This window comes from Rhizobium croatiense (assembly GCF_019793465.1).
GTDB classification, from domain to species: domain Bacteria; phylum Pseudomonadota; class Alphaproteobacteria; order Rhizobiales; family Rhizobiaceae; genus Rhizobium; species Rhizobium croatiense.
The window spans coordinates 56,953-113,185 of sequence record NZ_JAILYJ010000016.1 but is presented as its reverse complement, the minus strand read 5'-3'; the positions used below and the strand labels follow the sequence as shown (position 1 = coordinate 113,185).

Here is a 56,233-nt window from a genome sequence, read left to right as displayed (position 1 = left end):
AGGCGATCATTCCCGCCAATTGGTGGCAATCGGCCGAAACCCTTGGCGATTTCACCCTGGTCGGCTGCACCGTTTCGCCCGGTTTCGTATTTTCAAGCTTCGAAATGGCCCCGCCCGGCTGGACGCCCGGCGGTTAGAGCCTTTCCTGGTTAGATTGAAGCATTCTGTTGGCTCAAACGGAGTCGGATGGTCGACCGGCCGGCGCGCGTCGTAGCCAAGCCCTACGGCCAAGCCGGCCGGTCGAGCAGGCGGCCCGTTTCAGCCAACCCTCCCGCAGATTTGCCTGGCAAATCTGCAAGACTTGGGAATCGCCGGGCGCACTGATCGCTTCGCCACGGCGAAGCGGCGCGGCCGGTGGGCCGGGCATCTCTAGCCAGGATCAGAGGCGATCGGCTCGGACGTACCTTGGGGTATGCCCGTCGCCAATCGCCTCTGCCCCGACGAAAACCTGCTCCGGCAGAATGCTTCAATCTAACCAGGAAAGGCTCTAAGACCTATTCCGCCGCGGCCGGCCGCAGCCGGGACTTGCGACGGAACATCTCCTGGGCGGCCAGCACCGCCCCGCCGGTAACGAGCAGGCAGGCGAGCGCGATCCGCCAGCTCGGCTCGGCAAATCCGAACAGCGTCAGGATCAGCGTCGAAAGCAGGGGGGCTGCATAACTTGCCGCGCCGAGGATCTGGATATCGCCGTTCTTGACGCCGTAATCCCAGGCGTAGAAGGCAGCGCCGACGGGCAAAAGCCCGAGCCCGATGACGGCGATCCATTCGAAGCCCGTTGCCGGCCAGACGGTCGCCTCGAGGCCGAGATGGCAGAAGAACGACAGGATTGACGTCGCAAGGCAGAAGCCGGTGACGACGTCGGTGGAGACGGCCTCGAAGCGCCGCGTCAACAGCGAATAGCCCGACCAGGTGAAGGCGCAGAGGAAGGCGGCGCCGTAACCGACGGCATAGGCGCCGTCGAAATCGATGCCGTTGCGGCCGACGATCAGGAAGGTGCCGCAAAGCCCGGCCAGCGCGCCCGCCACGTGATACCAGCGCAGCCGTTCGCCCGGCAGCAGCGCCGAGCCGACGACGATCAGCAGCGGCCAGAGATAGGCGATCAGCCCCGCCTCCACCGCCGGCGCGTTCCTCAGCGCGGTGAAATAGAGGAAATGGTAGCCGAAGAGCCCGGCAATGCCGGTCAGCCAGACCTTTGCCGGCTGCTTCAGCAGCGTCAGCCGCGACGGGTTGAGAATAAGCACGACGAGGCCGGGGACGCTGCCGATCGCAAAGCAGATGGCCGAAAGCTGGAACGGCGGCATCTTGCCCGAAGCAGCCGTAAACAGCGCCAGGAAGGACCACATCAGAATGGCCGTAAAACCGATCAACGTCGCGCGAAGCTTCACCTGTCCCCCTTCACGGAGGCCAAAGCTCCGTCAGCTGACGCTGCCATATTTGACGGCAGTGATCGTCACCATCCCATATTCGGTTGGAATGCGCACATAGACGGGAGCATATACATTTGCCGCGTCCGACTTGGCAAACCAGATTTCCATGCGGTCGCTCTTGCTCAGATAGTCGATATCCTTGCGGCCCTTCTTGTAGCCCGAGCGCGGCACGAAGCGCACGCCGCAGACAACCGCCTTGCCCTTGAAGCCGTCGGTCGAAAAATCCTTGTCGCCCTTCGGCGAGAGCACCAGATCCATGCGCGTCTCCCCATCGAAGATCGGCAGCGTCTGCGAGCAGACCTTGGTGTCGCCGGTAAAGACCAGGCCGGAGATCGGGTCGAGCACCGAGCGCATGTCGCGCGGCGTAACGTCGATCCAGTTCTTCGGCCGCTTCGGCTGCGGGGTCGTCGTCGCCGAGATGATATCGCCGTTGCGATAGCTGACCTCGTAGACGCGGGCTTTCTTGCCTTTCTTGTAGTAGAGCGAATATTTCAGCGCCTGCAGCCGGTCGTTACGGACGACGCCGCTGACGCTGGTCTTTGCCGAGATGCTCGTGACGAGATCGGCAAGGCCCGCGGATTTGATATCGCCGGCGATCGTGTAGCTGTGATCATCCTCGATCTGCGTCAGGAACGCGGCGCGCGCGATCGGCAGGCCGGCAAGGGTCACCCGGTATACCGTCCGGTGCTGGATCTCGGCCGCCGATGCCGGTATGGCAAGAAACGCGGCGATGGCCGAAATAAAAATGCGTCTGCCCGAATGAGCCATGTGTGAAGCCTTGTCTTGCCGCGCGCGGCAGCCCTTGCCGAAACGCTCTATACGCCCGCCATGCCGGGAAGAAAACAGCAGCTTTTTGACAGAATTGCGGGAAAGGCCAAGGTTTGGCTTGACGCGAGCAGGCTCTCTGACTATAGAACCGCAACTTTCCAATCATGCCTGTTGGATTGCGAGCCCGGTTTTGCCGGGGATGGCAATTCGATGGCCCGAGAAAAACAAGAATAGGTGTTCCATGTCCCGCGTGTGCGAATTGACCGGCAAGGCCGTCCTGACTGGTAACAATGTCAGCCATGCCAACAACAAGACCAAGCGCCGGTTCCTGCCGAACCTGTGCCAGGTAACGCTGATTTCCGACGCTCTCAACCAGCGTTATCGTCTTCGCGTTTCGGCTGCTGCTCTTCGTTCCGTCGAGCATCGTGGCGGCCTCGATGCCTTCCTGCTGAAGGCCAGCGAAAACGAACTGTCGATGCGCGCACGTCTGCTGCGCCGCCAGATCGCCAAGAAGACCGCCGAAGCGGCTGTTGCTGCCTAAGCTTCCGCCCTTCTTGCATACGGCTTCAAAGGCTTGAACGGGTGAAACCGGACAAGCCTTTTGCTTTGCCGGATCGTCTCTCCAACTGGTGGCATCACCCAGGATAAAAAAATGCTGAAGACCCGCTATACCATCGCCTATGTCGCGCTGATGACGCTCGTCGTCGTCGCCTCCAACTTCCTCGTTCAGTTTCCGCTGAACGCCGAAGTCGCCGGCATCAACCTCGCCGACATCCTGACCTGGGGCGCCTTCTCCTATCCGGTCGCCTTCCTGATCACCGATCTGACCAATCGCCAGTTCGGCCCGCAGGCCGCCCGCAAGGTCGTCCTTGCCGGTTTCGTCGTCGGCGTCAGCCTCTCCTTCTTCACCTCGGCACCGCGCATCGCCATCGCCTCCGGCTCGGCCTATCTCGCCGGGCAGCTGCTCGATATTGCCGTCTTCAACCGCCTTCGCCGCCAGGCCTGGTGGCGCGCGCCGCTCCTCGGCTCGCTGATCGGCTCGGCGCTCGATACGGTGATGTTCTTTTCGCTTTCCTTTGCCGCGTTTTTCGTCTTCCTCGGCCCGAACGAGCCCTTTGCGCTGGAAGCGGCTCCGATCCTTGGTGTTTTCGCTGGCGAGGCGCCGCGCTGGATTTCCTGGGCGATCGGCGATTTCGCCGTCAAGATGATCGTCGGCCTCGTCATGCTGCTGCCCTATGGCGCGCTGATGAACGTGCTGCGGCCGATGCAGCCCGCCCGCGCCAACTGAACACGCTGGAGAAGTCACCGACGCCGCCGGACCGCGCCGGCGGCGATGGCGGGGTGCAGCAGAACCTCCGCGAGCAGATCGTCGATGTCTCGCGACGAATCGAGCCGCAGCACCGGCGCGGTTTGCGTTTCCAGCCATTGCTCATGCGCCGTAAGGCTGCGGCGCTCGGGGCCGGCCGTATCGTAGCTTGCTGCCCATGCCAGGAATTCTCCGCTTTTCACTTCCATGTCGCCGCCAGGCCCGATCCTGTCTCCGTATCGAGCTGCCTCGCGCGCACGGATTCGCGCCATGCGAAGCTCCGGCTCGATCCTGAGGAACACGATCAGATCGTAGAGCGGCTCGAGCGGCCTTCCCCATTTCAGCGCCGATCCTGAAAGAATCCAGCCGCCGGGCCGCCGCGTCTCCTCAAGCAGCAGCCTTATGCGCTCGCCGGCATCCCGCGGTGTCCTGAACGGCGGATCGGTCGGCAGCCAGAAGAAATCGTCGGTGTCGAGATGGGCGATATCCAGCTTTTCAGAAAGCGCACGGCCGAGCGATGTGGTGCCGGAACCGGACGCGCCCATGACATGAATATGCACCATGATTCTCCTCCGAAAACCGCCGCTTCTGCGATACCGCCGGCGGGATAACCGAGGCATGTGACGTCAATCTGACGATCCGAGCAATTGCGGCTCTTCGGCGAGCCGGAATTCCAGCATCAGATTACGCTGCAGAATGGAATGGTTGTCGTCCGACACCAGAACGATATGGGTCGTGCCGTCTGCCGCCTGAAAAGCATCGAGCCCCTCCATATTGTCGATCTGCGAATTGAAATTGCCTTCGAGCAGCAATTCGCCCTCGACCACGGCCCCCGGCCTGATATCGGCGCCCTTGATGCGGCGAAGGCGCATGCCGATGCCCTCGGCCATGTTGAAGCGGCGTTCGAGCAGCAGCAGGTCGCCGTTCGGCAGGAAGGTCCCGTCGGTGACGTCGAAACTCCCGTCCCGCGCCACCGCAAAACGCCCTTTCAGCGGCCCGCTGAGAATCGCCGCCACCCGGTTGCCCTCGCTGTCGAGGCCGCGCTCCGAGACCACAACCACACCGCCCTTGAGCGGGCTCGATGCCGGCGCAACAGCAATCGTCTCGATGCCGCGATTGTCCTTCAGCATCTTGCGCGGAATGAGGAGCGGAAGGGTGCCGATCGCCCGCGATTCGGCAAAGCCCGGATCGGGATAGATATCGACCCGATGATCCTGCTCGAAGGAGATCAGGATCCGGTCGCCGTCGAGCGCCAGGCCCTCGGCATCCATAAATCCCTTGCCTTCCAAACTCAGGCCTGCACGGTTCTTCATCGGGGTGATCTCGACATCCGAAAGGCCCGAAAGCTTGCCCCTGGCATCGCGCTCGATGCTGCCGGTCAGCCACTGGCCGGTATCGAGCACGACCACGAAATGCTTCTGGTCCGGCCGGAAACGGATGGAGGAAAGCGAGCCGAACAGCGCCTTGCCGGAAACCATCTCCAGCCCGCCGAGAAATTCCAGCGATCCGAATTTCGTCTCCGACGAGCCGATCCCGAAATCTGATATTTGCCGGCTAATGACCGGCACCTCGCCACCCGCCCATGAGGGGCACGCGCCTGTTACGATGCAAAGAGCGATCGACACCGCGTGGCAGAGGCGCTTGCCTGTCATTCCGGACATTTCCCTAAGCGGCGTCAGCCGGCACGGCGCAGCCGGCCGCCGCGCGGCTGGGCGGATTGATCTTCGAAAAGCGAGGCAAGCTGCTCGGTCATCGCGCCGGCAAGCTCGTCGGCATCGACGATCGTCACGGCCCGGCGGTAGTAGCGCGTCACGTCATGACCGATACCGATCGCCAGCAATTCCACCGGCGAACGGGTCTCGATCCGTTCGATGACGGCGCGCAAATGCCGCTCCAGATAATTGCCGGGATTGACCGACAGCGTCGAATCGTCCACCGGCGCCCCGTCCGAGATCATCATCAGGATGCGCCGCTGTTCGCGGCGCGCAAGCAGGCGGTTATGCGCCCAGATTAGCGCCTCGCCGTCGATATTTTCCTTGAGCAGGCCCTCGCGCATCATCAGCCCGAGATTGGCGCGCGCCCGCCGCCAGGGCGCATCGGCCGATTTGTAGACGATGTGGCGCAGGTCGTTGAGACGGCCCGGCGTCTGCGGCTTGCCGCCGGCAAGCCAACTTTCACGCGCCTGCCCGCCCTTCCAGGCCTTTGTCGTAAAGCCGAGGATCTCGACCTTGACGCCGCAGCGCTCCAGCGTGCGGGCAAGAATGTCGGCGCAGGTGGCGGCGACCGTGATCGGCCGGCCGCGCATCGAGCCGGAATTGTCGATGAGCAGGGTGACGACCGTATCGCGAAACTGCGTGTCGCGTTCCATCTTAAAGGAGAGCGCCTGCATCGGATCGATGATGATGCGCTGCAGCCGGGCCGGATCGAGATAACCTTCCTCCAGGTCGAAATCCCAGGAGCGGTTCTGCTGCGCCATCAGGCGGCGCTGCAGCCGGTTGGCGAGGCGGCCGACGGCGCCCTGCAGATGCGCCAGCTGCTTGTCGAGAAAGGCGCGCAGGCGCTCCAGCTCAGCGGCGTCGCAGAGCTCCTCGGCGGTGATGATCTCGTCGAACTCTTCGGTATAGACGTGATAATCGACCTTCTCGTTGAAATCGGCGAATGGGGTGTTCGGGCGGCGGGTCTCGCCCGGCGTTTCCGAATCGTCCTCGCCCTCTTCCATCATGTCGTCGTCGGAGATTTCGGCGCCTTCGGTCTCGCCGTCCTCCATCTGTTCGTCGGCGACTTCACTGTCCTCGACCGGGGCGGCATCGGTGCCGGCATCCTCGTCGACCTCGTCCTGATCCTGCTCGTCGCCGCTCGGCTGGTCTTCCTGCTCCGACTGATCGTCATTGTCGGCTTGGCTGTCGTCGTCGCCGTATTCCTCGGCCATCTCCATGGCCGACAGCATGTTGCGGATCACCTTGGCGAAGGCCTGCTGGTCGTTGATCGCGCCCGACAGGTTGTCGAGCTCGGAGCCCGCCTTGTCCTCGATGAAACCGCGCCAGAGGTCGAGCACCTTGCCGGCGGAGGCCGGCGGGCGCTGGCCGGTCAGCTTCTCGCGCACCATCATCGCGACGGCTTCGCCGATCGGTGCGTCTTCCTGGCGCTCGATGCCGGTGAAGTTCGCCTTGGAATATTTCTCTTCCGTCATGGAGCGCAGGTTCGCCGCCACGCCCTCCATGCGTAGCGCGCCGATCGATTCGACGCGCGCCTGCTCGACCGCATCGAAGATCACCCGGGCATCCGAGCCCTGTGGCGCCATCGTCGTATGCACCTTCTCGTCATGGCAGGCCAGCCGCAGCGCCATGGAATCGCCAAGCCCGCGGGTGACCGCCAGCTCGTGCGCCGTCGGCCGCTTGGAAAGCTCCGGCAGCCGGATGCGCTCGCCGGTCATGCCCGGCCGTTCGTTGGCGAAGGTCACCTCGACATCGCCGTCGCCGGCGATCGAGCGCACGCAGCCTGATATCGCCCGGCGCAACGGCTCGACGTCGACGGGCGCACCGGGCTTTGCTTTCGAATTGTCACCGCGAGCTGCCATGATCGGTCGGTCTCAGGCTCCGAGAACGATGTTGGCGGCACTTTCCTTCAGCTCGACGCCGAAGGCGCGCTGATAGTGCTCGGCGACCAGCGGTCGCTCCAGCTCGTCGCACTTGTTGAGGAAGGTGGTGCGGAAGGCGAAGGCGAGATCGCCGAAGATCTCGGCGTTCTCGGCCCAGGTAATGACCGTGCGCGGGCTCATGACGGTCGACAGGTCGCCGTTCATGAAGGCAGCGCGGGTCAGATCCGCGACACGCACCATCTTTGACACGATCTCGCGGCCTTCCCTGTCCTTGCCGAAGCTCTTCACCTTGGCGGCGACGATATTCACTTCGTGATCATGCGGCAGATAGTTCAGCGTCGTGACGATCGACCAGCGGTCCATCTGCGCCTGGTTGATCTGCTGCGTGCCGTGATAAAGGCCCGTGGTGTCACCGAGGCCGATCGTATTGGCGGTCGCAAACAGGCGAAAGGCCGGGTGCGGCCGGATGACGCGGCTCTGGTCGAGCAGCGTCAGGCGGCCGGAGGATTCGAGCACGCGCTGGATGACGAACATCACATCGGGACGGCCGGCATCATATTCGTCGAAGACGAGCGCGACATTGTGCTGATAGGCCCAGGGCAGGATGCCGTCCTTGAATTCGGTGACCTGCAGCCCGTCCTTGACGACGATCGCGTCCTTGCCGACGAGATCGATACGGCTGACATGGCTGTCGAGGTTGATGCGCACGCAAGGCCAGTTGAGTCGTGCCGCCACCTGTTCGATATGCGAGGACTTGCCGGTGCCGTGATAGCCGGAGATCATCACGCGTCGGTTGTGGGCAAAGCCTGCGAGAATGGCGAGCGTCGTGTCGCGGTCGAACAGATAGTCGGGATCGAGGTCCGGCACATAGGCGTCGCCCTTGCTGTAGGCGGGAACGCGGATGTCCGAATCGATGCCAAAGGTCTCGCGGACCGAAACGGTGGTATCGGGCAGTTCAGATATATCCAGGTCGATCTTGCTCATCATGTCTCCAAGGCGGGTGATGCCACCCGGCCATACTGTCTCAGGCCATGTCGCAACCGTGACGCCGCGATGTTATCCGCGCCCGTCCAGGTCGGAACGTCGGCGATACTTCTCCGGGACTGAAACGAAACCTCGGCGGGATGATGACCGCTTGCGAGCATTCTTGAAAGAGTCCCGGACAAGAAACGCCGCGTCCGGAAGGTCGGCGGAGGCGATGGGTAAACACGCAAATAGGAGCCGCGTTTGCCTGCGGCCTCAGCCGATTTGGACCATACCCGATTGAAGCCTAAGAGCAAGGACGGGAATTAACAAAAACCGTTCTGCTTCAACAATTGATAGGCCTGGATGACGGCGCGGAAACGCTCCTCCGAGCCGCGGTCGCCGCCATTGGCATCCGGGTGGTGCTTCTTGACCAGTTCCTTGTAGCGGCTCTTGATCTCCGCCGATGTCGCATTGGCATGCAGCCCCATCGTATCGAAGGCCTTGCTTTCCAGCGATTTCAGCTTGCGCGCCTGGGGAAAACGCGGGCCGCTGCCCTTGCCGCCTTCCTTGACGAAGCCGAAGGGATCGCGAACGCGCGTATAGGCGCCGGAGCGGACTTCCGAATGCAGCGGACTGTCCTTCGCCGATTTGTTGACGCCGACCGTCCATGTCGGCCGGTGGCCGGTGATCGCCTCTTTCTGGTATCGCGCGATCTCGCCGTCCGAAAGACCGGAGAAATAGTTGTAGCCCTTGTTGTATTCCTTGACGTGCTCGAAACAGAACAAAAAGAACTGGCCTTCCGCATTGCGCCCGACCGGCGCGCGATGCGAACCTTTCTTGTCACAGCCGTCCCACTGGCAGGTAGGCGGTGCCTGCTCTGCCTCCTGCTCGCGTTTGCGGCGTGTTCGGATGCGATCGAAATATTTGGAATCAAGTCTCATGGCGGCGCTAATTATGGGGCTGTCGGAAGGCGACAACAAGAATTGACAAATGGGAATGTTGCTGGCTTGGTGGGAACCCCTTTCGCGCAACAGCAAGACCGGATGATGACTCTCAAGACCCGCATCGAAGAGAAACTTGTCGAAGCCTTCGCCCCCGACCGCCTGAGCGTCATCGACGAAAGCCACCTGCATGCCGGCCACCAGCCCGATATCACAGGCACCGGCGAAACCCACATGCGGGTGAGGATCGTTTCGGCAAAATTTGCCGGCCTGTCGCGGCTGGCGCGCCACCGGGCCATCACGGATCTGTTGAAACCGGAACTCGATGCCGGCCTGCACGCGCTGGCCGTCGAACCGGCAGCCCCCGGCGAGGCGACGCGATGGTAGAGCCGCAACCTATATAGGAACCGGTTGTCTTCGCGCCAAGCCGATCAGGCCGGCTTTACGCCGTCTTCCCCGGCCGGACGAATGCGCAGCTTGGTGATGCGGTTCTTCTCCCGCTTCATGACGACGAACCGTTTGCCATAAAAGGTGAAGGCCTGGCGCTCTTCCGGAATGGTCATCGATTCATGGATGACGAGGCCGGCGATCGTCGTCGCCTCCTCGTCGGGCAGGCTCCAGTCGAGCGCACGGTTGAGGTCGCGGATCGGCACGCCGCCGTCGACGACGATCGAACCATCCGCCTCCTGGCGCACGCCCTGAATCTCGATGTCATGCTCGTCGGAAATGTCGCCGACGATTTCCTCGAGAATATCCTCAAGCGTGACGATGCCCTGCACCTCGCCATATTCGTCGACGACGACGGCGAAATGCTGTTTGCGGCGCAGGAAGGCATTGAGCTGGTCTTCGAGGTTGGTGCTGTCGGGCACGAACCACGGCTTCTGCGCAATTCTGACGATATCGAGGTTCTGCGGCTCCATGTTCGGCTCGGCCAGTGCGCGCAGGAGATCCTTGGCATGGACGACGCCGATGATGTTGTCGATCGTGCCGCGCCACAGCGGCATGCGCGTATAGGGGCTCTCGAGGATGGCGCGCACCACCGTTTCCGGCGGATCGTCGGCATTGATCGCCCGCATCGCGGTCCGGTGGACCATGATGTCTGACAATTCCAGTTCACCGAGGTCGAGCACGCCGCCGAGCCGGTCGCGATCGGCCTTTACCACCGAGCCCTCACGGTGGAGCAGATCGACGGCGCCGCGCAGTTCCTCATGCGCCGTCAGCATCGACACCTCCCATGAGAGATTGATGCCGAACAGTGCCAGAATCCGCCGCACGATCGCATTGACGAAGGAGGATGCCGGCCCGACGACGGTGACGAAAAGCCTGGCTGGAAGCGCCACCGCAAGCGCGAAGCGCTCCGGCGTCGAGATCGCCCAGCTCTTCGGCAGCACTTCCGCGAAGATGACGAGGATGACGGTCATCGCCAGCGTCGCCAGCGCCACGCCGGAACTGCCGAACAGCCCGAGAAACAGGCTGGTGGCGATCGACGACGACAGGATATTGGCGAGATTGTTGCCGATCAGCAGCGCGCCGATCAGCCGGTCGCGCCGCTCGATCAGCTGGCGGACGATGCCGGCGCGCTCGTCGCCGTTGACCTCAAGCGTATGGATGCGGCTGCGCGAAACGGCGGTCAGCGCGGTTTCCGAGCCGGAAAAGAAGGCGGACATCAGGACGAGCGCCGTGATCGAAAGGATCTCCGGCCAATATGTCGCGAGAAATGCCAGAGCGCCTTCGACCGTCATCAGGGATGTTTTTCCCTGAGAAAGCTGATCACCTCGGAGGCCGGAACGTCGTCGGCGACGAAGGACTGGCCGATGCCGCGCGTCAGGATGAAGGTGAGCTTGCCGCCCTTGACCTTCTTGTCCTGCGCAATCGCATCCATCAGCGCCTCGGCCGGCGGCAGCTCGCCCGGAATGTCGGACATCCGGGTCGGCAAGCCGACCGCCTGCAGATGCCGATCGACGCGGCGCGCATCGTCGGGGCTGGCAAGGTTCATCCGTGCGGAGAATTCATGCGCCAGCACCATGCCGATCGAAACGCCTTCGCCGTGCACAAGGCGGCGGCTGTCATAGGCGGTCGCCGCTTCCAGCGCATGGCCGAAGGTGTGGCCGAGATTGAGCAGCGCCCGCTGGCCGTTCTCTCGCTCGTCGGCGACGACGACATCGGCCTTCGCCTGGCAACTGGTGGCGATCGCCTCGATGCGGGCGGCGCCGCCAGCGAACACGGCCTTCCAGTTCGCTTCCAGCCAGGCGAAGAAATCCGGCTTGTCAATCAGACCGTATTTCGCGACTTCGGCATAACCGGCTCGAAATTCACGCTCGCTCAGCGAATTCAGCACATCGGTATCGGCCAGGACCAGGTCCGGCTGATGGAACACGCCGATCAGGTTCTTGCCGTGGCGGGAATTGATCCCGGTCTTGCCGCCGACAGAGGAATCGACCTGCGACAGCAGCGAGGTCGGCACCTGCACGAAGCGCACGCCCCGGCGAACAATGCCGGCTGCAAATCCCGAGAGATCGCCGATGACGCCGCCGCCGAGCGCGATGACATAATCATTGCGCTCAACCCGGGCTTCCAGCACCTTGTCGCAGGCCGTCATCAGATGCTCGAAACTCTTGGTCTTCTCGCCAGCCGGCAGCACCACCGCAGCCGAGACGATGCCCGCATCAGCAAGGCTTGCAACGAGCGCTTCGAGATAAAGCGGAGCGACATTTTCGTCGGTGATGACCGCCGCCTTGCGGCCCTTGAGGCGAGAGGCGATTTCGGCCCCGGCCCGCGCGATCAGCCCCGGCCCGATCAGGATGTCATAGGCGCGCTCGCCGAGCGGCACATGCACAGTCTGGACGGCGGGAGCGGAGGTTATCGCATTCATGACGCTGTACTTTCTTTCTGAGCTTCGATCACGGCCGTCAGCACCTCGTCGGCCATGATTTCCTTGCGCACATCGCGCGAGATCACAGTAAGGTCGGCCTGGGCGTAAATCGGATAACGTGCGTTCATCAGGCTCTCGAGCGTCTGCTTCGGATTTTCGGTCTTGAGCAGCGGCCGCGTGTCGCGTTTGTTGACCCGTTCCCAAAGCACGTCGAGATCCGCCTTCAGCCAGACCGAAAGGCCGCCCCGCTTGATATGCCTGCGCGTCCGCTCATTGACGAAGGCGCCGCCGCCGGTCGAGACGACGCGCGGACCGCTCTTCAGCAGACGCTTCATGACCCGCGTTTCCAGCGCCCGGAATTCGTCCTCGCCATAGGCCGCGAAAAGTTCGGCGATCGTCATGCGCGACACCCGCTCGATTTCGTGGTCGCTGTCGATGAAGGGAATCCCGAGCTGGCTTGCGACAATGCGCCCGACCGAGGATTTTCCCGCCCCCATCAGGCCGACAAGGATCAGATTGCGTGAACCGAGCGCGGCGCGAGCTCTGTCTTTCAGGCTGTCAGCAACGGTCAGCAGTGGTTCACTCATCGGTCCATTCACACTTTGTTTGCAAACCGTATCGACAAATGCAGATGGAGCGTCAAGTCGCGGACAAGGGAATCATGGCTTGAATACCGCTTCTTGCACTTGCAGATACGCTTCTTATAACAGAAGCAGAGCATGAAGGAGTTGCCGGATGCCGACCCTGTTCCGTTTTCTGTTCGTCTGCGCGATCCTCGCCGGGACGGTTTACGGAGCGATGTGGGCGCTTGCGACCTTCGTGGAGCCCGAGCCGCGCGACGTGACGATTCGCATTCCGTCCGAACGGGTCAATCCGCCGGCGACGGGCACGATCAACACCACCGGGAAGTGAGCGACATGAGGGATCTCGGCCGCGTCCATGTGGAATCCTTCCTGGAAATGATGAGCGCCGAACGCGGCGCCGCCACCAACACCCTGCAGTCCTATGAGCGCGATCTCGATGACATCAGGTCCTTCCTGAACGGCCGCAGCATACGGTTGACCGAGGCCGCCTCCGCCGACCTTTCCGCCTATCTCGCTTCGCTCGCAAGCCAGGGTTTCAAGCCCTCCTCGCAGGCGCGCCGGCTTGCGGCCATGCGGCAGTTCTACAAGTTCCTCTACGCTGAAGGCATTCGCACCGATGACCCCACCGGCGTGCTCGACGCGCCGAAGAAAGGGCGTCCGCTGCCGAAGACGATGGGGGTCGAGGAGGTCGGCAGGCTGCTATTCCAGGCGCAGACCGAGGCCGACGATCCGGCCCCGGGTCAGTTGCAGCGCCTGCGCATGCTGGCGCTCTTGGAGCTGCTTTATGCCACCGGCATGCGCGTCAGCGAGCTCGTCTCGCTTCCCGCCCGCGTCCTCGACCAGGAGGGCCGCTTCCTGATGATCCGCGGCAAGGGCAACAAGGAGCGGCTGGTGCCGTTGTCGCAATCGGCGATCAAGGCCCTGAAATCCTACGGGCGGCTGCTGACGGCCGAAAATGCCGTGGCGAAGGAGCCGCAGGAAAGCCCCTGGCTGTTTCCGGCCGCCTCGAAGGAGGGCTACCTGCCGCGCCAGGTTTTTGCGCGAGACCTGAAGAACCTGGCGATCCGCGCCGGCCTGACGCCGTCGCTGATCTCGCCGCATGTCATGCGCCACGCCTTTGCCAGCCATCTGCTCGCCAACGGCGCCGATCTGCGCGTCGTCCAGGAACTCCTCGGCCATTCGGACATTTCGACCACACAGATCTACACGCATGTGCTCGAAGAGAGGCTGCAGCAGCTCGTCCAGACGCATCACCCCCTTGCCAAACAGGCGAAAAAGCACGAATAGGACCGGCGACAAGGGGCGGAGCCAGGAAAACGCCCCGGGCACAAGGAACGGAAACGCACCTCATGCACAATTATCTCGACTTCGAAAAGCCGATCTCCGACCTCGAAGGCAAGATCATCGAGCTGAAGAAGCTCGCAACGGAAGACGAGAGCATCGACACCACCGATGAGATCAGCCGGCTGGAGGTTCGCGTCCGTGAGGCGATCGTCGAAATCTATTCGAAGCTCAATCCCTGGCAGAAGACGCAGGTCGCCCGCCACCCGCAGCGCCCGCATTTCGTCGATTACGCCAAGACGCTGTTCCAGGAATTCACGCCGCTCGCCGGCGACCGCAAGTTTTCCGAGGATGCCGCGATCCAGGCGGGCCTTGCCCGCTTCCGCGGTCAGCCCGTGGCCGTCATCGGCCAGGAAAAGGGCAACGACACCAAGTCCCGCCTGAAACACAATTTCGGCAGCCCCCGCCCGGAAGGCTACCGCAAGGCGATCCGCATCCTTGAAATGGCCGATCGTTTTGGCCTGCCGGTGATTTCGCTGGTGGATACGGCAGGCGCCTATCCCGGCGTCGGCGCCGAAGAACGCGGCCAGGCCGAGGCGATCGCCCGTTCGACGGAAATGTGTCTAGGCGTCAAGGTTCCACTCGTTTCCGTCGTCATCGGCGAAGGCGGCTCGGGCGGCGCAATCGCGATCGCCACCGGCAACAGGGTCTATATGCTCGAGCATTCGATCTACAGTGTTATCTCGCCGGAGGGCGCCGCTTCCATTCTCTGGCGCGATTCGACCCGCGCCCGGGAAGCCGCGACCAACATGAAGATCACCGCCGAGGACCTGAAGTCACTTGGCGTCATCGATGGCATCATTTCCGAGCCGCTCGGCGGCGCCCATCGGGATCCCGACAGCGTCATTGCCACAACCGGCGACGTCATCGCCAATGCGCTGGCTGAAATGGCATCCCGCTCCGGCGAACAGTTGCGCAACGAACGGCGCCAGAAATTCCTCAACATGGGCCGGAATCTGTAAGGCTAGTTGCAACTCTTTGCCGATTGAGGCCAAACCTTGGCCACATTGATGTTATCTCTAACATTTGCGCTTGCGGGGGCGTTCCTCACACGTCATAGGCTGGTAAGGATTTGTGAAGTATAAGCCGCTTATGATTCTGCCTCGTGCCAGGACTCCTTAGGCGACCGGGTCGCACTTCTTTATGGGCTAGTTTGGATGCGCATACGTCATTTTGCCTATGTTTCCCTCATGGCGCTGGCTCTTTCCAGCTGTAATGACGCGTTGGAAACCGCGCAGGTCGATCTTTCCAAGGTCAAGAACAAGGTCGAGCAGCCGCTCCCCCCTCATATCCTCACCGCCATGTCCGCCAAGGGCATGGACCGCAATTCGCCGATCATGATCCGCATCTTCAAGGAAGAAGGTGCCATGGAGATCTGGAAGGCGAAGACCGATAACCGTTTCGACAAGATCGCCGACTACAAGATCTGCGCCTGGTCCGGCCGTCTCGGTCCGAAGGTAAAAACCGGCGACCGGCAGGCGCCGGAAGGTTTCTACGACCTGACGCGCGCCAACCTGAACCCCAATTCCAAATATTATCTGGCGATCAACACCGGCTTCCCGAACCGCTACGACGCGGCGAACGGCCGCACCGGCTCCGATCTGATGATCCATGGCGCCTGCTCGTCCTCCGGCTGCTATTCGATGACCGACCAGCAGGTGCTTGAAATTTACGCCTTTGCCCGCGACGCCTTCAAGGGCGGCCAGGCAACCGTGCAGCTTCAGGCCTTCCCCTTCCGCATGACGGCGGAAAACATGGTCAAGCATCGCCTCGACAGCAATTACGACTTCTGGAAGATGCTGAAGGTCGGCTACGACAATTTCGAAGTGACGAAGCGCCCGCCCGAGGTGAACGTCTGCGAGAAGAAATATGTCTTCAACCAGCAGGTAACCGATGGCGGCGCCTTCAATGCCGCCGGCAAATGCCCTGCCATGTCGGCGCCGCCGGCGCTTGCGGCCGCCCTTGCGTCCTACGGCAAGACCTATGATGCCGACTATACCAAGGCGTTGAGCAAATATGACGGCATGGCCTGGTACGACCCCTCCGAAGCCGAGCGCAAGGCGGTGGTCGCCAAGCTGCGCAAGGGCCGCGAGCTAGCCTTCGCCCCGACCGGCACCTCGCTGGAAGCCGGCCGCATGGTCAAGGTTGCGGAACTCGAAGACCTGATGGCCAAGCGCACCGCTCAGGGCCTCGCCGCCAAATCAGCGCCGGGCGCCACGCCTGCTGCCCCTGCCCAGCCGCAGGCGCAGCCAATGGCAGTCGCTGCCGCCACCCCGGCGGTCGTGCCGGTGCCGACGCAGAACCCGCTGGCCTTTACCGCGCCCGAACCGCAGGAAACGGCGGAAGCCGTGGCAAAGAAGCCGTTCTGGAAATTCTGGGCGCGGAACTGAACGGCTTGAACCCCGTTCTCTACGATCTTCGCGGCCTGAAATGCCCACTCCCCGTGATGAAGACACGCAGGAAGCTCGCCGCCATGGCAAGCGGCGCGCTCATCCTCGTCGATACCAGCGACCCGCTGGCCGTGATCGACATGCCGCATTTCTGCAATGAGGACGGTCACGAGCTGGTCGAGACCGAAAAGACCGAAAACGGCCATCGCTTCCTCATCCGCAAGCGCTAAAACTGTTCTGCATTAAATAGTCAGAGCAGATGCCGTCCGAGGCGGCATCATCACAGCTGCCGGCGCATCTCCAATTTACCTTGCCCATGTTCTCGCGGCTGGCGTTCGAAGCCACTCCCGCGCCCAAAATTCATCATACAACTACACAGCTTTTGTATGTTGACATTATACTTGGCTGGTTCTAGCCATAGTGAGCCGGTCGGAGGAACGGCGAGAATAGAGGAGGCTGACTGATCCGCATCTTCTGTTTCCACGAGAAAAGGTAAGCGTGCGCCATCAGATCCGATGAGCACGCCGAGATACTTTGCTGTGTCGCCATGAGCCTCTTTCGCGTGACGGTTCCATCGTGCCCATCCGTGGCCGGCCTTGGAGATCGCAGGAAGCAGGCGAAGCGTGCAGGGATCTTCGGCAAAGCCGGGATACGGACTTCTGAGAATAATCGTCATGCAAATTGGGAGGAGAGCATGAAAAACTTTGTTACACTGGCGGCCGGTCTGATGGTTGCCGCTTCATTCATGAGCAGCGCCGCCAGCGGCCAGACGGTGCTGAAATCGTCCGATACTCATCCGGACGGCTATCCGACTGTTGAGGGCGTCAAATATTTCGGTGAACTGGTGAAGGAGCGCACGCAGGGCCGCTATTCGGTCGAAGTGTACCATTCCGCCCAGCTTGGCGAAGAGAAGGACACGATCGAACAAGTACGCTCCGGCGTGATTGAGCTCAATCGCGTGTCGATGGCGCCCTTTAACGGCACGGTGAAGGAATCGATCGTTCCGGCCCTGCCCTACATCTTCCGTTCGGAAGAGCACATGCACAAGGTCATGGACGGCGCGGTCGGCGATCAGATCAAGGAGGCGTTCGAACCGGCCGGCCTCGTGGTCCTAGCCTTCTACGATGCCGGCGCGCGCTCGTTCTACAACAAGACGAAGCCGATCAATTCGGTTGCCGACATGAAAGGTCTGAAGTTCCGCGTCATCCAGTCCGACATCTTCGTCGACATGGTGGCGGCCCTCGGCGCCAATGCCACGCCGATGCCCTATGGCGAAGTCTATTCGGGGATCGAAACCGGCGTCATCGACGGCGCGGAAAACAACTTCCCGAGCTACGACACCGCCAAGCATGCGGAAGTGGCGAAGAACTACTCGCTCGACGAGCACACGATCCTGCCGGAGGTGTTCGTCATGAACAAGGCCGCGTTCGACAAGCTGAAGCCCGAGGATCAGGAAATCTTCAAGCAGGCAGCCAAGGATAGTGTCGCCAAGCAGCGCGAGCTCTGGGCGGCCAAGGTCGCTGAATCACGTACCAATGTCGAAAAGCTCGGCGCGCAGATCACCACACCGGACAAGCAGGGCTTCATCGAAGCGATGGCCCCGGTCTACGAAAAGCACGTCAAAGACGACGTGCTGAAAAAGATGGTCGAGGATGTAAAGGCTGTGCAGTAGCCTTCGCTTGCCTTCCTTCTTGCGGGAGGCCGCGTGAGCCATCGGGGTGGAGGACTACCTCCACCCCATTTCACCCTTCGTGCCCCACATTTCTTGATCGATCCTCTCTGTAAGGGAGAGAGTCTGCCCGATTTCGACGAGGCCTGCATGTCGAATAACCTGATCCCCGTCACCAACTTCCTGGCGCGCCTAAGCAACGCTGCCTTGTGGCTCGCCGGCGGCGGCCTGATCCTGATGACGGTCTTTGTCGCCTGGCAGGTATTCTGCCGCTACGTATTGAACGACTCGCCGAGTTGGACGGAGCCGGGCTCAGTCATGCTGATGAGCTGGTTCATCTTCCTCGGCGCCGCCGTCGGCATCCGGGAGAACAATCATCTAGGTTTCGACGTGCTGCTCTACGTGCTGCCGAAATCCGGCAAGCGTGTCCTGCGCATGATTTCGGATGTGGTCATCCTCGCCTTCGGCGCCGGCATGATCTGGTATGGCGGCGCGCTCATGAGCCTGACCTGGAACACCACCCTGCCGTCACTGGGCATCTCAGGCGCGTTCGATTATCTGCCGCTCGCCGGCGGCGGTGTCCTCGCGGTGATCTTCTCGCTGGAGCGCATTGTGCTCCGCCTCGCCGGCGAACCGATCGACGACGTGCTGGATGAGATTCTGCCGGCGGAGATCGCCGTCGAGATCGAAAACATCAATGCCGACCCGAACGCCAATTTGAAGGTATAGCGCGATGGAACTCTGGATTCTGTTCGGTGTTTTCACCACCCTGATGCTGATCGGCACGCCGATCGCCTTCTGCCTTGGCGTCGCCAGCTTCGCCACCGTAGCCTATATGGGCCTGCCGCCGCTGGTCATCTTTCAGCGGCTCAATTCCGGCATGAGCGTGTTTTCGCTGCTCGCCATTCCCTTCTTCATCTATGCCGGCGACCTGATGGTGCGCGGTGGCATCGCGAGCCGCATCGTCGCCTTCGCCGCCTCCCTGGTCGGGCATGTCCGCGGCGGCCTCGGCCAGGTCAATATCGTCACCGCCACACTGTTCGGCGGCATTTCGGGTTCGGCGGTGGCAGAGGCCGCAGCCGTCGGGGGCCTGATGATCCCGCAGATGAAGCAGCGCGGCTATGGTGCCGACTACGCGGTCAACGTCACCTCGATGGCAGCCCTGATCGCGCTGCTCCTGCCGCCGTCCCACAATATGATCATCTATTCGATCTCCGCCGGCGGCAAGATATCGATCGCCGATCTGTTCACCGCCGGCGTCCTGCCTGGCCTGTTGCTCGCAGCCGCGCTCATGGTAACCGCCTACATCGTCGCACGCTCGCGCGGTTATCCGACGGAGCCGTTTCCCGGCTTTGTCATGGTGGCTCACCTGCTCGCCGTCGCGGTGCCCGGGCTTCTGCTGATCGCCATCATCTTCGGCGGGGTGAGGTCCGGCATTTTCACAGCGACGGAAAGCTCCTGCATCGCTGTGCTCTACGCGCTGCTGGTAACCCTCTTCGTCTACCGGCAGATGAGCTGGAAAGACTTCGTCCACGCCACGCAGGGCGCCGTGCGCACGACGGCAATGGTGCTCCTGATCATCGGCACCGCCGCCGCATTTTCCTGGCTGATGGCCTTCCTCAAGGTGCCCGCTTCGCTGGTTATCTGGATGAAGAGCGTCGCCGACGATCCGCTGACGGTGCTGCTCCTGCTCAATGTGCTGATGCTGGTGCTCGGCACCTTCATGGACATGGGACCGACCATCATCATCTGCACGCCGATCTTCCTGCCGGTGGCACAGGCTTACGGTGTCGATCCGGTGCACTTCGGCGTGATCATGATCCTGAATTTCGGCATCGGGCTGAACACACCTCCCGTCGGGGCCGTGCAATTCGTGGCCTGTGCGGTCGGCAAGATTTCGGTCTGGGAGGCTATGCGCTCGATCTGGCCGTTCTACGGCGCCGGCCTCGTGGTGCTCGGTCTGGTCACCTACATCCCGGCAATTTCGCTGTGGCTGCCGGCTGTGTTCAAATAGGAGAGCGACATGGCGGCCGATACAGCCGTTGAATCAAGGATCGAGCGAAGGCCGAAACTCTCCGAAGGCGTGGTTTCGGCCATCCGCGCTCAGGTCGTGTCCGGTGCCTACGCGCCCGGGCAAAAGCTGCCGACGGAGACCCGGATGGGCGAGCTTTTCGGAGTCAGCCGCACTGTCGTCCGCGAAGCGATTGCAACCCTTGCCGCCGACGGCCTCGTCGAGGCGCGGCAAGGGGCTGGTGTCTTCGTCATGAACCATCCAACGATTGCCTTCGGCTCGATCAGCCTCGACGTCGGCAACAAGATTTCCCATGCACTCAACGTCATCGAGGTGCGGATGGGACTGGAGATCGAAAGCGCTGGACTTGCTGCGCTGCGACGCAATGCAGCCCAGGAAGCGCAGATCCACGAAGCCTTCTTCGAGTTCGACCGGCTGCTCGAGCGCGGCGAGGCGACCGGCAAGAGCGACTTCGCCTTTCACCGAGAAATCGCGGCTGCCACGAACAATTCATATTATGTGGAAGTTCTCGATGCGCTCGGCATGCGGGCGATCCCCTGCGATATCGCCTCACCCTGGGGCACGGACAGCACGCTGTCGCGCGATTATCAGGAAGGCCTACAGCGCGAGCATCTGGCAATCCTGAAAGCGATTTCGGCCGGTGACCCGGAAGCCGCCCGCGCCGCCATGCGGGCTCACCTGACCGCAAGCCAGGAGCGCTATCGCACGCTGCTGAGCGGCCAGCAGGCAAGGTGGCTTTCGGGCACCCGTAAACACAACGGCTGAAGACGATCGCATCACAACGAAACGTTGGAGCGGTTAGATCCGCACGCCTGGAATTGCGAGCGGATTGTCGGACAGCGCCGCGCGATCGGGCCTGTCGATGCGAGGCTTGCCGAGGAAGGCGTCGAACAGATCCTTCACGAAGGCCTCGGGCAAATCCTTGGTGATCAGCACCATGCGCGTACGCTTATCCTGCGGGTCCGGCCAGGCGGCAAGGCGCACCGGCGGGTGGAAGATGCTCTGAACGCCGTGCAGCACCAACGGCCGTTCCGGCCGGTCGGAGACGGAAACGATCGCCTTCATCCGCAGCAGCTTCTCGCCATGGGCCGAGCGCAGGAGATCGATGAACATCTCGAGCGCCATCGGATCGATCGGTTTTTCCTCGATGATCGAGAAAGACCGGATCGAGGCATCGTGCCGGTTGACGTCGTGGGCGTGCTGGTGCGCGTGAGCGCCATCATGATCATGATTGTGATGATCATGATGGTGGCCGTGGTGACCGCCAGCGTGATCATGATGGCGATCGTCATCATGGGCATGGTCGTGATGGTGATGCGCCTCGTGCGCATCCTCGTCCCGCAGCCAGCGGCCGACATCGGCGATCTTCGTCGCCGGATCGTAGAGCCCGTTCACCAGCACCGCGGCGCTGCCGGCCTCGGCGCTGTCGGCATCCATCATCGCCGCGCGCGGATTGAGCGCCCGCAGGCGCTGTTCCAGCCCAGCCGTTACGCCGGCCAGCGATGCCTTCGAGACGATCAGCCGGTCGGCGACGGCCGCCTGTTTGCGCGCTTCCTCGTGATTGTCGAGCGTCTGCAGCCCATTGACCGCATCGACGACGGTCACGACACCGTCGAGCTCGAAATTGGTGGCGATGACGGGATTGCCCATGATCGCCTGCATGACCGGCGCCGGATCGGCAAGGCCGGTCGTTTCGATGACGACGCGTTTCACCGGCTTGACGCGGCCGGTCTGCACGGCATCCATCAGGTTCGCCAGCGTATCGACAAGCTCGCCGCGCACGGTGCAGCACAGGCAGCCGTCGGAGAGCTCGATGATCGAATCGCCCGAGCTTTCGACCAGCAGATGATCGATGCCGACATCGCCGAACTCGTTGATGATGACGGCCGCGTCCTTCATCTCGGGGTCTTTGAGGATGCGGTTGAGCAGCGTCGATTTGCCGGCGCCGAGAAAGCCGGTCAGGATGGTGACCGGAATCCTGTCGTTGAGCGCGCTCATCTCATTTTACCTTGAAAAACGATCTTGCCTTAGAACGAGGTCGGACGCGGCATCGGCACCGGCACGTTGGCGACACCTCCGGCCGTATCGCCGGTCGCCACCTTTTCCGGCTGCTGCGCCGGCTGCGGGTCCTGCCCCGGAATGAGGCCGGCGAAGACGAATTGCGGATCGTGGTCCATTTCCAGAATATAGGGTGAGCTCACCTTCATGCGGCCGACCTCGTCGCGCGTTTCGCTGCGTATCTTGGCGCCCTTGGCGCTGCAGATATCGGCGGTAATGTCGGTCACCTGGTCCTGTCCCTGCCCGTAAGGCTTCAGCGAACCGAGCGTGTCATTGCCGGGAAACTGGGTGGTGAAGCCCTTCTGCAAAAGGTTCGCCGTCGCATCGGCGCGCGCCGCCAGGCTGTCGGTGCCGAGCACGACGGAGACGATGGTGCGGCCGTTGCGGGTCGCCGAACCGATCTGGTTGAAGCCAGAAGCGCAGATGAAGCCGGTCTTCATGCCGTCGGCGCCGGCGAAGCGGCCGATCAGCATGTTGAGGTTCGGCACGTTCTGCTGGCCCGTGGTAAAACCCTCCAGCGCGAAATAGCCGGCATATTGCGGAAAGTCGCGGCGCAGCGCCACCGTCAGCACTGCGAGATCGCGCGCCGTCGTATATTGTCCCTTGCCCGGAAGGCCGTTCGGGTTGACGAAATGCGAATCCGTCATGCCGAGCTTCAGTGCCTCGCCGTTCATCCGCGTCACGAAGCCTTCCTGCGTGCCGCCGACGGCTTCGGCAACCGCAACCGAGACGTCGTTCGCCGATTTCACCAGCAGGATCTTCAACGCGCTGTCGAGCGTCAGCTTCTGGCCGGGCTTGAAATACATCTTGGCGGCCGGCTGCGCGGCGGCGCGCTTGCTCATGACAATGGGCGTATCAAGGCTGATCTGGCCGGCGCGGATCGCATCGAACACGGTATAGACCGTCATCAGCTTGGTGAGCGAGGCCGGATACCACTTGCGGAAGGCTTCCTCGTGCTCGAGCACGCGGCCGGTCTGGACGTCGACGAGAATATGCGGATTGGCCTGAGCGAGCGAAACGGAGGTGAGAAAAGCGGCAGTAGCGGCGACTGTGAAACGCAACGGCCGCTTGGCGGCAAACAAACGGAAGTGGCTCGTCGACACGGTTCGTCCTTCAGATGTCCGGAAAATCTCGCAACCTTCCTCTATCTAGCCTATATGGCTATCACATGGCAAAGGTCATTGACGAAGTAATTTCCAAAAGCCTCACACCCTTGTGATGCGATCAAAGATTGTCGGGATTTCATAACAGGAACGCCAACATGCCGATTTTGAACCGAGCCGCCGAATTGCAGGATGAAGTCGCCGAATGGCGCCGCCACATTCATGCTCGCCCCGAGCTCCTCTTCGCGGTGGAAAACACGGCCGCTTTCGTCGCCGAAAAGCTGAAGGAATTCGGTGTCGACGAGATCGTCACCGGCATCGGCCGCACCGGGGTCGTCGGGCTGATCAAAGGCAAGGGCGAGGGCCGCCGCACCATCGGCCTGCGCGCCGACATGGACGCCCTGCCGCTGACCGAGATATCGGGCAAGCCCTGGGCCTCGAAGACGCCGGGCAAGATGCATGCCTGCGGCCATGACGGCCATACCGCCATGCTGCTCGGCGCTGCGAAATATCTGGCCGAGACCCGCAATTTCAACGGCAATGTCGCTGTCATCTTCCAGCCCGCCGAAGAAGGCGGCGGCGGCGGCAACCTGATGGTCAAGGACGGCATGATGGAGCGCTTCGGCATCGAAGAGGTCTATGGCATGCACAATCTGCCCGGCCTGCCCGTCGGCCAGTTCGCCATCCGCAAGGGCGCGATCATGGCGGCGACCGACGAATTCACCGTCACCATCAAGGGCCGCGGCGGCCACGCCGCCCAGCCGCACCGGACGATCGACCCGATCGCCATCGGCGCCCAGATCGTCGCCAACCTGCAGATGATTGCCTCGCGCACCGCCGATCCGATCAGTTCGGTCGTCGTCTCGGTGACCAAGTTCAACGCCGGCTTCGCCCATAACGTCATTCCCAACGATGCGACCTTCGCAGGCACGGTCCGCACGCTGGACGACGAGATGCGCACGCTCGCCGAAACGCGCTTCCGGCAGATCGTCGAGGGCGTGGTTGCTGCCCACGGCGCCGAAGCCGAGATCAGCTTCCACCGCAACTACCCCGTCACCGTTAACCATCCTGATGAGACCGCGCACGCGGTCGCCATCGCCGGCGCCATTGCCGGCGAGGCAAACGTCAATGCCGAAATCGATCCGATGATGGGCGGCGAGGACTTCTCCTACATGCTGAATGCCCGCCCCGGCGCCTTCATCTTCATCGGCAACGGCGACAGCGCCGGCCTGCACAATCCGGCCTACGACTTCAACGACGAAGCCATCGCCCACGGCATCTCCTATTGGGTCCGCCTTGCCGAACAGCGCCTCGGTGTTTGACAAGAATTAAGGCTTGGCTTCACGCCAAGCCTTTTGTATGCATGGCATGCAAGTGGTCCCGTAGCTCAGCAGGATAGAGCACCAGATTCCTAATCTGGGGGTCGCGCGTTCGAATCGCGCCGGGATCACCAGTCTTTAAGCGATGACCAGATCGCGTATTCCTTCACACCTTGATCGGAATTCCGGCCTCGATTGCAGCCTCGATGAAAGCCTGGCGAGCCTCCTCCCGGCTTCGCTTTCCGGAGATGACATCGGCGCATACGGCACAAGCTCGATCCAGGGCGGGGCCTTCGTCTGTCGGCCAGTCTTCAATCAGCGCCCATGTCGCGGCCTGCGTGGTTTGTATCACCACCCATTGATCCGGTCCTTCAAGGGCGATCGTCACCGGCTTTGTCCAGATGGTCTGCATTCTCTTTGGCCTTCCTTGCGTGCTGCGGGGGTAGTTAGAATGATCGATCGCGCCTTGTAAATCGGCGCGACCGCATTGGCTCCCATATCGATTCATCGCACCTGGGGAGAGGTTCGCCGGCCGCGCACAACCCGCCGCACGCCAGAACCCAGCAGCGCCGCAATCACCCAAGCGCTGATAAAACCAATCGCAGCCCAGACAAGGCCGGCGAAGCTGACCGGCACGCCGGGCACGAAATCCCGCAAGGTATTGGCGAAAACGACATCATCCGGTTCCCCGATGAGCACGAACGGCTTGGCGACGGGGGCGGCGGTGCCGAGTTTCAGCTGCTGCGACAGCAGCGTTTCATAGCGTGCGATCGTGCTTTGCATGGAGACGCCGCGGTCGCGCAGGAAATCGTCGGAAGATTGCGCATAGGTGTTCAGCGCCTGCTGGCGATCGAGCTGGTGCTCGGCCGCCTGCCTGTGGAAATCCTCGACGATGACGCGCAATTCGTCGATCGCTCCGCCGATTCGCTGGCGATATTGCTGGGCAAATTCAGGCGCCTGCGAAAACACCGTGCCGCCGGCAAGCCCGGCGACGATGGCGATGATCCTTGCAATCGGTCCCATGATCGATGCCTCCGGCTATTCCCTGCGCTAACGATCGGCGGCCGTAAAGGTTTCTGATCGACACAATCGGTAACGCTATGTGATTGAACCGGCGACACTTCCGGTGAGTTGACACCATGACAACCGAGATGCTCCCCGTGAGCAACTGAGAAAGAGAGGCTCGTCATGAAACAGCTCATCCTCGCCTGCACGCTTGCGGCAGCGTCCGTTTTATCCGTCGTGCCGTCCCAGGCGGCAAGTGTGACCATCACTACGGATGACGCGCGCCCCTATTATTACCGTGATTCGGAACGCCCCTATTACCGCCACCACAGCCCCTATTATCGCCACGACATGCGGCGGCGCTACGTTTCCCGCGATTGCTTCACCAAGACGGAAAGGATCCGCCGCCACGGCCATACGGTCATCAAGGAGACCCGAATCTGCCGCTAAGGCAAAGCCCGGCCGATCCTTTCGGCCGGGGTTTTCATCTGGTATCCTCCGGCAAGGAACTTCGCAAATCCCGCCGCGTTTAGGGCGAAATGGGAGTAGTCGCCATGCTTATCAAGATGACTGTTCTGGCAATCGCCTATGTCGCGGTCTCCGCTCTGCTTCTCACCATCGCCTATCAGTTGCAGGGACCGGTGGCCACGGCGAAGACTGATCGGCCGGCCGGCTCGTCTTTTCTGATCGAGCGCTTCGCCGGTTGATCAGCTGAACGCCGGCCCGAGAATGGCCGACCGAGAAGCCAGCGTGGCTCGCCATCGAGCCACGGCAGGCCTATCGACCTGCGCTCCTTCCAATGCGGTGGAGCGCCCCTCACCATCAATGAGTGCCGTCCAGGGAGAACCCGCCAAGGAGGATCCGGTTCTGAACGTTATGCACGCCTTCGACGGCCATGGCGACCGCGGTCGCCCGCTCGATCTCCCCAACTGTGCCGACCGTGCCGCTGAGCACGATCTGGTCTTTTTCCATCGTCACCTCGACATCGGACGCATCGATGCCGCCGGCAATCGCCAGCGCATTGGCGACGGCCGCCTCGACCGACGCACGATTGGCGATTTCCGCTTCCATTTCAGGCTCCAGCCCGTGAAATGTCTGCTCCTTGAAAATATGACCCGTTCCTCTGTGAAACCTTGAAAGGAAACGCCCGCCGGCTGGTTTTGGTTTCAGCGTGTTACCAGTTGAGGCGATAGCGCAGATTGACGCTGCCGGCTTCATCGTCCGAAAACGGGTTGTTCATCGACGCATCGAGATTGAGATTCGGCAGGATCGTCTGGCTGACGGCCACCGAACTGGAGAAGTCGCCGCTGACATTGCTGAGGCCGGCGCCGGCCGAAAGCGAGGTTCCTGTCCAGGGATGAATGAGTTTCAGCGCCTGCGACGCCGTCACCGAGGTCTGTCGGGCATCGACCGGGTCATAACCGACGCTGACGGAGCGGCTCGATTGCATGTCGAGCGAATCCGACAGGATCCAGCTGCGCGAACGGCTGAGCGTCAGCGCGCCGCTGCCGCGCAGCGTATCAACGCTGACCTTCACACCCCGCTGTGATTGGCCGGCCGGTGTGACGTTCGTTCTCACGATTCTGCCCCAGAGCATCGCCTGCTCGGAATCGGGCAGCGGCGCGCCGCCTTTCGTCGCGGCCAGCGCAATGTCGGCGCCGGCGCTTGTTTCCCATTCCGCCGGCAGGCGAAAACCCATCGTCGCCTTGTACGACCGGTCCGAAAGTTTGGCGGGCGACCAGATCAGCAGGTCATCTGCCTTTGCCGCCGCGGGGAGCGAAAAAGGCAGCACGGTGAAAAGAATGCAAGCTATCTTGAATATCGTCATGTGACCCGATCGTTTGACAAGCTTGCTCGCCGAACGGCGCGATGCCGCAGCAAAAGTGAGCACAGCGAACCCGCAAGGGAGCAGCGCGGCCAAGCCGTCCATCCCAATGTCATCCTCGATTTAATGTGTGGCCGAAACGGCCGACGGCAGCCAGGTGCCTGTTCAATGGACGCCGGGGCGCCCTTGGATACCCATGCGGCCATGAGCGGCCGCCTGAGATTCACGATTCCCTCAGGAATGTTGCCAGGATCACATCTCGCCGCCGCTCTGTAAACCCCTTGAGGGCCGAAATCTGCTGCACCGCACACTTGCCGCACCCTCCAAACCCTAGTAGAGCCTGAGCCTACGAGACAAATTTTCGCGAAATTCACATGACGACCGGCAAAACGGCGCCGCGGCGCCTCAGCATCTTCGGTTCGACCGGTTCGATCGGCCGCAACACGCTCAATGTCGTCGAACACCTGGGCGGACGGGACAACTTCGAAATTTCCGTGCTGACCGGCAACGGTAATGTCGAATTGCTGGCCCGGCAGGCAAAAGCATGGGGCGCGCGACTGGCGGTGACAGCCAGCGACCGGCATTACGAATCGCTGAAGAGCGCGCTTTCCGGCAGCGGCATCGCGGTCGCCTCGGGAAAATCAGGCCTTATGGAAGCCGCCGATCGCGAAGCCGACTGGGTGATGGCGGCAATCGTCGGCACGGCGGGTCTTGCGCCGACACTCGCCGCCGCACGCCGCGGCGCCGATATCGCCCTTGCCAACAAGGAATGCTTGGTCTCGGCCGGCGATCTCTTCCTCAAATCGATTCGTGAAGGCGGCGGCAGGCTGCTTCCCGTCGACAGCGAGCACAATGCGATTTTCCAGGTGCTGGAAGAAAACCAGCGCCACGCCGTCGAACGCGTCATCCTGACGGCATCGGGCGGCCCCTTCCGCACCGCCTCGCTCAAGGAGATGGCCGATGTGACGGTGGAAACCGCGCGCGCCCACCCGAACTGGTCGATGGGCTTGAAGATTTCGATCGACAGTGCCTCGATGTTCAACAAGGCGCTGGAAATGATCGAAGCCCGGCATCTGTTCGGCCTGACGCCCGAACAGATCGAGGTCATCCTCCACCCGCAATCGATCATTCATTCGATGGTCGGCTATACCGATGGCTCCGTCCTGGCTCAGCTCGGCGCGCCCGATATGCGCACCGCCATCGGTTATGCGCTGTCCTTTCCGCGCCGGCCGAACCTGCCGATCGAGCGGCTGGATTTCGCCAGGCTCGCGAGGCTGGATTTCGAGGCGCCTGACGAGGTGCGGTTCCCGGCACTCCGGCTGGCGCGTCTCGCGATGATCCGCGGCGGTGTCCAGGGCGCCGTGCTGAACGGCGCCAAGGAAGTGGCGCTGGAAGCCTTCATCGAAGGACGCTTGTCCTTCCTCGCCATGGCCAACATCACCGAGAGGGTCATGGACGATCTGGCCCACCTGCCGCCGGCTGCCGAAATGGACGATGTTTTCAGCGCCGACAGCCAGGCCCGGCAGCGGGCTTCGGAATTGATGAAGCTGGATCTCGTCGGCTGAGGCCTACGACATAATCCCTTAAGCGCTGTAACGGCTGCAATTACCGCAGCCGGTTGCCGCCTTCGTCGAACAACCGGCAATCGGCCGGCTCAAACAGCAGGCTGACCTCATCGCCGGCCGCGATGCTGACCGGCGAACGATGCTCGACCGTCAGCGATTGGCCGTCGCCGAGCTGACAGTAGAGATATTGCGTTCCCCCGAGATATTCCGAGAAATCGACCGTGGCGACCAGCCTGCCAGACCGATCGGGCGCCACCTTCAGATGTTCCGGCCGCAGACCGAGCGTTACTGCGCCTCCGGCCGGCCGGCCGGTGCAGGACAAGGCGCTTTCGATGCGGACGCCAGCGACCTCGACCCGGCCTTGCTCGGCAGCGCGGGCATTCAGCAGGTTCATCCGCGGCGAACCGATGAAGCCCGCCACGAAGGTATTGGCGGGATCTTCGTAGATCTGCCGCGGCGTTCCGGCCTGCTCGACCCGGCCATCGCGCAACACGACGATCTTGTCGGCAAGCGTCATCGCCTCGGTCTGATCGTGGGTGACATAAATCATCGTGTTGCCGAGTTCGCGGTGCAGGCGGGCGATCTCGATGCGCATGGAAACGCGCAGCTCGGCATCGAGATTGGACAGCGGCTCGTCGAACAGGAAGACATCGGGCTTGCGCACGATCGCCCTGCCGATCGCCACGCGCTGGCGCTGGCCGCCGGAAAGCTGTCCGGGCCGCCGGTCGAGAAGGTGGTCGATCTTCAGGATTGCAGAGGCGGCCTTGACGCGCGTCTCGATCTCGGCGGCGCTTGTGCGCGCCATCTTCAAGCCGAAAGCGAGATTGTCCCGCACGCTCATATGCGGGTAGAGCGCGTAGGACTGAAAGACCATCGCAATGCCGCGTTCGGATGGATCGAGATCGGTGACGAGACGTCCCTTGATCTCGATCTCGCCGTCGGTGACGTCCTCGAGGCCGGCGATCATGCGAAGCAGCGTCGATTTTCCGCAGCCGGACGGTCCGACGAAAACGACGAATTCGCCCTCATCGATCGTCAGATCGATCCCATGGACCACCTGCAGATTGCCATAGCTTTTTCGCACGTCCTGGAGCACGACGCTCTTATTGCCCATACCGTTCGTCATCCCCAAACGACCTACTTGTCCGCCTGGACCCAGACGAGCATCTCTCCGGGCGCGCGGTTGTCCCACAGATGATAGGGCACGAAACGCGCCGTGGCGACCCGCCGTTCGGCCGGCGCCTTGCGATAGAGCGGCCCTCCCCAGTTCGACGTCTCCTCGCGTTCGACCTTGAGATCGAGGGCGACGGCATCGTTGAGATCCTTCAGCACGACGGTTTCGGCAGCCGGCAGCGCGCGTGGCAGGACGATGGCGTTGAGATCCTCGCCATTATCCGTCGTTTCCACGCAGTAGACGAGCGGACCGCGCATCAGCGCGACGCGCCCGGCATCCTGGCGCACCTTCGGATTGGCATATTGCGGGCGCAGCGAAAGCGGCAGGTGAAGGGCGACGCGATCGCCGTCGGCCCATTGCCGATCTATCCTGGCATATCCGTCACGGATATTGGCGCCGAGGTCGAGCATCGTCCCGTTGACGCTGAGGGTTGCGCCCTCCGCCCAATCGGGAATGCGCAGCGACAGCGCGAATGCCGCCGGCTTTTTCATCCTGGCGGAAAAGGCCACCGCACCGTCCCACGGATAGTTGGTGGTCTGCTCCAGTTCCACCTCGGCGCCGTTGGCAAGCTTCAGCCGCGCGGTGCTTTCGCCATAGAGATGCACGGCGATCTCGTCGTCGGCGACGGCATACATATAAGAGCCGATTGAGGTCACCAGCCGGGCGATGTTGGGCGGGCAGCAGGGGCAATGGTGCCACTTCCACCGGTGGTGCTTGCCCGCACTTTCCAGCGGGTTGTCGTAGAAGAAGGTCTTGCCGTCGGTCGAAAGCCCCGGCAGCGCGCCATTGTAGAGCGCCTGTTCCATGATGTCGGCATAGCGGCGGTCCGGACCGCGTCCGAGCATGCGGCTCGCCCAGAACACCAGGCCGACGGAGGCGCAGGTCTCCGCATAAGCCGTGGCATTGGGCAGATCGTAGTAATCGGTAAAACCTTCATTCGATGCGGCCGGCCCGATGCCGCCGGTGATGTACATCTGCTTGGTCGTCAGATCGTCCCACAGCGTTTCCAGCGCCGCCGTCAGGCTGTCGTCTCTGTATTCGGTGGCGATGTCGGCCATCCCGGAATAGAGATACATGGCGCGCACGGCATGGCCGACGACCTTCTTCTGCTCGCGCACCGGCTGGTGCGCCTGCCCATATTCATAGGTCTTCTGATGATAGTCGGACAGGCTGCGGCCGTCGCGAACGGCCTCCGCCGTGAAGAAATGCGGCTCAGTGCCGCGTTCGTCGATGAAGAATTTCGACAGGTCGAGATATTTCTTCTCGCCCGTGACCCGGGCAAGCTTGACCAGCGCGAGCTCGATCTCCTCATGGCCGCAATAGCCGGGGATCCGGCCTTCGCCATGGCCGAAAACCTTGATCATGTAATCGGCATAACGGCACATGATGTCGAGCAGCTTGCGCTTGCCGGTCGCCTGATAATAAGCGACCGCCGCCTCCATCAGGTGTCCGGCGCAATAGAGTTCATGATGATCGCGCAGGTTGGTCCACCGGCGGGATGGTTCGACGCGCTGGAACCAGGCGTTCAGGTAGCCGTCCTTGTCCTGCATCCGCTCATACATGTCGATGATCTCGTCGGCGCGCGCCTCGAGCTTCGGGTTCGGCCGGCGGTAGAGTGAATAGGCGATGGTCTCGATCGACTTGCCGAGATCGGAATCCCAGAACATCTGCGTCGTCCCGCCCCAGGGTTGAATGGGAATGACGACGCCGGGGCTTGGCTGATTGACATCGATCGCCTTGAGCATGCCGGCCTCGACGCAGCGGTCGAGCAGCGTCTCGGCGGTGGAATTGCAGACGGCATCCTGCCATTTGCCCCAGAAGCCGCCGAGATTGACATCGGGAACGGCGACGGGACGGAACTGGCGGTCATTGCTTGATTTGGTCATGGGCTCGACTTTCTCTCGTTCATTTCACCGCGCCGGCCATCAGCCCGCGCATGTAGTAGCGTTGCAGGAGCAGGAAGACGATCAGGCATGGGATCGTCATGACGATGACGCCGGCCTGGACCGCTCCCCAGTTGATGGCGCCAAGGCGGCCGGCGCGGACCGCCGTCATCAGCACCGGCAGGGTGTATTTCTCGTTGCTGGAGAGCAGCACGAGAGCGGCGAGAAACTCGTTCCAGGCATTGAGGAAGGCAAAGATCGCCACCGTCGCAACACCGGGCAGCACCAGCGGCAGGAGAACACGCGCCAGCAGCCTGAGGTCACGCGCCCCGTCGATCCGGGCGGCCTCCTCGATCTCCTTCGGCACGGCGTCGAAGGCGTTGCGCATCATGAAGACCGAGAAGGGCAGCTGCAGCGTCACATAGACCAATGTGAGCCCGAGCAGCGAATTGTTGAGGCCGAGCTTTGCGAGGATGATGAAGAGCGGCGTCAGGATCGACTGGAACGGGATCATCAGCGTGGCGATGATCAGCACGAAGAGCGCATTTTTCATCGGGAAGCGATAACGCGAGAAGCCGTAGCCGGCGAGCAGGCTGACGAGAACGGTCAGCACCACGGTGGCGACCGACACGAGCAGCGAATTGATCATATGCTGCCAGATGCCGGCGCCGAACGTATCGAGCAGCGCATAGGCATCGAAGCTGATGCCCGATGTCGGCCAGGGCGGCAAGGGCGGCAGGCTGGCTTCCGTGCCCTGCCGGAAGGAGGCGAGCAGCGTGATCGCGAAGGGCGCCAGGAAGAAGATCGAAATGGCGATGCCGGTGAGATGATAGACGGACTTCACGCGGATCGCCTTGCGCGTCCGGCGTTCCCTTGACGTGGTCATGGGCGTTCCTCCCCGACGCGCAGCAGCCAGAGCTGCACGATGCTGATCGCCACCAGGATGGCGAGAAGCACGATCGACAGCGCTGCGCCGTAACCGAGATTGAACGACACGAAGGACTGGTTGAAGATGTAGTAGACGACCGAGATCATCTTGTTCTGCGGTCCGCCCGACGTCATGATGTAGAACTGGTCGAAGGCGAGGATCGAGCCGGTGACCGAGACGATCAGCGCCAAGGCGATCGTCTTGCGCATCAGCGGCAGCGTCAGATGCCGGAAACGCTGCCAGCGGCCGGCGCCGTCGATGCGGGCCGCCTCCGTCAGTTCGGAGGGAATGGCCTGCAGCCCGGTCAGAAGAATGATCATGGTGAAGCCGGCGATCTTCCAGACGACCATCACCACAACAGTCAGAAACGCGGTATCGAAAGTCGCAAGCAGATTAGGGCTCTTTTCGACGACACCGAGCGCCTTCAAGGCCGGGCCGATGAAGCCGCTATCGACATTGGCAAGCCAGACCCAGAGCAGCGAGGCCGTGGCAAGCCCCACGACGACAGGCAGGAAGATGATCGTGCGATAGGCGCTGACGAACTGCCGTTCCTTTTCGACGAAGATGGCGAGCGGAAAGGCGACGGCGAAGATCGCGATGGTGACGACGACCGTGTAATAGGCGGTGAAATTCAGCGCCGTCATGAAGCGGGTGTCGTTGACCATGCGGTAATAATTGTTGAAGCCGATCCAGCGCGACGCCCCCATCAGCGGCCAGTTGTGCAGGCTCATCCATCCCGTGAACAGAACCGGCATGATGAAGAAGACGATGACCAGCGCCATAGCAGGCGCGATGTAGAGAAGGCCGCGCCAGTTCGATCTGCGCCGTCGCCTGCGCCGAGGCAATAGAATCTCTGAGCCGGAACCGGTCATCGAAACGCTCCGCATCTTTGAATTGGAATTGGCCGGGAAGCTGCCACCGCTCCCCGGCCGCGGCCACGGGAGAGTCTACTGGCCGCTATCGATGATCGATTGCATTTCCGACTGGGCGCTCGAAAACGCGCCGTCGACATCGTCGCCGAAGATGGCGGCGTTGGTGAAGCTTGCCCACGGGCCGTTGGCGCTGTTGATCAGATCGTTGAACTGCAGCGTATAGGGCGTCTTTGCGACGCTGATCGCCTTGAGGCCGACCTGCATGCGCGGATCGAGGCCCTCCAACACCTTGTCGGCGATATCGCCGCGCGTCGGCAGGCTGCCATATTTCGCCATGATCTTCTGGCCGTCCATCGAATAGATATATTCGAGGAACTCCTTCACCGCGTCGATCTTCTTCGTGCCCTTGGTGATGACGAAGTTGTCGCCGCCGGCAAAGGATGAAGGCTTGCCATCGACGCCGGGAATGAGGGTCACGCCGAAATTGATCTCGGGATGCTGGGTCACCAGCGTTCCGATGGCAAAGGCGCCGAGGCTTTGCTGGCCGATCTTGCCGTTGGTGAAGGTCAGGAAGTTCGTGCCGTTGTCGCTGGCCGCACCGGCCGGCACCAGGTCTTTCTTGACCATGTTGCGGTAGATGTCGACCGCCTTGCGCATCTTGGGCGTATCGAGCGTTGCCGTCTTGCTGTCGGCCGACAGGATGTCGGCGCCAGCACCCCAGACGAGCGGCGTGAAGGTGAAGATCATGCAGCCGCCGCAGCCGCCGCCGGAGAAATAGAAGCCGTAAGTGTCGTCACCCAGCGCCCGGATCTTCTCGGCGTTGGCGGTGATTTCCTCCCAGCTCGCCGGCGCTTTCTCCGGGTCGAGACCGGCCTTCTTGTAGAGATCCTTGTTCCAGGCGAAGACCGAAGTCTCGACCGAGAGCGGCAGACCGTAGACCTTGTCCTGATAGGTGCCGAGGCGGACATGCGACGGCGACAGCGAATTGAAATAGGGAAGCGATTTTGCCCAGTCCGTCAGGTCTTCCAGCTGGCCGGCCGCGGCAAAGGCGGGGTTGTAGATGAGATCCATCGAGAGCGCATCGGGCGCCTGCCCGCCGGCGATCGCGGTTGCATATTTCTGCACCAGTTCGGAGAACGGCACTTCGGTCATCACGACCTTGTTCTCATGGCTGGAATTATAGGCTTCGACGACCTTCTTGAAAGCGTCGCCGATCCCCGAGCGAACCCACATTTCGACATTTTCGGCAGCCGACGCAGCCGACACCAGGCATAAGGTAGCGATGCCGGTCGCCGCCAATAGACGCTTGATCATGACATTCCTCCCAATATGGCGCATCTCCTCGCGCCTTCTCATTCCCTTGGTCTCACTCCTTGGTCTCATTCCCTGGGGGTTTACCCCCGCATGACTGCCGGACGACGAGCCGGCAGGGCAGCTTCCTGACACCCGGCTCGACCGGCCGTCCTTCCGCAAGCGCCAGCACCGTCAATCCGGCCTGCCGCCCGAGCTCCTTCAGTTCCATATCCACCGTCGTCAGCGGCGGCCGCGTCTGGGCCGCGACGATCTCCCAATTGTCGAAGCCGATGACCGAAACGTCCTGCGGCACCTTGATGCCGCGCTCGCGCAGCGCATCCACCGCGCCGCGGGCGATCTGGTCGTTGCCGCAGAAGAGCGCATCCGGCTTTTCGCCCGGCCTCTTCCAAAGCTGCTCCACAGCGTCATGGCCCCAGCTTTCAGACCAGACGCCGTAAAGCACCGGCTCGCGATGGCCCGCCACCTCATGATAGGCGCCGGCACGCTCCCGCACCGAAAAAAACTCCTCCGGCCCGGTGATATGTGCGATCCGCCGCCGCCCGATCTTCGCGAGCCATTCGACCGCCAGTCTCGCACCCTGTTCATCGTCCGAACGGAAGGTAACGCTGTTCTGCGTCCCCTCGGTGAAGGCGTAGACGACGGGCACATGCAAATTCGACAGATCGACCGGCAGACGCCGGTCCAGCCGCTTGCCCGTCGCAATGATGCCGTCGACCTGCTTGTCCAGCATCGCGTCGACATGGGTCTGGGCGAGCGCCGGATCGTCTTCGATGGCGCACAGGAAAACCGAAACCCCATGATCGACGAGAGCGTCCGAAATGCCCGCCATCACAGGCAGCGTGAAACGGCCATAAGTGTCGGTCGTCAGCAGTCCGATGGTGAAGCTGCGCTTGCTGAGCAGACCTCTTGCCAGCGCATTCGGCCGATAGCCGATTTCGCCGGCGATCCGCTTCACCCGCTCGCGTGTTTCCGCCCCCATCCGGCCGGTATCGTTGAGCGCCTTCGACGCCGTCGAAATACTCACCCCGGCCGCCGACGCCACCTCATGGATGGTGATCCTGCCTCTTTTTCCTCCCGTTAGGTTCAGCGCTTCCTCCTTCTGAAGTGGCTTGAGAAAAGCTTTTACCAATTCTTGTGTCAAGTGAGAAAAGGTTTTCTCATTCAATTCGAAAGGCCGGCATCGAAGAGCTGCTGCACGGTGAAAAGCAAGCGCACGGAAGCCTATCGGTCCTCGAGACCGATAGGCACGTCCCAATGCACCAACGCCGGATGGCACTGTTCAGGCAGAAAGAGGTTTAGGGGCGCAGTCTCACGGCCGCAAAACCGATCGCGGCCAGAACCTCGGATGGAGATTCTGGCCGCGATTCGAACAGGGCAATATAAAGGATCAGGCGACGTGCCGCGCCAGCGCGCAGCGCGACCAGAGCGAATGCAGGGCGTCGACGAGATGAGCGATATCGGCGTCGGAATGCAGCGGCGTCGGGGTGATGCGCAGCCGCTCGGTCTTCTTCGGCACGGTCGGATAGTTGATCGGCTGGACGTAGACGCCGCAATTGTCGAGCAGCAGGTCGGAGATCCACTTGCATTTGGCGGCATCGCCGACCACCACCGGCACGATATGGCTGGGATTGTGCATATGGGGAATGCCGCGCTGGTCGAGCAGCGAGCGCAGCTTGCGCACCCGGTCCTGATGGCGGGCGCGCTCGAACTGGCTGACCTTCAGGTGCTGGATCGAGGCGACCGCACCGGCGGCCAGCGCCGGCGGCAGCGCCGTGGTGAAGATGAAGCCGGAGGCAAACGAGCGGATGAAGTCGCAAAGGGCGGCCGAAGCGGCGATATAGCCGCCCATCACCCCGAAGGCCTTGCCGAGCGTGCCCTCGATGACCGTCAGTCGGTCCATCAGCCCCTCGCGCTCGGCAATGCCTCCGCCGCGCGGGCCGTACATGCCGACGCCATGGACTTCGTCGAGATAGGTCATCGCCCCATATTGGTCGGCGAGGTCGCAGATCTCCTTGATCGGGGCGATATCGCCGTCCATCGAATAGACGCTTTCGAAGGCGATCAGCTTCGGCGCCTTCGGATCGGCGGCTTTCAGCTTGGCTTCGAGATCGGCGACGTCATTGTGTTTCCAGATCACCTTGTCGCATTTGGCGTAACGGATGCCCTCGATCATCGAGGCATGGTTCAGTGCGTCGGAGAAGACTATGAGGCCGGGGATCTTGGCGCCGAGCGTGCCGAGCGCCGCCCAGTTGGAGACATAGCCCGAGGTGAAGATCAGCGCTGATTCCTTGCGGTGCAGATCGGCGAGCTCACGCTCGAGCATGACGTGATAGTGGTTGGTGCCAGAAATATTCCGGGTGCCTCCCGCACCCGCGCCACAGTGGTCGATGGCGGCTTTCATCGCCTCGATCACACCAGGGTTCTGGCCCATGCCGAGATAGTCGTTGGAGCACCAGACCGTGACTTCCTTTTCGCCATCGGCCGTATGGCGCGTCGCGCGCGGGAAGTTGCCGCGGTGACGCTCAAGATCGGCAAAAACGCGGTAACGGCCCTCGGCATGAAGCCCGTTCAGCTCGTTTTTGAAAAACGCTTCGAAATCCATCATATGCTCCAGTATCGCGCGACCGTTCTTGCCGACCGGACGTCCGCGCGTCAATGCTTACCCTTTGCTTTACCATCAACTGCGGCAAAAGGCCCAGTTTTTTGAATGATTCCAGATAAAAAATCTGCGAGCCGCAATCAATCAAATTCATTCCGCAACCCCCCGCCGAAATTTGCGAACTGCATGAAGGGCGACGACAGCCCTTATTGCAAAAAAATCGGCGCACCAGTGGACAACCCATTCTTCCGACATAGTTTTCGGTCTAGCCTGACAAAAAATAAAAGGGACGGCCTTTGCCCATCGGGCAACAACCTCGGAGAGAAAAGATGAAGAAAGCTGTCATACTCGCATTGATCGGCCTGTCGATCGCAAGCTGCACGCCGACCCAGCAGGGCGCCGGCATCGGCGCTGCATCAGGCGCCGTCATCGGCGGCGCAGTCACCGGCAATGTTCGTGGCGCGGCGGTCGGCGCTGCTATCGGCGGCGTCTCCGGCGCCTTGATCGGCAGCGTCGCCGAACAGCCCGGCCAATGCTACTACCGCGACCGCTACGGCCGCCGCTACATCGACACTTGCCCGCGCTGAGCGCCCGCGCAAATCGACAAAATCAGGAAATCCCGGACACGCCTCCGGGATTTTTTGTGCTAAATTAGTGCGCTGGCAATTTAAAATGGTACACCCCGCGCGATTTTGCCGCTAAGCTGTTCACGGCTGGGCAACGAAGCTTCATTGTAGACGTAACCAAAAGCGGCGTATGCGGATTAGAGGGACAGGCCCGAAAACAGGTACTGCGTATCGGCGAACAGGCACCATGATGGTGGTCGCAGCGGCAGCTGCGTTCTCACCGGTCCTGATCGGCGACGCTTATGCCTTCAAGCTTTTTGGCATCACTATCTTCGGCAAGGACGAGGACGAAGCTCAACAGGTGCCCGATCCGGTGCGCTATCAGGTGGAACTTAAGGCCGACACCGCCGATCCCGATCTCAAGGAAGCGCTGGAGAACAGCTCCCGCCTGGTCAGCGACCAGAAACAGCCGGTCTCCGGCGATCTCGGCATCGTCGTCAAGGCGCGCGACGACCGCGAGCGGTTGATTGCCGCCTTGTTTGAAAAGGCCCGCTACGGCGGCGTGGTGACGATCACCATCGACGGCCAGAACATCGACGACCTGCCGCCCAATCCGACCTTCGACCGCTCCGGGCCGATCCCCGTCACCGTCGATATAACCCCCGGCCCCGTCTTCAGGGTCAGGGAGGTGCAGTTCGGCGGCGACGCCGCAGACCGCAATCCTGCCGATTACGACCTCGCCCCCGGCGCCGAGGCCGGTTCGCTCGCCATCATCAAGGCCGGCGACAGAATAGTCGAGCAGTTGAAAAGCGAAGGCCGCCCCTTCGCCAAATTGACCGAACGCAAGGTCGTCGCCGATCACCGAAGCGATACGGTCGACATCGTGCTTGCCGCCGAAGGCGGGCCTGTCGCCCCGATCGGCGATGTCGGCGTTACCGGCGAAAAAACCGTCCGGCCCGGTTTCATCCAGCGTTATTCCCGGCTGAACAAAGGCGAAGCCTACTCGCCGGAAGCGCTGAAGAAGGCGGGCGAGCGCCTTCGCGCCCTCGGCGTCTTCTCGAGCGTCACCATTCACGAAGGCGATGCGTTGGCGCCGGACGGCACCTTGCCGATGACGATTGAGGTTTCCGAAGGCAAGCGGCGCTATTTCGGCATCGGCGCGCAATATTCCACCACCGACGGCTTCGGCGTTCAGGGCTATTGGGGCCACCGCAACCTGTTCGGCGAAGCCGAGACGCTGAGGATCGAGGGCTCGGTCTCGCGGCTCGGCGAAACCACCGATGTCGGCAGCCTCGACTATTCCGCCGGCATCCTCTTTACCAAGCCCGGCGCCTTCTTTCCGGCCGCCACCCTGAAGGCCGGCATCGTCGCCAAGACGCAGAATCCGGATGCCTATAACGCGACGCTCATCACCGCCTCGCTCGGCCTTTCCTACGAATTGACCGATAAGGATACCGTGTCGGCGAGCGGCGAGGTCAGCTGGGAGCGCGACGACGACGCCTTCGGCACGAACGACTATCTGACCTTCACCCTTCCGCTGCAATATGACCGCGACGCCCGCGACGACAAGTTCAACCCGACGGAGGGCTATCGTGCGACGGCTTCGGCAAAGCCCGGCTACGAGATCTTCAATGCCACACCCTATGCGGCGTTCGAAGGCTCTATCTCCGGCTATCTGCCGTTCGGCGCCGAGGATCGCCTGGTTCTGGCCGGCAAGCTTGCCGGCGGCGTGCTGATCGGCGGCGGCGGGATCGAGGACATTCCCGCCACGCAACGCTTCTTTGCCGGTGGCGGCGGTTCGGTGCGCGGATACAGCTATCAGGAAATCTCGCCTTACAACGACAATGGCGACGCCACCGGCGGCCGCTCCTATGTCACAGCTTCGCTGGAGGCCCGCATCAAAATCACCGATACGATCGGCGTCGTTCCCTTCGTTGATGTCGGCACCGTATCGGACAGCACCTTCCCTGGTTTTTCCGATATCCGCGCCGGTGCCGGCGCCGGAATACGATATGCCACACCTTTCGGCCCGCTGCGGCTTGATTTTGCCGTGCCGCTGAACAAGTACGAAGATGGCACAGATTATGGAATTTACGCCGGCATCGGCCAGTCCTTCTAGGATTGCCGGTTCCGCTGTCATGTCCGATCTGTGAGCCGTCATGAAAACGGGGGTAATGTCCGCACAGATGCAAACGCTGGCAAAAATCGTCAACTGGATCATACGGCTCACCGGCTATGTCGTGGGCGCCAGCTTGATTCTCGCTGTCGCGGCGCTTGCGATCTTCGGCTTCACCTCCTTTGGCGCCCGTATCGTCACCGAAAAAATAGCCTCCACGCTTTCCAATCGCGACATGACGATCGAGGTGCGCGAACCGGAAGGTCTTTTGACCGGCGGGCTTCGCGCCGCCGAGATCTCCATCTCCGACACCAGGGGCATTTTTGCTGAGATCCACGGCATAGCCATTGACTGGAATCCGCTGGCGCTGCTGACCGGAACCTTTCACGCCAAGCGCTTCGAGATCGAAGCGATCGACGTGCTGCGCAAGCCGGTGCGCACCCTGCCCTCCCGGCCCGATGCTGAAAATTCCGGCGGCTTTTCTCTCCCGATCAAGATCGACGTCGACCAGGTTGCGCTGCCCAATATCAAGCTTGCCGAACCCTTTGCCGGGCGCGCCTTTGCACTCGCCGCCGAAGGCAGCCTCTCGGCAGATGGCGACGGCGGGGAGGCGACTGTCAATGTCAGCCGCCACGCGGTGCCGGATGCGCGACTTACCGCCGATATCGCTTATGCGCCGGCCGAAAACCGGCTGCGCCTGAAGGCACAGCTGGCCGAGCCGAAGGGCGGGCTGCTGGCAGGCTTCCTCGGCCTGCCGGATAGTCCTGCCGTCAACATCGACCTCGACGGCCAGGGACCGATATCCGACTGGAGAGGCAAATTGCAGGCCGCGCTCGACGGACAGCAGCGGGCCGCAATCGAAGGCCGGCATGCGATCGCCGCCGACGGACTGCACCATCTCGACCTCAAGGGCGGCGGTGACCTGAGCTCGCTTCTGCCGGCAGCATTCCGGCCGCTTTTCGCCGGCCAGACCAATATCGATCTTGCCTCAACCTTCGACGACCGGGGCAAGATCGATATTCAGACCGGCAATATCGCCACCGGCAGCGTCGTCATCGCCGCATCGGGCACGCTTGATCCGGCCGGCAACAACAGCCTCAACGCCAACCTGCTCGGCACATCCGGGCCTGTCGATTTCCGCTGGCCACTCGCCGAAGGCGAAGCGCGCTTCCTGATATCCGGCCTCAACCTGGCGCTGACCGGCGACGCGCAGGCGGCGCGACTGAGCGTCAGCGGCTCGCTCGACAGCGCAACCTTGCCGCAGGCCGATATCGGCAACGTCAAACTGACGGCAAAGAGCGACGCCTTCAATCTTGCCGCCCGCGCCGGCAGCGTCCAGCTGCGCCTCGTCGCCGGCGACGCGACCTTTGCCGAGCCGAACCTCAACCGTGCGGTCAAAGGCCCGGTCACGCTCGCCGCGCCGCTACAGATCACGGCCGGCGGCATTGGTTTCAACGGCACCACCGTCGAAAGCGCCAATATCAACGGCAGCCTCAACGGTTCCTATCGGCTGACGGACCGCACTCTGACCGGCAATATCAAGCTGGTCGTCGAACCGGCGGCTCTGCCGGCCGCGGCGACAAGCAGGTTCGACGGGCCAATCTCGCTCGAAAGCCAGGTGGCGGGCACCATCCCCTCGAAATTCGCGCTGTCCAACCTCGTCGTCAAATCCGGAACGCTCGAGGCCGCCGGCAACGTCGCGCTCGACGGCTCGACCTTGAACGCCGATCTCTCGGGCCGGCTGCCCGATGTCGGCAAGCTGATGGGGGGCGCAAGCGGCGGAGCAGCTTACGCGTTGCGGGTCGGGGGCGAACTGCCGGCCCTCTCCGTGACAGCCAATATCAAGGCTGCCAGCCTGCAGATGGCCGATCGCATGCTCGCCAACCTCAATATCGACCTCACGGGCGTCGCCGATCCGAAGGCGCCGCAGGGTAAGATTGCCGCAACCGGCACGATCGACGGCCAACCGATCGGCGTCAACGGCGATATCCGCTCCGAGGACGGCAGGATGAGCATTCCGGCACTGACCGCCGACATCGGCGGCAACCGGCTGACCGGCGCTCTGGAATTTTCACCCTCCCTGACGCCCTCTGGCGCCTTGACCTTCGATTTTCCCAATATCGGCCTGCTCGCCGCCCTCGGCGGACAGAAAGCCGAAGGCGATCTCAAGGGATCGCTCGGCGTCACCAGCGACAGCGGCAGGATTGCGCTGAAACTGCAGGCGACCGGCGATTCGCTCCGCCGCGATACACTCGCCGTTGTCAAACCCGAGATCGACATCACGGTGAGCGATCTCAGCGCCCTTGCGGCCAACGGCACGGTCCGGGCCGAAGAGGTGAATGCCGGCGCAAACAGGCTGGCCGGGCTTTCGCTCGCTTTCACCAAGCAGCAGAATCAGACCGACTTCGATGTCAATGCCGCCTATGATGGCAATCCAGTGCTGGCGGCCGGCAATATCCAGACGGCAGACGGCACGATCGACGTAAACCTCGATCGTTTCTCGGCAAGCCCGCGCAATATCCCGATCGAGCTTGCCGCAGCGACGCAGGTCAAAATCGCCGGCGGCGCCGCCAGTATGGACGGACTGACGCTGAAGACAGGCACCGGCTCGGTGAACGTCACCGGTTCGGCCGGCGAGACGCTGAAGCTCGATGCCGTCATCAAGGAGCTGCCGGCAGCGCTCGCCAACGGTTTCGTGCCCAACCTTTCCGCTGGCGGCACGATCTCCGGAACGATCGCCGTGACGGGAACGCCGTCCGCGCCCATCGCCGACTTCAAACTTGACTGGAAGGATGCGACGACGGGTCAGACCAAGGGCGCCGGATTGGCGCCGCTCGCCGTCACCGCCGGCGGCAAATTTGCCGACAACAAGCTCGATTTCGACACGACGATCGGCAGCGCCGACGGCCTCTCGCTCAAGGCGGCCGGCAATGTCGGCCTCGCCGACCCGACGATGCCGGTGCTCGATATCGACGCCGATATCCTCAACCTGCCCGCCCGTGTCGCCAATGGTTTTGTTCCCAATCTCGCCGCCGAAGGCGCGATCACGGGAAAATTGAGCGCCGCCGGCTCCCTCAAGGCTCCGACCGCCAATTTCGATCTCGCCTGGAAGAGTGCCGCGACGAGCCACACCAGGCGCGCCGGCCTTACGGTGCTTGATGTGACCGCGTCCGGCAAATTCGCCGACAACACGCTCGATTTCGATGCCGCGGTCAGCGGCGCCGACAGCCTGTCGCTCAAGGCAAATGGCAATGTCGGCATGACAGGGACGGCGATCGGCGGCGTCAAGATCGACGCGACACTGGCCAATATCCCCGCAGCTGCTGCAAACGGTTTCGTCCCCGATCTCGCAGCGGCAGGCCTTGTCTCCGGAACGGTCTCGGCGAGCGGATCCCCTGCCGCCCCGACCGCCGATTTCGATCTCCATTGGCAAAATGCCGTCACAAGCCACACGAAACGCGCCGGCCTCGCCGGTCTCGGCGTGACGGCATCCGGAAAATTCGCCGACAATAGGCTCAATTTCGACGCCGCGGTCAACGGCGCCGACGGGCTCTCGCTCAAGACAAACGGCGATGTCGCCATCACCGGCAAGACGGTCGGTGCCGCCAAGGTCGATGCGGCACTGGCAAATATCCCGGCAAGCATTGCAAACAGCTTCGTCGCCGATCTTGCTGCCGAAGGCTCGGTCTCGGGAAAAATCTCGGCGGCAGGCTCACTTTCCGCGCCGACCGCCAATTTTGATCTCAACTGGAAAGACGCTGCAACGAACCACACCAGGCGTGCCGGGCTTACCGCTCTCGGCATTACCGCATCGGGAAAATTTGCCGAGAACAAGCTGGATTTCAACGCAGCAACGCTTGGCGATCAAGGCCTCTCACTGAAGGCCGTAGGCAATGTCGCCCTCGCCGGCACGGCGATCGACAGCGTGAAGCTCGATGCCGAGATCGCCAAGGTCCCCGCCGCTCTCGCCAACGCCTTCGTTCCCGGACTGGCGGCCGGCGGCACGATATCCGGCACCATTTCTGCCGCCGGCACACCTGCCGCACCGAAGGCCGATTTCAAGCTCGACTGGACGGATGCCGCAACCAGCCACACCAGGACCGCCCATCTTTCCGGCCTCGCGCTTGCCGCCTCGGGCCACCTTGCTGACAATAAGCTTGATTTCAACGCCAATCTCGGCGGCAAGGACGGCCTCTCGCTGAAAGCTGCGGGCAATGTCGCGATATCGGGCGCCTCGGTCCGCAACCTTGACGTCAAGGCCGATCTCGCCAATCTGCCCGCGGGCCTTGCCAATAGCTTCGTTCCCGGCCTTGCGGCGGAGGGCATGGTGTCGGGAACGGCATCTGCCTCAGGCGCGCTTCCCAAGCCCGCCGTCGACTTCAAGCTCGACTGGAAAAACGCCGCCACCGCCCAGACCAGGAGCAGCGGCCTTTCCGGTCTCAGCGCCGCGGCATCCGGCAAATTCGCCAATGACAGGGTCGATTTCGATGCCAACCTCACCGGCAAGGACGGCGTGCTGGCCAAGGCGACCGGCGGCGTCACGATTGCCGGAACGGCCATCCGCGACCTTTCGGTCAATGCCGATATTCCCGCCCTGCCGGCAAATATCGCCAATGCCTTTGTGCCCGGTCTCGGGGCCGAAGGCACGCTTTCGGCCAGCGCCGTCACATCGGGAACGCCGGCCAATCCGGTCGTCGATTTCAAGCTTGACTGGAAGGATGCGGCGACCAGCCACACCAAGGCGGCCGGCCTTTCCCGTCTTGCGCTGGCGGCAACAGGAAAATATGCTGGCGACAGGCTCGATTTTGATGCGGACCTCCGCGGCGGCGGCGGCATTGCGCTGAAAGCCGCCGGTAATCTTTCCATTGCAGGCACCTCGATCCGATCGATCGACGTCACCGCGAATGCTGCCAATGTTCCGGCTGCCTTCGCCAACGGCTTTGTTCCCGGTATCGGCGCCGACGGTACGATCTCGGCGACCGCCAAGGCGGCCGGCACGCTGTCCGCGCCCGCCGTCGATTTCAAGGTCGATTGGAAGAACGCCGCGACGAGCCAGACGAAAGGCGCCGGTCTTTCGCCACTCAGCATCGGGGCATCGGGCAAGCTGGCCGGCAACAAGCTGACCGTCGACACCAGTCTTGCCGGTGACGCCGGCATGTCGCTCAAGGGCGGCGGCAGTGTCGTGATATCAGGCAATCGGGCTCTCGACCTGCGCTTCAACGGCAACGTTCCGTTCGCGGTGCTCGGCACCCCGCTTGCGCAGCAGGGCCTGGTCGCCGACGGGGTCGCCACCGTCAATCTTACGATCGGCGGAACGGTCGCAGCACCTGTCATCAACGGCACGGTCTCGACCAATGGCGCCAAGCTCGTCGACGTCAGACGCAATCTTGCCGTCAACAATCTCGCAGCCACCGTGACCTTCAATGGCACCCAGGCCGTGATATCGCGTCTCAGTGGCAATCTTGGCGGCGGCGGCACGATTTCGGCGAGCGGCACCATCGGCATCCAGCCGGCCGGCGGCTTTCCCACCGACATTTCGATCAAGCTCGACAAGGCAGTCTATGTCGACGGAACCCTCGTCGTCTCGACCGTCAACGGGACCGTGGGCCTGCGCGGGCCGATCATGAGCGCGACGCTGAGCGGCAAGCTGCGGCTGGACAAGACCTCGATCACCGTGCCGGAAAAATTGCCGACCTCGCTCAGCGAAATCGACATACGGCACAAGAACGCGCCGCGGGCGGTGCTTGCGCAGCTCAGGGATGAAGGCAAGGGGAAAAGCGGCGAGAAATCCTCCGTCATCACCCTCGATCTCGAAATCGATGCGCCCTCGCAAATCTTCGTGCGTGGCCGCGGCATCGATGCCGAGCTCGGAGGCCGCGTGACGATCCGCGGAACGGCGGCAGTGCCCGTCGTTACCGGCGGGTTCACCATGCGCCGCGGCCGGTTGACCATTCTCAACCGCCGTCTGAATTTCTCCGACAAGAGCAGGATCACCTTTGCCGGCGATCTTACGCCGGCGCTCGATATGGAAGCCACCTCCACCTCCGGCACGACGACCCTGACGGTTGATGTGGCCGGCCTCGCCACCGATCCTTCGATCACCTTTTCCTCCTCGCCCCAGCTGCCGCAGGACGAGGTGCTGGCGCAGCTGATCTTCGGACAGTCGATGTCGAAGCTGTCACCGGTGCAGATCGCCCAGCTCGCCGATGCCGTCAGCCAGCTGGCCGGCAACCGCTCCACCTCGCTTTTCGAAGGTCTGCGCAACCAGCTCGGCGTCGACGATTTCGACATCAGCACCGACGAGAAAGGCCAGACGAGCGTCAGCGTCGGCCGCTACCTCAATGACCGCACCTATTTCGAACTGCAGCAGGGCGGCGCGGCCGGCGCCAAGGCGATCATCAATCTCGATGTCGGCCGCGGCGTCAAACTGCGCGGCGCCGCCGGCGGCAACGGGGCGGGTGAAGCGGGCATCGTTTATGAGCGGGAATACTAAGCCGGCTTAGAAACCCGTCTTGCTCGTCTTGAGAAGGATGTTGGTCTCGGTCGAGTTGATACCGTTGATCAGCCGGATGCGGCGTAGCGTCTCGTCGAAGGAGGCAAGGTCGCGATCCTCGAGTTCGGCGACGAAATCCCATTTGCCGTTGGTGCTGTGAAGGGCGCGGACCTGCGGCAGACCCCGCAACTGATCGGCTACCCTGTCGGCCAGTTTGCCGAGCACCTCGATCATGACGATGGCGCGCACGCCGGCGGATCGCGTTTCGTGACCGGTACGGATAGTGAAGCCGACAATGGTGCCGCTGGCAACCAGCCGGTCGATGCGGGCGGCGACCGTTGCCCGGGATGCACCTGTTATCGCCGCAAGGGAGGAGACGGAGATCCGGGCATTGTGGCGAAGGGCGCTCAAGAGTTCGGTATCGAGATCGTCCACGCTGATCACTCTGTCAAAATAGCTTTATCAATCTGCGCAATCATAATCCATTTCTGCCACTTTTCCATCTTTTTGCCGGCAGCCCTTTATCCCACTATCGGCCGAAACAGGCCTCAACACGGAGCCCTTCAATGAATGTCCAATCGCGATCTGTCACCCTCATCGGCGCACCATTGGAGGAAGGCTCCGGCCGCAGAGGCGCTGGCATGGGTCCCGCGGCGCTGCGCATCGCCGGCGTCGACCAGACGCTGATCGATCTCGGCCACGATGTCGCCGATAATGGCGATCTCAGGATCGTGCCGGCGATGGACCTACCGAATCATCCCAAGGCCCATAATCTGAGGATCGTCGGCGCCTTCACCCGCGCACTCGAAAGCAGCGTCTATGATGTCGCCGCCTCCGGCCGCTTTCCGCTCATTCTCGGCGGCGACCACAGCCTTTCCATGGGCACCGTCTCCGGCATGGCCCGCTATGCCGCCGGCAAGGGTCGCCCGCTCTTCGTGCTCTGGCTCGATGCCCATGCCGATTTCAATTCTCCGGCCACCTCCCCCTCCGGCAATATTCACGGCATGCCCGTCGCCTTCTTCTGCGGCGAGGCGGAGTTCGCCGAGATCCTGCCGAAGGGCCGTCCCTTCGTCGATCCGAAGCATGTCTTCCAGGTCGGCATCCGCTCGGTCGATGCACGCGAGCGCGAGGAAATCCACGAACACGGTGTCAACGTCTTCGATATGCGCGCTATCGACGAACAGGGCATCGGCGCCATCATGCGTCATATCCTCGATGTCGTCGCCAAGGCCGACGGCCTTCTGCATGTCAGTCTCGATCTCGATTTCCTCGATCCCGATATTGCCCCCGGCGTCGGCACGACGGTGCCGGGTGGCGCGACCTTCCGCGAGGCCCATCTTGTCATGGAAATGCTATCGGACAGCGGTCTCGTCTCGTCGCTCGATCTCGTCGAGCTCAATCCGTTTCTCGACGATCGTGGCAAGAGCGCCCGCATATTGGTGGAACTGACGGCCAGTCTCTTCGGCCGCCGCATCTTCGATCGTCCAACCCGTGCCGCATAGAAGGCACGTGCCGCATAGACCAGGCTTAGAGGGAGAAGCGCCATGACCACTTCGGAAAAATTGATCGCCACGGAACAGCGGCTCGGCGCCAATAATTACAAGCCGCTCGACGTGGTGCTGACGCGCGGCGAAGGCGTGTATGTCTGGGATACCGACGGCAACCGTTATCTTGATTGCCTCTCTGCCTATTCCGCCGTCAACCAAGGCCATTGCCATCCGAAGATCCTCGCCGCCATGATCGAACAGGCCGGCCGGCTGACCCTCACCTCCCGCGCCTTCCGCAACGACCAGCTCGCCTATCTCTATGAGGAGCTCGCCGCTCTCACCGGCTCGCACAAGATCCTGCCGATGAACTCCGGCGCCGAAGCGGTGGAGACCGCCATCAAGGCGGTGCGCAAATGGGGATACGAGGTCAAGGGCGTGCCGGAAGGCCAGGCGGAGATCATCGTCTGCGCCGACAATTTCCATGGCCGGACGCTGAGCATCATCAGTTTCTCCACAGACCCCGATGCCCGCAACGGCTTCGGCCCCTACACGCCGGGCTTCCGCATCATTCCTTTCGGCGATGCCGAGGCTTTCGCCGCTGCCATCAACGACAATACGGTGGCGGCGCTGATCGAGCCGATCCAGGGGGAAGCCGGCGTCATCATTCCGCCGGCAGGGTATTTCACCCGCATCCGCGAGCTCTGCACGGCAAACAACGTCACCCTCATCCTTGACGAGATCCAGACCGGCCTCGGCCGCACCGGCAAGCTGCTGGCCGAAGAGCACGAGGGCATCGAGGCCGATGTGACGCTGATCGGCAAGGCGCTGTCCGGCGGCTTCTATCCGGTATCCGCGGTACTTTCGAATTCCGAGGTGCTGGGGGTACTGAAGCCCGGCCAGCACGGCTCGACTTTCGGCGGCAACCCGCTCGCCTGCGCGGTGGCGCGCACCGCGATGAAGGTGTTGACGGAAGAAGGCATGATCGAAAACGCCGCAGCGATGGGCGACTATTTCCTCGAAGGCCTGAGGTCGATGCGCTCGAACATCGTCCGCGATGTGCGCGGCCGCGGTCTGATGATGGCCGTCGAGCTCGAACCCGAAGCCGGCGGGGCACGCCAATATTGCCATGCGCTGAAGGAGCGCGGCCTTCTCGCCAAGGACACCCACGACCATACGATCCGCCTCGCCCCGCCGTTGATCATCTCAAGGGAACAGGTCGACTGGGCGGTCTCGCAGATCGAAAAGACGATCGGCTGACGTAAATCGAGACTGAAACCCGGGTAATCCGGTTTCCGATTTAGATTTGGGCAACACTCTTTCGCTAATGTCGTCGTAACCGTAACGATGCTTCGCCGAATGCAAAGCCATCGCGTGGTGTGAAGGCAAAGCGCATCAGCGCCAATAGGGGCGCACTCGCTTCTGCTTTGGCTTACGACAGTTGGGAAGAATTCTAATGGCCACGATCAATTCCACTAGCTTCAGCGGCGATACGCTCGAGATCATTGCCTTCCGCCTGCATGATCAGGAATTCTGCGTCAAGACCACGACCATCCGCGAAATCCGCGGCTGGGCGCCGTCGACGCCGATCCCGCATGCACCGGCCGATGTCATCGGCGTCATGAACCTGCGCGGCTCGGTGATCCCGATTATCGATCTCGCCTACAAGCTCGGCATGAAGAGCACCGTCGCCAACGAGCGTAGCGCCATCGTCGTCGCCGAAGTTCACAGCATGGTGATCGGCATGCTCGTCGACCGCGTCTCGGATATCCTCACCATCTCCTCCAGCCAGGTTCAGCCGGTGCCCGAGGTGACCGCCTCCTTCGACCGCGCCTATTGCGAAGGCATCATTGCGTCGGAAAACGGCATGATCTGCTTCCTGAACCTCTCCAAGATGTTCAAGGAAAATGAGGCGGACGAACTGGCGGCGTAAATCATCTAAATGCTGCGGATGCTGAAAACCGCCCGTAAGGGCGGTTTTTTTGTCGATACACGCACGCCTCGGCCAAACCGTCGCTTTTTTCAACTTCTGACATATAAGCGCTCTCACTTATATAGCGAAAATTAACCACGCTCCATCACTATGGAATGCGAAGCACAAGGATGACATGGTTTCCGATCGGTGGGGTTAACTTCCGGCACCGGCATTCCTCGCCCCCGAACGGCTTCGTTCTAGCGGCCCAAAGCAGCAAAAGCTGTGCATCTCGAAGGGACAGGAATGTTTGGTCTAGCCCCCGATTCGAAATACATTCTTGACGCCATTTCCAAGTCGCAGGCGATCATCGAATTCGACCTCAAGGGCAAAATCCTGACGGCCAACAAAAATTTCTGCGACGCGCTTGGCTACAGCCTGAGCGAAATCCTTGGCAAGCATCACAGCATGTTCTGCGATCCGGCCTATGCGGCCACTGCGGAGTACCGCGAATTCTGGGCGCGGCTCGGACGCGGGGAATATGATGCCGGTGCCTATAAGCGCTTTGCCAAGGGCGACAGGGAGATATGGATCCAGGCGTCCTACAATCCTGTTCTTAATGGCGGAAAACCATTCAAAGTAGTGAAATTCGCGGCCGACATTACCGCCGCGAAGAAGAAGGCGGTCGAAGATTCCGGCAAGCTGGAGGCGATCTCACGCTCGCAGGCAGTGATTGAATTCACCCCGATAGGCGAAATCCTCACCGCCAACGAGAATTTCTGCAACGCCATGGGATATTCGCTGGCCGAGATCGCCGGCAAACACCACGGCATGTTCTGCGATCCCGCCTATACCAGCACCGGGGATTATGCCGACTTCTGGAGGCGGCTGGCGCGGGGCGAATTCATCGCCAACGAATTTGTCCGCTTCGGCAAGGGCGGCCGGCAAATCTGGATCCAGGCAGCCTACAATCCGATCGTCGATGCCAGCGGCAACGTCTACAAGGTCGTGAAATTCGCGACCGACGTCACTCAGCGCATGAGCGCCATTTCCATGCTCGGCGGCGCGTTGCACCAGCTCGCCGAAGGCGATCTGACAAGAACGGTGGATACGGCTTTTGTTCCCTCGATGGAGCAGTTGCGCCACGATTTCAACGCCGCGATCGGTGGCCTTGCCGAAACTATCAAGACGATTGGCGAAAATGCCGCGGCGATCGCCGCGGGCTCGCGCGAGATCGGATCATCGGCGGACTCCTTCTCCAAACGCACAGAACAGCAGGCCGCGTCGATCGAGGAAACGGCAGCGGCGCTGGAGGAAATCACCACGACGGTCAACGATTCCACCCGTCGCGCCAGTGAGGCGGGACGCCTCATCGCCAAGACCAAACAGGGCGCCGAACAGTCCGGCGTCGTTGTTCGCAATGCCGTCGCAGCCATGGACCAGATCGAGCAGTCCTCGCGCGAAATCAACAACATCATCGGCGTCATCGACGAGATCGCCTTTCAGACCAATCTGCTGGCATTGAATGCCGGCGTCGAGGCGGCGCGCGCCGGTGATGCCGGCAAGGGTTTCGCGGTCGTGGCCCAGGAGGTTCGCGAACTCGCCCAGCGTTCTGCCAACGCCGCCAAGGAGATCAAGGCGCTCATCACCACGTCGAGCCAGTTCGTCAAGAACGGTGTCTGTCTCGTCGGCGAGACCGGCAAGGCACTCGAGGAGATCGTCGCCCAAGTCGGCGATATCAACGGCAATGTCGAGGCGATCGTCGAAGCGTCGAGAGAACAGGCAACCGGATTGAGCGAAATCAACCAGGCGGTCAACACGCTGGATCAGGCAACCCAGCAGAATGCCGCCATGGTCGAGGAAAGCACAGCCGCCAGCCACAGCCTTGCGAGGGAGGCCGAAACGCTGCGCGTGCTGCTGATGAAGTTTCGTCTCCCGGGTCAAACCCAGCCCCCCGTGAGGCAGGAGGCCAGACAGACGGGCTCACCGGCGCGGCATCTCGTTTCACGCGTCGTCAGGGCGCACGGCGCTGCCGCGGCAAACGCCGAGAGCTGGGAAGAGTTCTGATCCCAAGCTGCATCACGTTGAACGACCCGCATCCTATAAATCGATTCCGGGAATTACGCCGGAGGACCAAGATGAAGCGCGCCGTCGCATACCGCCGCGGCGCGCTTCGATCGGTTATCCGAACAGCGCGAAGGTCGCCCGCAACGTCACCCAAACACCCCAGAGCAGCGGAACGCCGACGACCGCCCAGGCAAGCGCCGCCTTGGCGTCGAGCCCGCCGGTGCCGATGCCGAAGGAGCCTGTCGGCCCGGCATTGACGGCCGCCGATTTTGCCTGCAGCGCCGCGACCTCGTCATCCCTCATGAACCACTTGTCCGGGAGCGGCCTGACAAACGCATTGGCGATGAGGCCGAGCGCCAACATGCCGGCGAGGATATACATGGTGCCGGTATAGAGGGTCGGACCGGGTGCGACACCGGCGGCGATCTGCGCTTCGCGGATATAGTTCACGACGACAGGACCGACGACGCCGGCCGTTGCCCAGGCCGTCAGCAGCCGGCCGTGGATGGCGCCGACGAACTGCGTGCCGAAGATATCGGCGAGATAGGCCGGGATGGTCGCAAAGCCGCCGCCATACATCGACAGGATGATGCCGAAGGCGAGAACGAACAGCGCCTTGTTGCCCATGCCGGCGAAAGTGGGCGCCAGCGCATAGAGCACGATGCCGATGACGAAGAAGCTATAATAGGTGTTCTTGCGGCCGATCTTGTCGGACAATGACGCCCAGAAGAACCGTCCGCCGATATTGAAGAGCGACAGCAGGCCGGCGAAACCGGCGGCGATCGTGGCGATCGATGCCTTCTGCCCGGCATCGAGCTGCGCGAAGGCAACATCCGGCAAGCCGATCAGCGAACCGGCGAAGATTTCCTGCAGCATCGGCGAGGCCACGCCGAGAACGCCGATACCGGCCGAAACGTTGAGGCAGAGCACGGCCCAGATCAGCCAGAACTGCTTGGTCTTGTGGGCGTCGCGCAGGTGCACGTGTTTGGTGGTGATCATCGTGCTCTTGGCCGCCGGCGGTGTCCAGCCTTGCGGGCGCCAGCCGGCCGGCGGGATGCGGTAACCGAATGCGCCGCCCATCATGAAGACGAAATAGATCGCCGCCATGACGATGAAGGTCTGCCAGACGCCGACCGACGTATCGGTCTTGAAGGCATTCATCAGCAGATTGGCAAGTGGAGCGCCGATCATCGCGCCGCCGCCGAAGCCCATGATCGCCATGCCGGTCGCCATGCCGCGCCGGTCGGGAAACCATTTGATCAGCGTCGAAACCGGAGAGATGTAACCGAGGCCGAGACCGATGCCGCCGATCACGCCGGCGCCGAGCCACATCAACCACAGCTGATGGGTGATGACGCCGACGGCAGCCAGCACAATGCCGCCGCACCAGCAGCAGGCGGAAACGACACCCGCCTTGCGCGGGCCGGCCCGCTCGAGCCAGCCGCCCCACATGGCGGCCGACGAGCCGAGCAGGACGAAGAACAGCGTATAGATCCAACCGAGGTCGGCAACGCGCCAGTCGCAGGTCGTGGTGAACAGCGCCGAGACGAGCGTCAGCTCGGGGCAGGCGGTCGATGCCGTAATCCCAAGCGACTTCGACGGCGGCAGCCAGAACACGCTGAAACCATAGGCCATGCCGATGCAGAGATGGATGGCCAATGCGGCCGGCGGCACCAGCCACCTATTGAAACCGGGCCTGGCCACGATCCTTTCACGATCGAGCAGGCCTGAGCCCGCCACCGCTCCGTCTGTACGTGTTTCCGCTGCAGTCATGAACAACTCCTCCTTGTTTCAGACCTTGCTGTGATTGGAGCGCCATCCGTCTTTTCAGGAGCGCAAAGGACGCTATAGCGGTTTAGATTTCCGCCTGGATTATATTTAAATCGATTTAAATTTTGAGGATAGTGAATGCGAAAGGCGGCGTGTTGCTCCCGCGGCCGGCATGAGCCCGTTACATTACCGGATCTGGTGTGCCTCCGCCGCCGGTTTGCGGATCATCGGAGCGGCCTGCAGCACGAGCGCATCCAGGCCGCTTTCCTCCTTTTCCAGAATTTCGAACAATTGCCGCCGCATACGCGGCTCCCAGAATTTGTTGATATGATTGGCGACCCCCGCAGCGGCCTCGCTGGCCGGCTGGCTCTTGAAGAAGGTGGCGATCTGGTTTGCCATATAGACGAGTTTGGTCTTGGTATCATGCGACATCGGCGATGCTTCCGGGCGAGATTCGGTGCGGGTGGGTGAAAATCTCGAAGTCCTCGCCGCGCACCAGGGCGACGAGCGTCATGCCGGCTTTTTCGGCCGTGCGAATAGCGAGAGCCGTCGGCGCTGAAATGGCGATAAGCACCGGGCTGCCGAGGATTGCCGCCTTCTGCACCATCTCGACCGAAAGCCGGCTGGTGACGACGACGGCGCCATCATCGCCGCTCTCGCCGCAGCCGATGACGGCGCCGCAAAGCTTGTCCAGCGCATTGTGCCGGCCGACATCTTCGCGCACGGCAATCAGACCTCTGTCGGGACGATAGAAGGCGGCGCCATGCACCGCCCGCGTCTCGCGATGCAGCGGCTGCGCCTCGTTCAGAAGCGAAACGGCGCGAACGATATCGGCATGCGAGAGCGACAGCGGTGATGTCGAGACATCCGGCACCGGCCGCACCGCCTGTTCGATCGATTCGATGCCGCAGAGCCCGCAGCCGACCGGCCCCGCCATGCTGCGGCGCCGCGCCCGCAGCCGATCGGCGACGTCGTCGACAAGGCTGACCTGCACGTCGATACCCTGCTCGCCCGCAACGACCTCGATGCCCGATATCTCCGCCTGCTCAGCGATGATCCCTTCGGTCAGGCTGAAGCCGACGGCAAAGTCTTCGAGATCGGCGGGCGTCGCCATCATCACCGCATGCGAGCTGCCCCCATAGGAAAAGGCGATCGGCACTTCCTCCGGCACGATACGAGAGCCGCTGTGCATCAGGCCGTTGCGGCGGGCGGTTTCGGGGGCATGGGCGGTGGTGGGGAAGGTCATGGATTACGCGCCCTCATCCGCCCTTTGGGCGCCGCCCGGGGTCGAGCCGTCGGTCTCGTCCCGTCCTTCGGACCCCTACGGGGAGAAGCCTCGTCGACAACGCCGAACCGTCCCCCCATCGTCACTCCGCAGCCTCGAGCTTGCCGGCGATGCGGCGCGATTGCCGTGCTTGCTCGTCATATTCCATCTGCCAGTCGCTCGGCCCGTTGGAAGGCGAGACCTGCACAGCCGTCACCTTATATTCCGGGCAGTTCGTCGCCCAGTCGGAAAAGTCGGTGGTGATGACGTTCGCCTGCGTATTGGGATGATGGAAGGTCGTATAGACGACGCCGGGCGCCACACGATCGGTGATCAGCGCCCGGAGCGTCGTGTCGCCGGAGCGACTCATGAGCTTCACCCAGTCGCCGTCACGGACGCCGCGCTGTTCGGCATCGTGCGGATGGATTTCCAGCCGGTCTTCCGCATGCCAGACGACATTCTCGGTCCGCCGCGTCTGCGCCCCGACATTGTACTGGCTGAGGATGCGGCCGGTGGTAAGCAGCAGCGGGAAGCGCGGACCGGTGCGTTCGTCAGTCGCCACATATTCGGTGCGGATGAACTTGCCCTTGCCACGCACGAAGCCGTTGACATGCATGATCGGCGAGCCGAGCGGGTTCTTTTCGTTGCAGGGCCACTGCACCGAACCCAGCTTGTCGAGATAGTCGTAGGAGACCAACGCGAAACTCGGTGTCGTCGCCGCGATCTCGTCCATGATTTCCGACGGATGGCTGTAGTTCCAGTCGAGTCCCATCGTCTGGGCAAGCTTCTGCGTCACCTCCCAGTCGCCATAACCGTTGCGCGGCGTTATCACCTTGCGCACGCGATTGATGCGCCGCTCGGCATTGGTGAAGGTGCCGTCCTTCTCGAGGAAGGTCGAGCCTGGCAGAAAGACATGGGCGTAATTGGCGGTCTCGTTGAGGAACAGGTCCTGAACGACGACACATTCCATCGCCGCCAGCCCGGCCGCGACATGTTTGGTATCGGGATCGGACTGGAGAATA

At 62.3% G+C, this 56,233-nt stretch carries 53 protein-coding genes and 1 tRNA gene (2 of these 54 running past the window's edge); 25 read left to right on the top strand and 29 right to left on the bottom strand.

Annotated features, from left to right (window positions below; genetic code table 11):
- Positions 1 to 137 carry the 3' end of a cupin domain-containing protein gene (locus K6M89_RS23740; RefSeq protein ID WP_222141199.1) on the top strand. It extends 286 nt beyond the left edge of the window, so 137 of the gene's 423 nt are visible here — the last part of the coding sequence; the start codon falls outside the window, past its left edge; its stop codon occupies positions 135 to 137.
- A gap of 357 nt (positions 138 to 494) precedes the next feature.
- On the opposite strand, the gene yddG is transcribed toward K6M89_RS23740, so the two are convergent.
- Together yddG and K6M89_RS23730 are read right to left on the bottom strand one after the other, a co-directional pair.
- A complete protein-coding gene (gene yddG, locus K6M89_RS23735; protein WP_097580672.1) occupies positions 495 to 1,385 on the bottom strand; it encodes an aromatic amino acid exporter YddG in 891 nt (296 codons plus the stop codon).
- Positions 1,386 to 1,415: 30 nt separating this feature from the next.
- A complete protein-coding gene (locus K6M89_RS23730) occupies positions 1,416 to 2,195 on the bottom strand; it encodes a DUF3108 domain-containing protein (RefSeq protein ID WP_097580671.1) in 780 nt (259 codons plus the stop codon).
- Between the two features lie 241 nt (positions 2,196 to 2,436).
- Here K6M89_RS23730 and rpmB point away from each other — a divergent pair, with 241 nt between their 5' ends.
- Both rpmB and K6M89_RS23720 read left to right on the top strand, forming a co-directional pair.
- The gene (rpmB, locus tag K6M89_RS23725) at positions 2,437 to 2,736 is read left to right on the top strand and encodes a 50S ribosomal protein L28 (protein WP_097580670.1); all 300 of its coding nucleotides are present in this window, start codon (positions 2,437 to 2,439) and stop codon (positions 2,734 to 2,736) included.
- 111 nt (positions 2,737 to 2,847) lie between these two features.
- On the top strand, positions 2,848 to 3,483 hold the full coding sequence (locus tag K6M89_RS23720) for a VUT family protein (protein WP_097580669.1): 636 nt from the start codon (positions 2,848 to 2,850) through the stop codon (positions 3,481 to 3,483).
- 14 nt (positions 3,484 to 3,497) lie between these two features.
- Here the strand turns inward: K6M89_RS23720 and K6M89_RS23715 are convergent, their stop codons facing one another.
- The 5 genes from K6M89_RS23715 to K6M89_RS23695 all read right to left on the bottom strand — a co-directional run bounded on the left by K6M89_RS23715 (position 3,498) and on the right by K6M89_RS23695 (position 9,006).
- Entirely contained in the window at positions 3,498 to 4,064 is a 567-nt protein-coding gene (locus K6M89_RS23715; protein ID WP_222141198.1) for an ATP-binding protein, read from the bottom strand.
- A 63-nt stretch (positions 4,065 to 4,127) separates the two neighbouring features.
- On the bottom strand, positions 4,128 to 5,153 hold the full coding sequence (locus K6M89_RS23710) for an esterase-like activity of phytase family protein (protein WP_222141197.1): 1,026 nt from the start codon (positions 5,151 to 5,153) through the stop codon (positions 4,128 to 4,130).
- A gap of 23 nt (positions 5,154 to 5,176) precedes the next feature.
- Complete coding sequence (gene cobT / locus K6M89_RS23705; protein ID WP_222141196.1) at positions 5,177 to 7,078, bottom strand: cobaltochelatase subunit CobT; 1,902 nt, start codon at positions 7,076 to 7,078, stop codon at positions 5,177 to 5,179.
- 12 nt (positions 7,079 to 7,090) lie between these two features.
- Positions 7,091 to 8,083 carry a cobaltochelatase subunit CobS gene (gene cobS / locus K6M89_RS23700; protein ID WP_010030065.1) on the bottom strand — a complete coding sequence of 331 codons (993 nt, stop codon included), beginning with the start codon at positions 8,081 to 8,083 and terminating at the stop codon, positions 7,091 to 7,093.
- A 305-nt stretch (positions 8,084 to 8,388) separates the two neighbouring features.
- Positions 8,389 to 9,006 (bottom strand): J domain-containing protein, encoded by a 618-nt coding sequence (locus tag K6M89_RS23695; RefSeq protein WP_004679597.1) that lies wholly within the window; start codon positions 9,004 to 9,006, stop codon positions 8,389 to 8,391.
- A gap of 102 nt (positions 9,007 to 9,108) precedes the next feature.
- On the opposite strand from K6M89_RS23695, the gene K6M89_RS23690 reads away from it, so the two are divergent.
- A complete protein-coding gene (locus K6M89_RS23690; RefSeq protein WP_170964788.1) occupies positions 9,109 to 9,393 on the top strand; it encodes a BolA family protein in 285 nt (94 codons plus the stop codon).
- A gap of 44 nt (positions 9,394 to 9,437) precedes the next feature.
- Here K6M89_RS23690 and K6M89_RS23685 read toward each other — a convergent pair whose 3' ends face one another.
- Genes K6M89_RS23685 through K6M89_RS23675 form a run of 3 tightly spaced genes read right to left on the bottom strand, consistent with a single transcriptional unit; the run spans position 9,438 to position 12,465 of the window.
- Positions 9,438 to 10,748 carry an HlyC/CorC family transporter gene (locus tag K6M89_RS23685; RefSeq protein ID WP_222141195.1) on the bottom strand — a complete coding sequence of 437 codons (1,311 nt, stop codon included), beginning with the start codon at positions 10,746 to 10,748 and terminating at the stop codon, positions 9,438 to 9,440.
- A complete protein-coding gene (gene aroB, locus K6M89_RS23680; protein ID WP_222141194.1) occupies positions 10,748 to 11,878 on the bottom strand; it encodes a 3-dehydroquinate synthase in 1,131 nt (376 codons plus the stop codon). Before aroB ends, K6M89_RS23685 begins: the two co-directional genes overlap by 1 nt.
- The gene (locus K6M89_RS23675) at positions 11,875 to 12,465 is read right to left on the bottom strand and encodes a shikimate kinase (RefSeq protein ID WP_097580663.1); all 591 of its coding nucleotides are present in this window, start codon (positions 12,463 to 12,465) and stop codon (positions 11,875 to 11,877) included. Before K6M89_RS23675 ends, aroB begins: the two co-directional genes overlap by 4 nt.
- A 148-nt stretch (positions 12,466 to 12,613) precedes the next feature.
- Here K6M89_RS23675 and K6M89_RS23670 point away from each other — a divergent pair, with 148 nt between their 5' ends.
- From K6M89_RS23670 to K6M89_RS23650, 5 genes are all read left to right on the top strand, one after another.
- Positions 12,614 to 12,790: a hypothetical protein gene (locus K6M89_RS23670; protein WP_004679604.1), complete on the top strand. Its 177-nt coding sequence runs from the start codon at positions 12,614 to 12,616 to the stop codon at positions 12,788 to 12,790.
- A gap of 5 nt (positions 12,791 to 12,795) precedes the next feature.
- On the top strand, positions 12,796 to 13,749 hold the full coding sequence (gene xerD, locus K6M89_RS23665) for a site-specific tyrosine recombinase XerD (protein WP_222141193.1): 954 nt from the start codon (positions 12,796 to 12,798) through the stop codon (positions 13,747 to 13,749).
- 62 nt (positions 13,750 to 13,811) lie between these two features.
- Positions 13,812 to 14,765, top strand: coding sequence for an acetyl-CoA carboxylase carboxyltransferase subunit alpha (locus K6M89_RS23660; RefSeq protein WP_222141192.1), 954 nt, complete (start codon positions 13,812 to 13,814; stop codon positions 14,763 to 14,765).
- A 195-nt stretch (positions 14,766 to 14,960) separates the two neighbouring features.
- Entirely contained in the window at positions 14,961 to 16,193 is a 1,233-nt protein-coding gene (locus K6M89_RS23655) for a L,D-transpeptidase family protein (protein ID WP_222141191.1), read from the top strand.
- Positions 16,194 to 16,198: 5 nt separating this feature from the next.
- A complete protein-coding gene (locus K6M89_RS23650) occupies positions 16,199 to 16,423 on the top strand; it encodes a sulfurtransferase TusA family protein (RefSeq protein ID WP_097580658.1) in 225 nt (74 codons plus the stop codon).
- A 50-nt stretch (positions 16,424 to 16,473) separates the two neighbouring features.
- Here K6M89_RS23650 and K6M89_RS23645 read toward each other — a convergent pair whose 3' ends face one another.
- Positions 16,474 to 16,869 carry a hypothetical protein gene (locus K6M89_RS23645; protein WP_222141190.1) on the bottom strand — a complete coding sequence of 132 codons (396 nt, stop codon included), beginning with the start codon at positions 16,867 to 16,869 and terminating at the stop codon, positions 16,474 to 16,476.
- Between the two features lie 18 nt (positions 16,870 to 16,887).
- On the opposite strand from K6M89_RS23645, the gene K6M89_RS23640 reads away from it, so the two are divergent.
- The 4 genes from K6M89_RS23640 (at position 16,888) to K6M89_RS23625 (ending at position 20,659) form a co-directional block, all read left to right on the top strand.
- Positions 16,888 to 17,865, top strand: a complete 978-nt coding sequence (locus K6M89_RS23640) for a TRAP transporter substrate-binding protein (RefSeq protein ID WP_222141189.1) — start codon at positions 16,888 to 16,890, stop codon at positions 17,863 to 17,865.
- A 147-nt stretch (positions 17,866 to 18,012) separates the two neighbouring features.
- Positions 18,013 to 18,591: a TRAP transporter small permease gene (locus K6M89_RS23635; RefSeq protein ID WP_097580656.1), complete on the top strand. Its 579-nt coding sequence runs from the start codon at positions 18,013 to 18,015 to the stop codon at positions 18,589 to 18,591.
- 4 nt (positions 18,592 to 18,595) lie between these two features.
- A complete protein-coding gene (locus tag K6M89_RS23630; RefSeq protein ID WP_183839886.1) occupies positions 18,596 to 19,876 on the top strand; it encodes a TRAP transporter large permease in 1,281 nt (426 codons plus the stop codon).
- Positions 19,877 to 19,885: 9 nt separating this feature from the next.
- A complete protein-coding gene (locus tag K6M89_RS23625; protein WP_097608899.1) occupies positions 19,886 to 20,659 on the top strand; it encodes a FadR/GntR family transcriptional regulator in 774 nt (257 codons plus the stop codon).
- Positions 20,660 to 20,692: 33 nt separating this feature from the next.
- Here the strand turns inward: K6M89_RS23625 and K6M89_RS23620 are convergent, their stop codons facing one another.
- A complete protein-coding gene (locus K6M89_RS23620; protein ID WP_222141188.1) occupies positions 20,693 to 21,892 on the bottom strand; it encodes a CobW family GTP-binding protein in 1,200 nt (399 codons plus the stop codon).
- Positions 21,893 to 21,921: 29 nt separating this feature from the next.
- Positions 21,922 to 23,055 (bottom strand): D-alanyl-D-alanine carboxypeptidase family protein, encoded by a 1,134-nt coding sequence (locus tag K6M89_RS23615; protein WP_222141187.1) that lies wholly within the window; start codon positions 23,053 to 23,055, stop codon positions 21,922 to 21,924.
- 158 nt (positions 23,056 to 23,213) lie between these two features.
- On the opposite strand from K6M89_RS23615, the gene K6M89_RS23610 reads away from it, so the two are divergent.
- Both K6M89_RS23610 and K6M89_RS23605 read left to right on the top strand, forming a co-directional pair.
- Positions 23,214 to 24,377 carry a M20 aminoacylase family protein gene (locus K6M89_RS23610; RefSeq protein ID WP_097663462.1) on the top strand — a complete coding sequence of 388 codons (1,164 nt, stop codon included), beginning with the start codon at positions 23,214 to 23,216 and terminating at the stop codon, positions 24,375 to 24,377.
- A gap of 54 nt (positions 24,378 to 24,431) precedes the next feature.
- Positions 24,432 to 24,508: transfer RNA gene (locus tag K6M89_RS23605), tRNA-Arg, on the top strand.
- Between the two features lie 32 nt (positions 24,509 to 24,540).
- Here K6M89_RS23605 and K6M89_RS23600 read toward each other — a convergent pair.
- Together K6M89_RS23600 and K6M89_RS23595 are read right to left on the bottom strand one after the other, a co-directional pair.
- Positions 24,541 to 24,786, bottom strand: coding sequence for a DUF982 domain-containing protein (locus K6M89_RS23600; protein WP_010034930.1), 246 nt, complete (start codon positions 24,784 to 24,786; stop codon positions 24,541 to 24,543).
- 92 nt (positions 24,787 to 24,878) lie between these two features.
- Complete coding sequence (locus K6M89_RS23595) at positions 24,879 to 25,397, bottom strand: DUF2937 family protein (RefSeq protein ID WP_222141186.1); 519 nt, start codon at positions 25,395 to 25,397, stop codon at positions 24,879 to 24,881.
- 165 nt (positions 25,398 to 25,562) lie between these two features.
- Between K6M89_RS23595 and K6M89_RS23590 the strand changes: the two genes are divergently transcribed.
- Both K6M89_RS23590 and K6M89_RS23585 read left to right on the top strand, forming a co-directional pair.
- Complete coding sequence (locus K6M89_RS23590; protein ID WP_222141185.1) at positions 25,563 to 25,829, top strand: hypothetical protein; 267 nt, start codon at positions 25,563 to 25,565, stop codon at positions 25,827 to 25,829.
- Between the two features lie 104 nt (positions 25,830 to 25,933).
- Positions 25,934 to 26,086: a hypothetical protein gene (locus K6M89_RS23585; protein WP_170964787.1), complete on the top strand. Its 153-nt coding sequence runs from the start codon at positions 25,934 to 25,936 to the stop codon at positions 26,084 to 26,086.
- A 115-nt stretch (positions 26,087 to 26,201) separates the two neighbouring features.
- On the opposite strand, the gene K6M89_RS23580 is transcribed toward K6M89_RS23585, so the two are convergent.
- The gene (locus tag K6M89_RS23580; protein WP_222141184.1) at positions 26,202 to 26,450 is read right to left on the bottom strand and encodes a BON domain-containing protein; all 249 of its coding nucleotides are present in this window, start codon (positions 26,448 to 26,450) and stop codon (positions 26,202 to 26,204) included.
- A gap of 103 nt (positions 26,451 to 26,553) precedes the next feature.
- Positions 26,554 to 27,207, bottom strand: a complete 654-nt coding sequence (locus K6M89_RS23575) for a hypothetical protein (protein ID WP_097580703.1) — start codon at positions 27,205 to 27,207, stop codon at positions 26,554 to 26,556.
- A gap of 371 nt (positions 27,208 to 27,578) precedes the next feature.
- Between K6M89_RS23575 and dxr the strand changes: the two genes are divergently transcribed.
- A complete protein-coding gene (gene dxr / locus K6M89_RS23570; protein ID WP_222141183.1) occupies positions 27,579 to 28,769 on the top strand; it encodes a 1-deoxy-D-xylulose-5-phosphate reductoisomerase in 1,191 nt (396 codons plus the stop codon).
- Between the two features lie 40 nt (positions 28,770 to 28,809).
- Here dxr and K6M89_RS23565 read toward each other — a convergent pair whose 3' ends face one another.
- The 7 genes from K6M89_RS23565 to hemA form a co-directional block, all read right to left on the bottom strand.
- Positions 28,810 to 29,895: an ABC transporter ATP-binding protein gene (locus K6M89_RS23565; RefSeq protein ID WP_222141182.1), complete on the bottom strand. Its 1,086-nt coding sequence runs from the start codon at positions 29,893 to 29,895 to the stop codon at positions 28,810 to 28,812.
- An 11-nt stretch (positions 29,896 to 29,906) separates the two neighbouring features.
- A complete protein-coding gene (locus tag K6M89_RS23560) occupies positions 29,907 to 31,829 on the bottom strand; it encodes a glycoside hydrolase family 127 protein (protein WP_222141181.1) in 1,923 nt (640 codons plus the stop codon).
- A 19-nt stretch (positions 31,830 to 31,848) separates the two neighbouring features.
- On the bottom strand, positions 31,849 to 32,712 hold the full coding sequence (locus K6M89_RS23555; protein WP_097580645.1) for a carbohydrate ABC transporter permease: 864 nt from the start codon (positions 32,710 to 32,712) through the stop codon (positions 31,849 to 31,851).
- Positions 32,709 to 33,626, bottom strand: coding sequence for a carbohydrate ABC transporter permease (locus tag K6M89_RS23550; RefSeq protein ID WP_222141180.1), 918 nt, complete (start codon positions 33,624 to 33,626; stop codon positions 32,709 to 32,711). Before K6M89_RS23550 ends, K6M89_RS23555 begins: the two co-directional genes overlap by 4 nt.
- Before the next feature lie 75 nt (positions 33,627 to 33,701).
- On the bottom strand, positions 33,702 to 34,940 hold the full coding sequence (locus tag K6M89_RS23545; protein WP_097580643.1) for an ABC transporter substrate-binding protein: 1,239 nt from the start codon (positions 34,938 to 34,940) through the stop codon (positions 33,702 to 33,704).
- Between the two features lie 52 nt (positions 34,941 to 34,992).
- Positions 34,993 to 35,982 (bottom strand): LacI family DNA-binding transcriptional regulator, encoded by a 990-nt coding sequence (locus K6M89_RS23540; protein ID WP_222141242.1) that lies wholly within the window; start codon positions 35,980 to 35,982, stop codon positions 34,993 to 34,995.
- Between the two features lie 345 nt (positions 35,983 to 36,327).
- On the bottom strand, positions 36,328 to 37,542 hold the full coding sequence (hemA, locus tag K6M89_RS23535) for a 5-aminolevulinate synthase (protein WP_222141241.1): 1,215 nt from the start codon (positions 37,540 to 37,542) through the stop codon (positions 36,328 to 36,330).
- 326 nt (positions 37,543 to 37,868) lie between these two features.
- On the opposite strand from hemA, the gene K6M89_RS23530 reads away from it, so the two are divergent.
- The 3 genes from K6M89_RS23530 (at position 37,869) to K6M89_RS23520 (ending at position 46,714) form a co-directional block, all read left to right on the top strand.
- Positions 37,869 to 38,126, top strand: a complete 258-nt coding sequence (locus tag K6M89_RS23530) for a YMGG-like glycine zipper-containing protein (RefSeq protein WP_003582726.1) — start codon at positions 37,869 to 37,871, stop codon at positions 38,124 to 38,126.
- Positions 38,127 to 38,295: 169 nt separating this feature from the next.
- Positions 38,296 to 40,224 (top strand): autotransporter assembly complex protein TamA, encoded by a 1,929-nt coding sequence (locus K6M89_RS23525; RefSeq protein WP_222141179.1) that lies wholly within the window; start codon positions 38,296 to 38,298, stop codon positions 40,222 to 40,224.
- Positions 40,225 to 40,291: 67 nt separating this feature from the next.
- Positions 40,292 to 46,714, top strand: a complete 6,423-nt coding sequence (locus tag K6M89_RS23520) for a translocation/assembly module TamB domain-containing protein (protein ID WP_222141240.1) — start codon at positions 40,292 to 40,294, stop codon at positions 46,712 to 46,714.
- A 6-nt stretch (positions 46,715 to 46,720) separates the two neighbouring features.
- On the opposite strand, the gene K6M89_RS23515 is transcribed toward K6M89_RS23520, so the two are convergent.
- Positions 46,721 to 47,158 carry an Lrp/AsnC family transcriptional regulator gene (locus K6M89_RS23515; protein ID WP_170964785.1) on the bottom strand — a complete coding sequence of 146 codons (438 nt, stop codon included), beginning with the start codon at positions 47,156 to 47,158 and terminating at the stop codon, positions 46,721 to 46,723.
- A gap of 122 nt (positions 47,159 to 47,280) precedes the next feature.
- Here K6M89_RS23515 and rocF point away from each other — a divergent pair, with 122 nt between their 5' ends.
- The 4 genes from rocF to K6M89_RS23495 all read left to right on the top strand — a co-directional run bounded on the left by rocF (position 47,281) and on the right by K6M89_RS23495 (position 52,177).
- Positions 47,281 to 48,216, top strand: a complete 936-nt coding sequence (gene rocF / locus K6M89_RS23510; protein ID WP_222141178.1) for an arginase — start codon at positions 47,281 to 47,283, stop codon at positions 48,214 to 48,216.
- Between the two features lie 42 nt (positions 48,217 to 48,258).
- Complete coding sequence (rocD, locus tag K6M89_RS23505) at positions 48,259 to 49,458, top strand: ornithine--oxo-acid transaminase (RefSeq protein WP_222141177.1); 1,200 nt, start codon at positions 48,259 to 48,261, stop codon at positions 49,456 to 49,458.
- A gap of 196 nt (positions 49,459 to 49,654) precedes the next feature.
- Positions 49,655 to 50,131: a chemotaxis protein CheW gene (locus tag K6M89_RS23500; RefSeq protein WP_097580638.1), complete on the top strand. Its 477-nt coding sequence runs from the start codon at positions 49,655 to 49,657 to the stop codon at positions 50,129 to 50,131.
- Between the two features lie 285 nt (positions 50,132 to 50,416).
- Entirely contained in the window at positions 50,417 to 52,177 is a 1,761-nt protein-coding gene (locus K6M89_RS23495; protein ID WP_222141176.1) for a methyl-accepting chemotaxis protein, read from the top strand.
- A gap of 114 nt (positions 52,178 to 52,291) precedes the next feature.
- Here the strand turns inward: K6M89_RS23495 and K6M89_RS23490 are convergent, their stop codons facing one another.
- From K6M89_RS23490 to fdhF, 4 genes are all read right to left on the bottom strand, one after another.
- Positions 52,292 to 53,950: an OFA family MFS transporter gene (locus tag K6M89_RS23490; RefSeq protein WP_222141175.1), complete on the bottom strand. Its 1,659-nt coding sequence runs from the start codon at positions 53,948 to 53,950 to the stop codon at positions 52,292 to 52,294.
- 183 nt (positions 53,951 to 54,133) lie between these two features.
- Entirely contained in the window at positions 54,134 to 54,379 is a 246-nt protein-coding gene (locus K6M89_RS23485) for a formate dehydrogenase subunit delta (RefSeq protein WP_097580635.1), read from the bottom strand.
- Positions 54,369 to 55,193 (bottom strand): formate dehydrogenase accessory sulfurtransferase FdhD, encoded by an 825-nt coding sequence (gene fdhD / locus K6M89_RS23480; RefSeq protein WP_097580634.1) that lies wholly within the window; start codon positions 55,191 to 55,193, stop codon positions 54,369 to 54,371. Before fdhD ends, K6M89_RS23485 begins: the two co-directional genes overlap by 11 nt.
- A 121-nt stretch (positions 55,194 to 55,314) precedes the next feature.
- A protein-coding gene (fdhF, locus tag K6M89_RS23475) for a formate dehydrogenase subunit alpha (protein ID WP_222141174.1) crosses the window boundary here: on the bottom strand, positions 55,315 to 56,233 show its 3' portion. It continues 1,961 nt past the right edge of the window; only the last 919 of its 2,880 coding nucleotides appear in the window; its start codon lies off the right edge, out of view; the stop codon is at positions 55,315 to 55,317.

Excerpts from the sequence above, each read along its gene's own strand:
- K6M89_RS23730 (WP_097580671.1), bottom strand. The coding sequence starts at position 2,195 with ATGGCTCATTCGGGCAGACGCATTTTTATTTCGGCCATCGCCGCGTTT.
- rpmB (WP_097580670.1), top strand. The coding sequence starts at position 2,437 with ATGTCCCGCGTGTGCGAATTGACCGGCAAGGCCGTCCTGACTGGTAAC.
- K6M89_RS23720 (WP_097580669.1), top strand. The coding sequence starts at position 2,848 with ATGCTGAAGACCCGCTATACCATCGCCTATGTCGCGCTGATGACGCTC.
- K6M89_RS23715 (WP_222141198.1), bottom strand. The coding sequence starts at position 4,064 with ATGGTGCATATTCATGTCATGGGCGCGTCCGGTTCCGGCACCACATCG.
- K6M89_RS23710 (WP_222141197.1), bottom strand. The coding sequence starts at position 5,153 with ATGACAGGCAAGCGCCTCTGCCACGCGGTGTCGATCGCTCTTTGCATC.
- cobT (WP_222141196.1), bottom strand. The coding sequence starts at position 7,078 with ATGGCAGCTCGCGGTGACAATTCGAAAGCAAAGCCCGGTGCGCCCGTC.
- cobS (WP_010030065.1), bottom strand. The coding sequence starts at position 8,083 with ATGAGCAAGATCGACCTGGATATATCTGAACTGCCCGATACCACCGTT.
- K6M89_RS23695 (WP_004679597.1), bottom strand. The coding sequence starts at position 9,006 with ATGAGACTTGATTCCAAATATTTCGATCGCATCCGAACACGCCGCAAA.
- K6M89_RS23690 (WP_170964788.1), top strand. The coding sequence starts at position 9,109 with ATGATGACTCTCAAGACCCGCATCGAAGAGAAACTTGTCGAAGCCTTC.
- K6M89_RS23685 (WP_222141195.1), bottom strand. The coding sequence starts at position 10,748 with ATGACGGTCGAAGGCGCTCTGGCATTTCTCGCGACATATTGGCCGGAG.
- aroB (WP_222141194.1), bottom strand. The coding sequence starts at position 11,878 with ATGAATGCGATAACCTCCGCTCCCGCCGTCCAGACTGTGCATGTGCCG.
- K6M89_RS23675 (WP_097580663.1), bottom strand. The coding sequence starts at position 12,465 with ATGAGTGAACCACTGCTGACCGTTGCTGACAGCCTGAAAGACAGAGCT.
- K6M89_RS23670 (WP_004679604.1), top strand. The coding sequence starts at position 12,614 with ATGCCGACCCTGTTCCGTTTTCTGTTCGTCTGCGCGATCCTCGCCGGG.
- xerD (WP_222141193.1), top strand. The coding sequence starts at position 12,796 with ATGAGGGATCTCGGCCGCGTCCATGTGGAATCCTTCCTGGAAATGATG.
- K6M89_RS23660 (WP_222141192.1), top strand. The coding sequence starts at position 13,812 with ATGCACAATTATCTCGACTTCGAAAAGCCGATCTCCGACCTCGAAGGC.
- K6M89_RS23655 (WP_222141191.1), top strand. The coding sequence starts at position 14,961 with ATGCGCATACGTCATTTTGCCTATGTTTCCCTCATGGCGCTGGCTCTT.
- K6M89_RS23645 (WP_222141190.1), bottom strand. The coding sequence starts at position 16,869 with ATGACGATTATTCTCAGAAGTCCGTATCCCGGCTTTGCCGAAGATCCC.
- K6M89_RS23640 (WP_222141189.1), top strand. The coding sequence starts at position 16,888 with ATGAAAAACTTTGTTACACTGGCGGCCGGTCTGATGGTTGCCGCTTCA.
- K6M89_RS23635 (WP_097580656.1), top strand. The coding sequence starts at position 18,013 with ATGTCGAATAACCTGATCCCCGTCACCAACTTCCTGGCGCGCCTAAGC.
- K6M89_RS23630 (WP_183839886.1), top strand. The coding sequence starts at position 18,596 with ATGGAACTCTGGATTCTGTTCGGTGTTTTCACCACCCTGATGCTGATC.
- K6M89_RS23625 (WP_097608899.1), top strand. The coding sequence starts at position 19,886 with ATGGCGGCCGATACAGCCGTTGAATCAAGGATCGAGCGAAGGCCGAAA.
- K6M89_RS23620 (WP_222141188.1), bottom strand. The coding sequence starts at position 21,892 with ATGAGCGCGCTCAACGACAGGATTCCGGTCACCATCCTGACCGGCTTT.
- K6M89_RS23610 (WP_097663462.1), top strand. The coding sequence starts at position 23,214 with ATGCCGATTTTGAACCGAGCCGCCGAATTGCAGGATGAAGTCGCCGAA.
- K6M89_RS23600 (WP_010034930.1), bottom strand. The coding sequence starts at position 24,786 with ATGCAGACCATCTGGACAAAGCCGGTGACGATCGCCCTTGAAGGACCG.
- K6M89_RS23595 (WP_222141186.1), bottom strand. The coding sequence starts at position 25,397 with ATGGGACCGATTGCAAGGATCATCGCCATCGTCGCCGGGCTTGCCGGC.
- K6M89_RS23590 (WP_222141185.1), top strand. The coding sequence starts at position 25,563 with ATGAAACAGCTCATCCTCGCCTGCACGCTTGCGGCAGCGTCCGTTTTA.
- K6M89_RS23585 (WP_170964787.1), top strand. The coding sequence starts at position 25,934 with ATGCTTATCAAGATGACTGTTCTGGCAATCGCCTATGTCGCGGTCTCC.
- K6M89_RS23580 (WP_222141184.1), bottom strand. The coding sequence starts at position 26,450 with ATGGAAGCGGAAATCGCCAATCGTGCGTCGGTCGAGGCGGCCGTCGCC.
- K6M89_RS23575 (WP_097580703.1), bottom strand. The coding sequence starts at position 27,207 with ATGACGATATTCAAGATAGCTTGCATTCTTTTCACCGTGCTGCCTTTT.
- dxr (WP_222141183.1), top strand. The coding sequence starts at position 27,579 with ATGACGACCGGCAAAACGGCGCCGCGGCGCCTCAGCATCTTCGGTTCG.
- K6M89_RS23565 (WP_222141182.1), bottom strand. The coding sequence starts at position 29,895 with ATGACGAACGGTATGGGCAATAAGAGCGTCGTGCTCCAGGACGTGCGA.
- K6M89_RS23560 (WP_222141181.1), bottom strand. The coding sequence starts at position 31,829 with ATGACCAAATCAAGCAATGACCGCCAGTTCCGTCCCGTCGCCGTTCCC.
- K6M89_RS23555 (WP_097580645.1), bottom strand. The coding sequence starts at position 32,712 with ATGACCACGTCAAGGGAACGCCGGACGCGCAAGGCGATCCGCGTGAAG.
- K6M89_RS23550 (WP_222141180.1), bottom strand. The coding sequence starts at position 33,626 with ATGACCGGTTCCGGCTCAGAGATTCTATTGCCTCGGCGCAGGCGACGG.
- K6M89_RS23545 (WP_097580643.1), bottom strand. The coding sequence starts at position 34,940 with ATGATCAAGCGTCTATTGGCGGCGACCGGCATCGCTACCTTATGCCTG.
- hemA (WP_222141241.1), bottom strand. The coding sequence starts at position 37,542 with ATGGATTTCGAAGCGTTTTTCAAAAACGAGCTGAACGGGCTTCATGCC.
- K6M89_RS23530 (WP_003582726.1), top strand. The coding sequence starts at position 37,869 with ATGAAGAAAGCTGTCATACTCGCATTGATCGGCCTGTCGATCGCAAGC.
- K6M89_RS23525 (WP_222141179.1), top strand. The coding sequence starts at position 38,296 with ATGCGGATTAGAGGGACAGGCCCGAAAACAGGTACTGCGTATCGGCGA.
- K6M89_RS23520 (WP_222141240.1), top strand. The coding sequence starts at position 40,292 with ATGCAAACGCTGGCAAAAATCGTCAACTGGATCATACGGCTCACCGGC.
- rocF (WP_222141178.1), top strand. The coding sequence starts at position 47,281 with ATGAATGTCCAATCGCGATCTGTCACCCTCATCGGCGCACCATTGGAG.
- rocD (WP_222141177.1), top strand. The coding sequence starts at position 48,259 with ATGACCACTTCGGAAAAATTGATCGCCACGGAACAGCGGCTCGGCGCC.
- K6M89_RS23500 (WP_097580638.1), top strand. The coding sequence starts at position 49,655 with ATGGCCACGATCAATTCCACTAGCTTCAGCGGCGATACGCTCGAGATC.
- K6M89_RS23495 (WP_222141176.1), top strand. The coding sequence starts at position 50,417 with ATGTTTGGTCTAGCCCCCGATTCGAAATACATTCTTGACGCCATTTCC.
- K6M89_RS23490 (WP_222141175.1), bottom strand. The coding sequence starts at position 53,950 with ATGACTGCAGCGGAAACACGTACAGACGGAGCGGTGGCGGGCTCAGGC.
- K6M89_RS23485 (WP_097580635.1), bottom strand. The coding sequence starts at position 54,379 with ATGTCGCATGATACCAAGACCAAACTCGTCTATATGGCAAACCAGATC.
- fdhD (WP_097580634.1), bottom strand. The coding sequence starts at position 55,193 with ATGACCTTCCCCACCACCGCCCATGCCCCCGAAACCGCCCGCCGCAAC.